42 protein-coding genes, 7 tRNA genes, 2 rRNA genes, 2 pseudogenes and 1 riboswitch (2 of these 54 cut by a window edge) are annotated in these 57,671 nt (G+C 70.2%); of the genes and pseudogenes, 30 read left to right on the forward strand and 23 right to left on the reverse strand.

Annotation, left to right across the window (positions count from 1 at the left end; translation table 11 throughout):
• Together purF and purM are read left to right on the forward strand one after the other, a co-directional pair.
• Positions 1-252: the final stretch of an amidophosphoribosyltransferase gene (purF, locus tag OG293_RS18580; RefSeq protein ID WP_405999900.1), read on the forward strand. 1,266 nt of this gene lie to the left of the window's left edge; 252 of the gene's 1,518 nt are visible here — the last part of the coding sequence; the start codon falls outside the window, past its left edge; it ends in the stop codon at positions 250-252.
• 31 nt (positions 253-283) lie between these two features.
• Positions 284-1,360, forward strand: a complete 1,077-nt coding sequence (gene purM / locus OG293_RS18585) for a phosphoribosylformylglycinamidine cyclo-ligase (RefSeq protein ID WP_405999901.1) — start codon at positions 284-286, stop codon at positions 1,358-1,360.
• A gap of 87 nt (positions 1,361-1,447) precedes the next feature.
• Here the strand turns inward: purM and OG293_RS18590 are convergent, their stop codons facing one another.
• Together OG293_RS18590 and OG293_RS18595 are read right to left on the reverse strand one after the other, a co-directional pair.
• Positions 1,448-1,702, reverse strand: coding sequence for a DUF3073 domain-containing protein (locus tag OG293_RS18590; protein ID WP_005315345.1), 255 nt, complete (start codon positions 1,700-1,702; stop codon positions 1,448-1,450).
• A 277-nt stretch (positions 1,703-1,979) separates the two neighbouring features.
• Positions 1,980-3,101, reverse strand: coding sequence for a Leu/Phe/Val dehydrogenase (locus OG293_RS18595; RefSeq protein ID WP_405999902.1), 1,122 nt, complete (start codon positions 3,099-3,101; stop codon positions 1,980-1,982).
• Between the two features lie 116 nt (positions 3,102-3,217).
• Between OG293_RS18595 and OG293_RS18600 the strand changes: the two genes are divergently transcribed.
• Together OG293_RS18600 and bldC are read left to right on the forward strand one after the other, a co-directional pair.
• The gene (locus OG293_RS18600; protein ID WP_405999903.1) at positions 3,218-4,057 is read left to right on the forward strand and encodes a hypothetical protein; all 840 of its coding nucleotides are present in this window, start codon (positions 3,218-3,220) and stop codon (positions 4,055-4,057) included.
• 532 nt (positions 4,058-4,589) lie between these two features.
• Positions 4,590-4,796: a developmental transcriptional regulator BldC gene (bldC, locus tag OG293_RS18605; protein WP_003949541.1), complete on the forward strand. Its 207-nt coding sequence runs from the start codon at positions 4,590-4,592 to the stop codon at positions 4,794-4,796.
• 393 nt (positions 4,797-5,189) lie between these two features.
• Here the strand turns inward: bldC and OG293_RS18610 are convergent, their stop codons facing one another.
• From OG293_RS18610 to hrpA, 3 genes are all read right to left on the reverse strand, one after another.
• Positions 5,190-5,372 carry a DUF6274 family protein gene (locus OG293_RS18610; protein WP_405999904.1) on the reverse strand — a complete coding sequence of 61 codons (183 nt, stop codon included), beginning with the start codon at positions 5,370-5,372 and terminating at the stop codon, positions 5,190-5,192.
• A 327-nt stretch (positions 5,373-5,699) separates the two neighbouring features.
• Positions 5,700-5,774, reverse strand: a tRNA-Asp gene (locus OG293_RS18615).
• Between the two features lie 93 nt (positions 5,775-5,867).
• On the reverse strand, positions 5,868-9,806 hold the full coding sequence (gene hrpA, locus OG293_RS18620) for an ATP-dependent RNA helicase HrpA (RefSeq protein ID WP_405999905.1): 3,939 nt from the start codon (positions 9,804-9,806) through the stop codon (positions 5,868-5,870).
• A 367-nt stretch (positions 9,807-10,173) separates the two neighbouring features.
• Here hrpA and OG293_RS18625 point away from each other — a divergent pair.
• Positions 10,174-10,335: pseudogene (locus tag OG293_RS18625) on the forward strand (cytochrome c biogenesis protein CcdA); the annotation flags it as partial.
• Between the two features lie 146 nt (positions 10,336-10,481).
• Here the strand turns inward: OG293_RS18625 and OG293_RS18630 are convergent.
• The 5 genes from OG293_RS18630 to OG293_RS18650 form a co-directional block, all read right to left on the reverse strand.
• Positions 10,482-10,555, reverse strand: a tRNA-Phe gene (locus OG293_RS18630).
• 22 nt (positions 10,556-10,577) lie between these two features.
• A tRNA-Asp gene (locus tag OG293_RS18635) sits at positions 10,578-10,652 on the reverse strand.
• Positions 10,653-10,691: 39 nt separating this feature from the next.
• Positions 10,692-10,764, reverse strand: a tRNA-Glu gene (locus OG293_RS18640).
• 64 nt (positions 10,765-10,828) lie between these two features.
• Positions 10,829-12,445 carry a metallophosphoesterase gene (locus OG293_RS18645; protein ID WP_405999906.1) on the reverse strand — a complete coding sequence of 539 codons (1,617 nt, stop codon included), beginning with the start codon at positions 12,443-12,445 and terminating at the stop codon, positions 10,829-10,831.
• A 64-nt stretch (positions 12,446-12,509) separates the two neighbouring features.
• A complete protein-coding gene (locus OG293_RS18650; RefSeq protein ID WP_405999907.1) occupies positions 12,510-12,860 on the reverse strand; it encodes a metallopeptidase family protein in 351 nt (116 codons plus the stop codon).
• Between the two features lie 261 nt (positions 12,861-13,121).
• Here OG293_RS18650 and OG293_RS18655 point away from each other — a divergent pair, with 261 nt between their 5' ends.
• The 5 genes from OG293_RS18655 to OG293_RS18675 all read left to right on the forward strand — a co-directional run bounded on the left by OG293_RS18655 (position 13,122) and on the right by OG293_RS18675 (position 18,287).
• A complete protein-coding gene (locus OG293_RS18655; RefSeq protein WP_405999908.1) occupies positions 13,122-13,661 on the forward strand; it encodes a fluoride efflux transporter FluC in 540 nt (179 codons plus the stop codon).
• A complete protein-coding gene (locus OG293_RS18660) occupies positions 13,658-14,020 on the forward strand; it encodes a fluoride efflux transporter FluC (protein WP_405999909.1) in 363 nt (120 codons plus the stop codon). Before OG293_RS18655 ends, OG293_RS18660 begins: the two co-directional genes overlap by 4 nt.
• A gap of 874 nt (positions 14,021-14,894) precedes the next feature.
• A complete protein-coding gene (locus tag OG293_RS18665; protein ID WP_405999910.1) occupies positions 14,895-17,195 on the forward strand; it encodes a DEAD/DEAH box helicase in 2,301 nt (766 codons plus the stop codon).
• Between the two features lie 487 nt (positions 17,196-17,682).
• Positions 17,683-17,755, forward strand: a tRNA-Lys gene (locus OG293_RS18670).
• 235 nt (positions 17,756-17,990) lie between these two features.
• Positions 17,991-18,287, forward strand: coding sequence for a hypothetical protein (locus OG293_RS18675; protein WP_405999911.1), 297 nt, complete (start codon positions 17,991-17,993; stop codon positions 18,285-18,287).
• A gap of 451 nt (positions 18,288-18,738) precedes the next feature.
• On the opposite strand, the gene OG293_RS18680 is transcribed toward OG293_RS18675, so the two are convergent.
• Positions 18,739-19,293 (reverse strand): GNAT family N-acetyltransferase, encoded by a 555-nt coding sequence (locus OG293_RS18680; RefSeq protein ID WP_405999912.1) that lies wholly within the window; start codon positions 19,291-19,293, stop codon positions 18,739-18,741.
• A gap of 12 nt (positions 19,294-19,305) precedes the next feature.
• Complete coding sequence (locus OG293_RS18685; protein WP_405999913.1) at positions 19,306-20,568, reverse strand: hypothetical protein; 1,263 nt, start codon at positions 20,566-20,568, stop codon at positions 19,306-19,308.
• A gap of 171 nt (positions 20,569-20,739) precedes the next feature.
• Between OG293_RS18685 and OG293_RS18690 the strand changes: the two genes are divergently transcribed.
• The 4 genes from OG293_RS18690 to OG293_RS18705 all read left to right on the forward strand — a co-directional run bounded on the left by OG293_RS18690 (position 20,740) and on the right by OG293_RS18705 (position 22,316).
• On the forward strand, positions 20,740-20,907 hold the full coding sequence (locus OG293_RS18690) for a hypothetical protein (RefSeq protein WP_405999914.1): 168 nt from the start codon (positions 20,740-20,742) through the stop codon (positions 20,905-20,907).
• Positions 20,907-21,617 carry a phytanoyl-CoA dioxygenase family protein gene (locus tag OG293_RS18695; RefSeq protein ID WP_405999915.1) on the forward strand — a complete coding sequence of 237 codons (711 nt, stop codon included), beginning with the start codon at positions 20,907-20,909 and terminating at the stop codon, positions 21,615-21,617. Before OG293_RS18690 ends, OG293_RS18695 begins: the two co-directional genes overlap by 1 nt.
• 47 nt (positions 21,618-21,664) lie before the next feature.
• Positions 21,665-22,117: a hypothetical protein gene (locus OG293_RS18700; protein WP_405999916.1), complete on the forward strand. Its 453-nt coding sequence runs from the start codon at positions 21,665-21,667 to the stop codon at positions 22,115-22,117.
• Positions 22,118-22,241: 124 nt separating this feature from the next.
• Positions 22,242-22,316: transfer RNA gene (locus OG293_RS18705), tRNA-Ala, on the forward strand.
• Positions 22,317-22,338: 22 nt separating this feature from the next.
• Here OG293_RS18705 and OG293_RS18710 read toward each other — a convergent pair.
• Positions 22,339-23,580 (reverse strand): MFS transporter, encoded by a 1,242-nt coding sequence (locus OG293_RS18710; protein WP_405999917.1) that lies wholly within the window; start codon positions 23,578-23,580, stop codon positions 22,339-22,341.
• Positions 23,581-24,037: 457 nt separating this feature from the next.
• On the opposite strand from OG293_RS18710, the gene OG293_RS18715 reads away from it, so the two are divergent.
• Complete coding sequence (locus OG293_RS18715) at positions 24,038-24,232, forward strand: hypothetical protein (protein ID WP_405999918.1); 195 nt, start codon at positions 24,038-24,040, stop codon at positions 24,230-24,232.
• A 36-nt stretch (positions 24,233-24,268) separates the two neighbouring features.
• Here the strand turns inward: OG293_RS18715 and OG293_RS18720 are convergent, their stop codons facing one another.
• Positions 24,269-25,144 (reverse strand): N-acetylmuramoyl-L-alanine amidase, encoded by an 876-nt coding sequence (locus OG293_RS18720; RefSeq protein WP_405999919.1) that lies wholly within the window; start codon positions 25,142-25,144, stop codon positions 24,269-24,271.
• Between the two features lie 176 nt (positions 25,145-25,320).
• Here OG293_RS18720 and OG293_RS18725 point away from each other — a divergent pair, with 176 nt between their 5' ends.
• Positions 25,321-25,764 (forward strand): NUDIX domain-containing protein, encoded by a 444-nt coding sequence (locus tag OG293_RS18725; protein WP_405999920.1) that lies wholly within the window; start codon positions 25,321-25,323, stop codon positions 25,762-25,764.
• A gap of 27 nt (positions 25,765-25,791) precedes the next feature.
• A complete protein-coding gene (locus OG293_RS18730) occupies positions 25,792-26,004 on the forward strand; it encodes a hypothetical protein (RefSeq protein WP_405999921.1) in 213 nt (70 codons plus the stop codon).
• 291 nt (positions 26,005-26,295) lie between these two features.
• On the opposite strand, the gene OG293_RS18735 is transcribed toward OG293_RS18730, so the two are convergent.
• Together OG293_RS18735 and OG293_RS18740 are read right to left on the reverse strand one after the other, a co-directional pair.
• Positions 26,296-26,703 (reverse strand): hypothetical protein, encoded by a 408-nt coding sequence (locus OG293_RS18735; RefSeq protein ID WP_405999922.1) that lies wholly within the window; start codon positions 26,701-26,703, stop codon positions 26,296-26,298.
• 125 nt (positions 26,704-26,828) lie between these two features.
• Positions 26,829-27,101, reverse strand: a pseudogene (locus OG293_RS18740) (anti-sigma factor); the annotation flags it as partial.
• A 572-nt stretch (positions 27,102-27,673) separates the two neighbouring features.
• On the opposite strand from OG293_RS18740, the gene OG293_RS18745 reads away from it, so the two are divergent.
• The 6 genes from OG293_RS18745 (at position 27,674) to OG293_RS18770 (ending at position 34,020) form a co-directional block, all read left to right on the forward strand.
• Positions 27,674-28,087, forward strand: a complete 414-nt coding sequence (locus tag OG293_RS18745) for a YciI family protein (RefSeq protein WP_405999923.1) — start codon at positions 27,674-27,676, stop codon at positions 28,085-28,087.
• Positions 28,084-29,322, forward strand: a complete 1,239-nt coding sequence (locus tag OG293_RS18750) for an RNA polymerase sigma factor (protein ID WP_405999924.1) — start codon at positions 28,084-28,086, stop codon at positions 29,320-29,322. The genes OG293_RS18745 and OG293_RS18750 overlap by 4 nt, the downstream gene beginning before the upstream one ends.
• A 400-nt stretch (positions 29,323-29,722) precedes the next feature.
• A complete protein-coding gene (locus tag OG293_RS18755; RefSeq protein ID WP_405999925.1) occupies positions 29,723-30,967 on the forward strand; it encodes an LPXTG cell wall anchor domain-containing protein in 1,245 nt (414 codons plus the stop codon).
• A 104-nt stretch (positions 30,968-31,071) separates the two neighbouring features.
• Positions 31,072-31,145, forward strand: a tRNA-Met gene (locus tag OG293_RS18760).
• Between the two features lie 169 nt (positions 31,146-31,314).
• Entirely contained in the window at positions 31,315-32,466 is a 1,152-nt protein-coding gene (locus tag OG293_RS18765) for a PP2C family protein-serine/threonine phosphatase (protein ID WP_405999926.1), read from the forward strand.
• A 358-nt stretch (positions 32,467-32,824) separates the two neighbouring features.
• Positions 32,825-32,980, forward strand: a riboswitch (cyclic di-AMP (ydaO/yuaA leader).
• 11 nt (positions 32,981-32,991) lie between these two features.
• The gene (locus OG293_RS18770) at positions 32,992-34,020 is read left to right on the forward strand and encodes a M23 family metallopeptidase (protein WP_405999927.1); all 1,029 of its coding nucleotides are present in this window, start codon (positions 32,992-32,994) and stop codon (positions 34,018-34,020) included.
• A gap of 124 nt (positions 34,021-34,144) precedes the next feature.
• Here the strand turns inward: OG293_RS18770 and OG293_RS18775 are convergent, their stop codons facing one another.
• From OG293_RS18775 to OG293_RS18790, 4 genes are all read right to left on the reverse strand, one after another.
• Complete coding sequence (locus OG293_RS18775; RefSeq protein ID WP_405999928.1) at positions 34,145-35,482, reverse strand: PrsW family intramembrane metalloprotease; 1,338 nt, start codon at positions 35,480-35,482, stop codon at positions 34,145-34,147.
• Between the two features lie 58 nt (positions 35,483-35,540).
• Positions 35,541-36,332, reverse strand: coding sequence for a tRNA (guanosine(46)-N7)-methyltransferase TrmB (trmB, locus tag OG293_RS18780; RefSeq protein WP_405999929.1), 792 nt, complete (start codon positions 36,330-36,332; stop codon positions 35,541-35,543).
• Positions 36,333-36,628: 296 nt separating this feature from the next.
• Positions 36,629-37,897, reverse strand: a complete 1,269-nt coding sequence (gene lhgO / locus OG293_RS18785; RefSeq protein WP_405999930.1) for an L-2-hydroxyglutarate oxidase — start codon at positions 37,895-37,897, stop codon at positions 36,629-36,631.
• A 119-nt stretch (positions 37,898-38,016) separates the two neighbouring features.
• Complete coding sequence (locus tag OG293_RS18790; protein ID WP_405999931.1) at positions 38,017-39,435, reverse strand: MFS transporter; 1,419 nt, start codon at positions 39,433-39,435, stop codon at positions 38,017-38,019.
• A 789-nt stretch (positions 39,436-40,224) separates the two neighbouring features.
• On the opposite strand from OG293_RS18790, the gene OG293_RS18795 reads away from it, so the two are divergent.
• Both OG293_RS18795 and OG293_RS18800 read left to right on the forward strand, forming a co-directional pair.
• Complete coding sequence (locus tag OG293_RS18795) at positions 40,225-42,321, forward strand: asparagine synthase-related protein (protein WP_405999932.1); 2,097 nt, start codon at positions 40,225-40,227, stop codon at positions 42,319-42,321.
• 418 nt (positions 42,322-42,739) lie between these two features.
• Positions 42,740-45,976, forward strand: coding sequence for a BTAD domain-containing putative transcriptional regulator (locus OG293_RS18800; RefSeq protein WP_405999933.1), 3,237 nt, complete (start codon positions 42,740-42,742; stop codon positions 45,974-45,976).
• Here OG293_RS18800 and OG293_RS18805 read toward each other — a convergent pair.
• On the reverse strand, positions 45,963-47,936 hold the full coding sequence (locus tag OG293_RS18805) for a sigma-70 family RNA polymerase sigma factor (RefSeq protein WP_405999934.1): 1,974 nt from the start codon (positions 47,934-47,936) through the stop codon (positions 45,963-45,965). The two genes, OG293_RS18800 and OG293_RS18805, sit on opposite strands and share 14 nt — an antisense overlap.
• Positions 47,937-48,135: 199 nt before the next feature.
• Positions 48,136-48,894, reverse strand: coding sequence for a TetR/AcrR family transcriptional regulator (locus tag OG293_RS18810; protein ID WP_405999935.1), 759 nt, complete (start codon positions 48,892-48,894; stop codon positions 48,136-48,138).
• A gap of 327 nt (positions 48,895-49,221) precedes the next feature.
• Between OG293_RS18810 and OG293_RS18815 the strand changes: the two genes are divergently transcribed.
• Both OG293_RS18815 and OG293_RS18820 read left to right on the forward strand, forming a co-directional pair.
• On the forward strand, positions 49,222-50,667 hold the full coding sequence (locus tag OG293_RS18815; RefSeq protein WP_405999936.1) for an NAD(P)/FAD-dependent oxidoreductase: 1,446 nt from the start codon (positions 49,222-49,224) through the stop codon (positions 50,665-50,667).
• Between the two features lie 107 nt (positions 50,668-50,774).
• On the forward strand, positions 50,775-52,427 hold the full coding sequence (locus tag OG293_RS18820; RefSeq protein WP_405999937.1) for a SpoIIE family protein phosphatase: 1,653 nt from the start codon (positions 50,775-50,777) through the stop codon (positions 52,425-52,427).
• Between the two features lie 169 nt (positions 52,428-52,596).
• Here OG293_RS18820 and OG293_RS18825 read toward each other — a convergent pair whose 3' ends face one another.
• A complete protein-coding gene (locus tag OG293_RS18825) occupies positions 52,597-53,871 on the reverse strand; it encodes an MFS transporter (RefSeq protein WP_406003639.1) in 1,275 nt (424 codons plus the stop codon).
• A gap of 144 nt (positions 53,872-54,015) precedes the next feature.
• Here OG293_RS18825 and OG293_RS18830 point away from each other — a divergent pair, with 144 nt between their 5' ends.
• From OG293_RS18830 to OG293_RS18840, 3 genes are all read left to right on the forward strand, one after another.
• Entirely contained in the window at positions 54,016-54,603 is a 588-nt protein-coding gene (locus OG293_RS18830; protein ID WP_405999938.1) for a MarR family winged helix-turn-helix transcriptional regulator, read from the forward strand.
• A 656-nt stretch (positions 54,604-55,259) separates the two neighbouring features.
• Positions 55,260-56,785 (forward strand): 16S ribosomal RNA (locus OG293_RS18835).
• A gap of 303 nt (positions 56,786-57,088) precedes the next feature.
• Positions 57,089-57,671 (forward strand): 23S ribosomal RNA (locus OG293_RS18840) (it continues 2,542 nt past the right edge of the window).
• The 16S and 23S rRNA genes sit together here, the layout of an rRNA operon.

Here is a 57,671-nt window from a genome sequence, read left to right on the forward strand (position 1 = left end):
CGCGCGGAGCTCATCGCCAACGGCATGTCGATCGAAGAGATCGGCACCTCGCTGGGCGCGGACTCCCTCTCCTACATCTCCATCGACGGCATGATCGAGGCGACCACCATCGCCAAGCCGAACCTCTGCCGCGCCTGCTTCGACGGCGAGTACCCGATGGACCTTCCCGATCCCGAGCTGCTCGGCAAGCAGCTGCTGGAGACCGAGCTGGCGGGTGGCGCCGATGCCGCCGACGCGCTCCGTCGCCCGTAACCCCCGCAGTACGACACGAAAGCTCTTCAGCATGTCTGAGAAGACCACCGGTGCCAGCTACGCAGCCGCGGGCGTCGACATCGAAGCGGGCGACCGCGCCGTCGAGCTGATGAAGGAGTGGGTGAAGAAGACACAGCGCGCCGAAGTCGCGGGCCTAGGCGGCCTCGGCGGTTTCGCCGGTCTCTTCGACGCCTCCGCCCTCAAGCGGTACGAGCGCCCGCTGCTCGCCTCCGCCACCGACGGCGTCGGCACGAAGGTCGACCTCGCCCGCAAGATGGGCGTGTACGACACGATCGGCCACGACCTCGTCGGCATGGTCGTCGACGACCTGGTCGTCTGTGGTGCCGAGCCCCTCTTCATGACCGACTACATCTGTGTCGGCAAGGTCCACCCCGAGCGGGTCGCCGCCATCGTCAAGGGCATCGCCGAGGGCTGTGTGCTGGCCGGCTGCGCGCTGGTCGGCGGCGAGACCGCCGAGCACCCGGGCCTGCTCGGCGAGGACGACTTCGATGTCGCCGGCGCCGGTACGGGCGTGGTCGAGGCCGACCGGCTGCTGGGCGCGGATCGTATCCGTAAGGGTGACGCGGTCATCGCGATGGCGTCTTCCGGCCTTCACTCCAACGGGTACTCACTCGTCCGTCATGTCGTGTTCGACCGCGCACACATGTCCCTGGACCAGCAGGTCGAGGAGTTCGGCCGGACGCTCGGCGAGGAACTGCTGGAGCCCACCAAGATCTACTCGCTGGACTGCCTGGCACTCACCCGGACCACCGAGGTGCACGCCTTCAGCCACATCACCGGCGGCGGGCTTGCCAACAACCTCGCCCGGGTCGTCCCGGCCGCTCTGCACGCGGTCGTCGACCGTTCGACCTGGACTCCCGGCGCGGTGTTCGAGCTGGTCGGCAAGGCCGGCCAGGTGGAGCGCCTGGAGCTGGAGAAGACCCTGAACATGGGCGTGGGGATGATGGCCGTCGTCCCCGAGGAGTCGGTGGACGCGGCGCTGACCACACTCGCGGACCGCGGCGTCGACGCCTGGGTCGCGGGAGAGATCACGGACCGCGGCGACCGTTCGACCGGTGCGGAGCTCGTCGGCGACTACGCGGGCTGAGAGGCCCCGCGCGGGCGACGGGCAAGCTGAACAGCACAGAACCCGGTCCGGGGAAGCCCGGACCGGGTCGGTGTGACTCGTGCAACGTCAAGCGCCGCGGCGCTGTTGCGACGACGGGCCGGACTCGTCGTCCTCGTCCTCGTCGTCGTTGTACAGATCCGCGTACTGTGCGTACGGGTCGTCTTCCTCGTCGTCGTCCTCGAACGGCTCGCCGTTCGGAGGCTGACTCGAAGTCGAAGCGCCCAGCTCGTTGGCCAGACGCGACAGGTCAGTCCCGCCGCTGTTGTACTTCAGCTGGCGGGCGACCTTTGTCTGCTTGGCCTTGGCCCGGCCGCGCCCCATGGCTCGACCCCCTCGGTGACGGGGCTCGACGGCCCCAGAGTCTTGACACGCGTTCATGATTCGGAACGGGCTCTCCGTGGAGAGACCGGTCCGTAGGGCTTCAACGGTACCTGCTTCCGCGGCCATACGGTACGCCGCCCGCATGACGTGCCACTTCACAGAACCCGCGAGGAGCCCCGTCCTCGCTGGTCAACTGCGATTTTAACCTCTTCTTGGCAGTCGACCCGCCCACCGGGGTGAGTCTTCTCTCCCAGTCGGCGGGCCGGCGTGCCCGCGATCAGCCGCGACGGGCCTCGGCCATGCGCTGCTCGGCGATCCGGTCGGCCGCCGCGGCCGGCGGAATGCCGTCTTCCTTCGCACGTGCGAATATCGCCAGCGTGGTGTCGAAGATCTTCGACGCCTTCGCCTTGCAGCGGTCGAAGTCGAAGCCGTGCAGTTCGTCGGCCACCTGGATCACGCCACCGGCGTTCACCACGTAGTCGGGGGCGTAGAGGATGCCGCGGTCCGCGACGTCCTTCTCCACGCCCGGGTGCGCGAGCTGGTTGTTGGCCGCGCCGCAGACCACCTTCGCGGTGAGCGCGGGCACGGAGATGTCGTTCAGCGCGCCGCCGAGCGCACAGGGGGCATAGACGTCCAGGCCATCGGTACGGATCAGGGCGTCGGTGTCCGCGACCGCGGTGACCTGCGGGTGCTTGTCGAGGATCCGGCGCACCGACTCCTCGCGCACATCCGTGATCACGACCTCGGCGCCGTCCTGGAGCAGATGCTCGACCAGGTGGTGCCCGACCTTGCCGACGCCCGCGATGGCTACCCTGCGGCCGCGCAGCGTCGGGTCGCCCCACAGGTGCTGGGCCGAGGCGCGCATGCCCTGGAAGACGCCGTAGGCGGTCAGCACGGAGGAGTCGCCCGCGCCGCCGTTCTCGGGGGAGCGGCCGGTGGCCCAGCGCGTCTCACGGGCCACGACGTCCATGTCGGCGACATAGGTGCCGACGTCGCAGGCGGTGACGTAGCGGCCACCGAGGGACTCCACGAACCGTCCGTAGGCGAGGAGCAGCTCCTCGCTCTTGATCGTCTCGGGGTCACCGATGATCACGGCCTTGCCGCCGCCGTGGTCGAGCCCGGCCATGGCGTTCTTGTACGACATCCCGCGGGAGAGGTTCAGCGCGTCCGCGACGGCCTCTTCCTCGCTGGCGTACGGGTAGAAGCGGGTGCCGCCGAGGGCCGGGCCCAGGGCGGTCGAGTGGATGGCGATGACGGCCTTGAGGCCGGAGGCGCGGTCCTGGCAGAGCACGACTTGCTCGTGGCCGCCCTGGTCCGATCGGAACAGGGTGTGCAGGACGCCGTCGGTCAGATCGGTCACGGTGGTGACTCCCAAGTACGAGGCGGCGGATGAAGGCATTCCTGTGGGTGGGGAAGGCCCAGTTGGGCAAGAGGGTAAGTCCTACGCGAGCGTAGATCCGACGCAGTGCTGAGGATCACCCCCCGGCGGAGTACCGGCGTGGAAGGATTTGCGGCATGCCAGCGTTGTCCTCGGTCCTCGTTCCCTACGCGGCCTACCTGCGGGTGTACGAGCCGCTGGCGGCCTTTCCCGAGCCCGAACGGAGCCACTGGGCCCGTTATGCCCGCCGGGAGCGCAACCCCACCGCCCAGGACGAACTGCGCCGCTCCCTCGCCGATCTGCTGCCGACCCCGCCGGTCGCCGTCCCCGTCCACGAGAGCGGCGACGCGTTCGTGACGGAGGTGGACGGGGTGGTGTGCGTCTGCCCCTGGCGCACCCGGCTGCGCGGCTGGCTGGCCCTGGAGGAGCTGGCCGAGCAGCTGCCGGCGCCCCTGCTCGACGCGGTGCTGCCACCGGTGGTGCGCGGGCAGGCGGCCGCGGACTACGAGCAGTGGCGCGAGCGGAACCCGGATGCGAGGCCGTGGATCAGGACGGCGGTCTGGCAGGTGCCGGTGCGCTGGTTCGTGCTGTTCTCGGACGAGGAGCGCGAGTACGAGCCGGCCGGACCCGCGGCGGCCCGCCTGCGCTACCGGACGCCGATGGTGCAGGCCCGCAGACGGGTGGCCCGGTCGCTGAAGACACTGCGCGAGACGATCGACGAGGGCCCGCTGACCGAGGGCCTGGTCGATGTGGGGCGGTGGCTGGAGGAATTCCATCCGCGCTCGCTGGTCGAGCTGGACTACGGCGGGCTGGTTCACGCGCTGACGGGACCGCAGCTCGCCGAGGACCGCTCGGCGGCGGACGTGGCCGAGGGGATCGCCGCACTGCAGGCCGGGGACAGCGAAGGGGCGGGCGAGGCGTACGCCCGCCTCGTCGAGCGCTGGCGTGCTGTGAGAGACCTTCAGTTCGCCAACTGAGGGCCTCCGTGGATCATTGAGCCCTCGGCTCGGGACCCAGGGCCGCTCGTTTGGATCTTGCAGGGCTCGCGGTCTGATCCGACCGAAAGTCCCTGGGTCCCGATCCGGGCCTTTGTCTCAAGCGTGACGGACGGCACTTACTGGGCCCTTGCGCCTATCGCCTACCCTCGTGTCAAAATAGGACAAGGAGTCCGGGGAGGGCTCCTTCCGTCCAACTAAGGGCGGAATTCTCGGCATTGCACTCTTTGGGGGGTCTGGTGACTCCTGATCACTCTGTGACTGATCGTCACTGTGTCGTGACTGTCCGTTATGGCATGGTCCATCGGCCTTCCACCACTGATGGACACCTCAGAGGGCAATTCCATCGGTTTGGCCGACGCGGCTGGACGGATGGTGTAGTTGTAGTGCCGAGGACAAGCCGTTCGTCCTATAACCGACTCGTCCCGCGTCCGCCATTTCGGGCAACGCGGGTCAAGGTGCAGAATTTAGAGGAAAGAACCGAGAAGGTTCGGTTCTCCCGAGGAGGCCGCTCATGACCGCTCGCACCCCTGATGCCGAGCCGCTGCTGACCCCGGCTGAGGTTGCCACGATGTTCCGCGTGGACCCGAAGACGGTCACCCGTTGGGCCAAGGCAGGCAAGCTCACGTCCATCCGCACGCTCGGTGGACATCGTCGGTATCGCGAGGCAGAGGTCCGCGCACTGCTTGCGGGTATTCCGCAGCAGCGCAGCGAGGCCTGAACACCCCATTTGATCGGGCATTTCCGGGACCCCCATCCCGGTAAGCCCCCCTATAGCTCCACATGACGGGCGTCTGCCCCAACGGACACCTTCGTCATCGGTCGCGCTGGACTCCGCCGGGTCCAGCGCGATTTTTTTGTGCCCGGGGAGGGGCGGGGCTGACCGGCCGGCACCGCGTCCGGTGCTCCGGGGAGGGCGTGGCGTGGCGGGCGTGGCGGGGCGGGCGTCGAGATGCTCGGAGGAGGGTGCAATTGCACATATTAAATTGGTCGGTTGTAAGAAGGGGGTAAGTTGCCTCATTCGGGAAACCTGTTCGGTGACTCCCGTCACACTGCACGACTCTTGCCAAAGCCGAGCCTGACACGGCTGAACTCACGTGTCTGCGGCCGTAGGTCACTCGGGCGCGGGACCTTGGTCCTCGGCATGGGGTGCGGACGTGGAGGGTTCCATGGCGAGCCGTAGAAGGCGGTGGCAGATCGGGCAGTGCCGAGTGAGGTGCCGGTAGCCGGATGCGGCCTTCAGGTGGGCGCGCAGAAGCGCCTTGGTCTCGTGCTGCCTCGCTGCGGACGCCGCCATGCACGTCACCTCCGGGTGTGTGCCGTCCTCTAAGGACTGGGTACCGGTGGCAGATGACGCCGTCAAGATGCCCGCACGGCACGGGTGTCCCTGTGCGGCGGGTGTGATGGATGAGCCGCCTGGGTCGCTTCTCGGGGCGTTCTGACGTCATGGGGGTTCAATGGCTGGGCTGTCCGTCCCGAGAGGCCGCCAGGGCCGCCGGAAGGCTGCCCGGGGCGTACGGAGAGTGCGGGGGCCGGGGCGGGCGGAACACGGGCCCCGGCGCGAGTCGTCCGAGGGGGTACGACGAAGGCCCGCACCGAGTGGTGCGGGCCTTCGTATTCACTGCGGTCCTGACGGGATTTGAACCCGCGGCCTCCACCTTGACAGGGTGGCGAGCACTCCAAACTGCTCCACAGGACCAGGTTTCGCAGCCCGTATGTGCGTTGGCTGCGAGAGAGACTCTACAGCAGCTCAGGGGGTGCGGTCGAACTCGATGCAAGGCACCCGGCCGGGTCAGGGCGCCACCGTGTCGATCGCCTTCACGATCCGCTTGTCCGAGACCGGATACGCCGTGCCCAGCGCGTGCGCGAAGTAGCTCACCCGCAGCTCCTCGATCATCCAGCGGATGTCCAGGACCTCCCGCGGGACGGGCCGTCCCCGCGGCATCTGCTCCAGCAGCCAGGCGTACTCGTCCTGCATCTCGTGGACCTTCTCCATACGCGTCGTGTCGCGCTGGACGGCCGTCGGCATCTGCTGGAGACGGCGGTCCACGGCGACCAGATAGCGCATCAGGTCCGGCAGCCGGCGCAGGCCGGTCCGGGTGACGAAGCCGGCCGGCACGAGGGCGGCCAGCTGCGCGCGGACGTCCTGGACGTTGGCCACCAGCACCAGGCTGTTCGTCGCCTTGAGACGGCGCTCACAGGCCTGCCAGGCGGCCAGGATCTGCTGGACCTGGTCCACGGTCCGTACGGTCGCGTCGACGAGATCGGCGCGCACCTTGTCGAACAGCTTGCGGAACGACTCCTCGTCCCAGGCCGGGCCGCCGTGGTCGGCGATCAGCTTGTCCGCCGCGGCCGTGGCGCAGTCGTCGAAGAGTGCCTGGACCGAGCCGTGCGGATTGCGGGACAGTGCCAGCTTCTGCTGGTTGCTCAGCCTGTCGGAGGCGAACTTCGCCGGGTTCACCGGGATGTTCAGCATGATCAGCTTCCGTGTGCCCTGCCACATCGCCTGCTGCTGCTCCGCCTCGGTGTCGAAGAGGCGTACGGAGACGCTGTCACCGGCGTCCACGAGCGCGGGATAGGCCTTGACCGGCTGGCCCGCCCTCCGGGTCTCGAAGACCCGCGTGAGCGTGCCGATCGTCCAGTCGGTGAGGCCCGCACGTTCCAGGGACTGACCGGAGCCGGAGGGCCCGGAGGCGGCAGCCGCCGCTGCCTGGGAGAGGGCCTGACGCGCCTTCGGTTTCAGCTGGAGCTTCAGCGCCTCGAGATCCTTGTTCTCGGCGAGCTTCTTGCGGCGCTCGTCGATGATCCGGAACGTGATCTTCAGGTGGTCGGGCACCCGGGACAGATCAAAGTCGTCCGCGGTGACCGGGACGCCCACCATGCGCTGGAGCTCGCGCGCGAGCGTGACCGGGAGCGGCTCCTGCAGGGGCACGGCGCGCTCCAGGAACGCCTTCGCGTAGTTCGGTGCCGGGACGTAGTGCCGGCGGACCGGCTTGGGGAGCGAGCGGATCAGCTCCATCACCACGTCCTCACGCAGCCCGGGGATCTGCCAGTCGAAGCCCTCGCCGGTGACCTGGTTCAGCACCTGGAGGGGGATGTGGACGGTCACACCGTCCGCGTCCGCGCCCGGCTCGAACTGGTACGTCACCCGGAACTTCAGCCGCCCCTGCCGCCAGGAGTCCGGATAGTCGTCCTTGGTGACCTGCCCGGCCTTCTCGTTGATGAGCATCTCGCGCTCGAAATCGAGGAGTTCGGGCTCCTCCTTGCGCTGCTGCTTCCACCAGGAGTCGAAGTGCGCGCCGGAGACGACGTGCTCGGGCACCCGCCGGTCGTAGAAGTCGAAAAGCGTCTCGTCGTCCACGAGGATGTCGCGGCGGCGCGCCCGGTGCTCCAACTCCTCGACCTCGGTGAGGAGTCTGCGGTTGTCGGCGAAGAACTTGTGGTGCGTACGCCAGTCGCCCTCGACCAGGGCGTTGCGGATGAAGAGGTCGCGGGAGGTCTCCGGGTCGATGCGCCCGTAGTTCACCTTGCGCTGGGCGACGATCGGCACGCCGTACAGCGTGACGCGCTCGAACGCCATCACCGCCGCCTGGTCCTTCTCCCAGTGCGGCTCGCTGTAGGCGCGCTTGATCAGATGCTGCGCGACCGGCTCGATCCACTCGGGCTCGACCCTGGCATTGACCCGGGCCCACAGCCGGGAGGTCTCCACGAGCTCCGCGGACATGATGAAGCGTGGGGGCTTCTTGAAGAGCGCCGACCCGGGGAAGACGGCGAACTTGGCGCCGCGGGCCCCCAGATACTCGTTCTTGTCGGTGTCCTTCAGACCGATGTGCGAGAGCAGACCCGCCAGCAGGGAGGTGTGGACGGACTGCTCCGGAACGGCCGCGTCCGCCGAGGGCTCCTCCATGTGGAGGCCCATCTGCTTGGCGACCGTGCGCAGCTGGGCATAGATGTCCTGCCATTCGCGGATGCGCAGGAAGTTCAGGTACTCCTGCTTGCACATCCGGCGGAAGCTGGAGGAGCCGCGCTCCTTCTGCTGCTCGCGCACATAGCGCCAGAGGTTGAGATAGGCGAGGAAGTCGCTGGTCTCGTCCTTGAAGCGGGCGTGCTGCTGGTCGGCCTGCGTCTGCTTGTCGGCGGGGCGCTCGCGCGGGTCCTGGATGGACAGCGCGGCCGCGATCACCATGACCTCGCGTACGCAGCCGTTCTTGTCGGCCTCGATGACCATCCGGGCCAGGCGCGGGTCGACGGGGAGCTGGGAGAGCTTCCGGCCGAGCGGCGTGAGCTTCTTCTTCGGATCCTTCTGGGCCGGGTCGAACGCGCCCAGCTCCTGGAGGAGCTGCACACCGTCGCGGATGTTGCGGTGGTCCGGCGGGTCGATGAAGGGGAACTTCTCGATGTCGCCGAGGCCGGCCGCGGTCATCTGGAGGATGACGGAGGCCAGGTTCGTCCGCAGGATCTCGGCGTCCGTGAACTCCGGGCGCGCCTCGAAGTCGTCCTCGGCGTACAGCCGGATACAGATGCCGTCGCTCGTCCGGCCGCAGCGGCCCTTGCGCTGATTGGCGCTGGCCTGGCTGATCCGCTCGATCGGCAGACGCTGGACCTTGGTGCGGTGGCTGTAGCGGGAGATACGGGCGGTGCCCGGATCGATCACGTACTTGATGCCGGGGACGGTCAGCGAGGTCTCGGCGACATTGGTCGCCAGGACGATGCGGCGGCCGGTGTGCGCCTGGAAGACACGGTGCTGCTCGGCGTGCGAGAGGCGCGCGTACAGCGGTAGCACCTCCGTGAATCGATGCTGCTTCTTGTTGAGCGCGTCCGCCGTGTCGCGGATCTCGCGCTCGCCGGAGAGGAAGACGAGGATGTCGCCCTTGCCCTCGGCCTGGAGTTCCTCGACGGCGTCGCAGATCGCGGTGATCTGGTCGCGGTCGGATTCTTCGCTGTCGTCCTCCAGCAGCGGGCGGTAGCGCACCTCGACCGGGTACGTACGGCCGCTGACCTCGACGATCGGGGCGTCGCGGAAGTGGCGCGAGAAGCGCTCCGGGTCGATGGTCGCGGAGGTGATGATCACCTTGAGGTCGGGGCGTCTGGGCAGCAGCTGGGCGAGGTAGCCGAGCAGGAAATCGATGTTGAGGGACCGCTCGTGGGCCTCGTCGATGATGATCGTGTCGTACGCGCGCAGCTCGCGGTCCGTCTGGATCTCGGCGAGCAGGATGCCGTCCGTCATCAGCTTGACGAAGGTGTCGCCGCCGACCTGGTCGGTGAAGCGGACCTTCCAGCCGACGGCCTCGCCGAGCGGGGTCCTCAGCTCCTCGGCGACGCGTTCGGCGACGGTGCGGGCGGCGATCCGGCGCGGCTGCGTATGGCCGATCATGCCGCGTACGCCCCGGCCCAGCTCCAGGCAGATCTTCGGGATCTGGGTCGTCTTTCCCGACCCGGTCTCGCCCGCCACGATCACGACCTGGTGGTCCCGTATCGCCGAGAGGATCTCGTCCTTCTTCTGGCTGACCGGGAGTTGTTCGGGGTACGAGACCTCGGGGACCTTGGCGGCGCGCCGGGCCGACCGGGCTGCTGACTGCTCGGCCTCGGCGGCGATCTCGTTCAGCACGGCCTGCCGCGCCTCGGGCTTACGGATGCGGCGGGCACCTTCGAGACGGCGGCCGAGCCGGTGGGCGTCGCGCAGGGACGCCCCGGCCAGCAGGGTCTCAAGGTCTGCGAAGGAAGTAGACATACGGACCCCAGGATCGCACCCCCGGGAAACCACTGGCGAACGCATTTCGTCCGTAAGCCCGGTGCGGCTTCATCCGCGAGTTGGTGCAGTGTGGAGCAGATCCGTTCACTCCCCCACGAAGGGCCCGCACGTCCATGCAGATCGGCGGCGAGTGCCGGCGCCGTCATCAGGCGACCGTGACCGCGCTGCTGGGGCTGCTTCTGGGTGTTCTGCTGTGCTCGACCGCACACGTGGGTGCCGCGTCGGCGGACAGCCGGGGCGCGGTCGCCGCTGCCGTGGCGGACCGGGGCGGGGATTCGGCCGCCCACGGTCGGGACGGGGCTCCGGCCGCGGCCGAGCAGGGCGGGGTACCCGGCTGCCAGGGGGCGCGCTACCGGGTCTGCTCCCGGTCGACGACTCGTTCGCCGCGGAGCAATGGGCGAGCGGCCTCGGCGAGGCGGTCCCGGACTGGGCGCTGCTGATCGTCGTGGTGGCGGTGACGTCGGTGGTGCTGGCGGTCTGGGGCCGGCGGCGCCGGGAGCGGGGGTGAGGCAAAGGGACCCGTCCTCGGGACGGGGCCCTGCTGCTCATGCCCATGGCACACGTTCGTCAGCAGGTGAGACAGGGCTCCGCCCCTGAACCGGCCCCGGAACACGGCAAAAGCCCCGGTCCAGAAGGGCCGGGGCTTTCGGGTTGTGGCTGGGGCCGGGGTCGAACCGGCGACCTATCGCTTTTCAGGCGATCGCTCGTACCAACTGAGCTACCCAGCCACGCAGCTCTCGCGAGCCGCAGCGGTCCTGACGGGATTTGAACCCGCGGCCTCCACCTTGACAGGGTGGCGAGCACTCCAAACTGCTCCACAGGACCAAGCAATGTGCGAGCACAAGTCTCGCACATGGTTTTGCGTGCCCCCAACGGGATTCGAACCCGTGCTACCGCCTTGAAAGGGCGGCGTCCTGGGCCACTAGACGATGAGGGCTAAGGGCCCGCCTGGGCGCTTCGCAGCGCGTCGGGGACGTGAGAAGCATATGGGATGCGGGGAGCTATCGCCAAAACGGTTTACGGGGGTCCTGGCGGCGGTCCCAGGACAGGGCGGTCGGGGACGACGAGGTGCCCAGGGAGGGCGCCCTCGTGGAGGGGGTCGGCGACGGGGTCGCGCCCGGCTGGTTGTCCTTGGGGAGATGGCGGCTGACCTCGGCCGTCGTCAGGCCCAGCCCGCCCAGCGTGATCTCGTCCCACGCCTGGAGCCGCCGCGTCGCACGGTCCAGGTAGAGCACGGACGCAAGCACCTTCTCCGGCCTCTGGTTCTGGACCGCCCGCAGTCCTCCGCCGCCCGTCGAGCCCTCGATCTTCAGGAGCGAGCCGTGCTTCATGACCTCCGTCTCGCGGTGGTGGACATGGCCCGCCAGGACCAGCGGGACCTCGCCGTCGGTCTCTCGGGCCGCGACCGGGTTGTGGGTGACCGCGATGTCGACCGGGGTTCCCGCGCGTGCCTGGTCGCGCAGGGCCGAGGCGAAGCGGATGCCTGTCATGCGTTCGGCCGGGTCGCCCTGGGCGACGATCGAGCGGTCGGGGGTGAACTGCGGATCGCCGAAGCCGGCGATCCGCAGGCCGGCGACGGTGACCGCGCGGCCCTCGTCGAGGACGTGCACGTTCTTCAGGCGGGAGAGATACGCCTGGGTCGTGCGGGAGTCGTGGTTGCCGCGGACCCAGACATAGGGCGCGCCGAGGTCGGGGATCGGGTCGAGGAAGCCGTTCTCGGCGGTCGTGCCGTGGTCCATGGTGTCGCCCGAGTCGATGATCACGTCTATGCCGTACTGCTCGACGAGCGAGGCGATGATGTGCCACGACGCCGGGTTGAGATGGATGTCGGAGACGTGCAGCACCCGCATCGTGCCCGGGTCCGGCCGGTAGGTGGGCAGCGTGGACGTCGCGTCGTACAGCTTGGTGACATTGGTGACCAGGCGCGCCAACTCCTTCTGGTACACGTCGAATTCGGTGACGATCGAGCGGGCGTTGCCGACGACGGAGGGGGCGCTGGACAGCAGCCCGGAGAACTTCGGCTCCAGGACGGACTTCGGGTTCCAGGTGGCGTACGCGGAGATCCCGGACGCGGTGAGGAGGGCGAGCGCGAGGCCGCCGGCCGCGAGGGCCCGGCGCGGACGGCGGTAGACCGCGAGGCCGAGCGCGGTCGCGCCGGAGACGACGGCGACGCAGGAGCGCACGGCCAGCTCGGTGGTTCCGTCGGCGACGTCATGGGCGACCTCGTCCTGGAGGCCGGAGAGGCGTTCGGGGTGTTCGACGAGCGCCTGGGAGCGTTCCGGGTCGAGCTGGTCGACGTCGACGTCGAGGCGGACGGGTGCGACATGGGAGTCGAGCTCCAGCGCGCCCAGCGGGGAGACGTTGATCTTCGTGCCGCCCGACAGGGACGGCCGCAGGGTCATGGTGGTGTCCATCGGGCCGACCGGCGCCCGGACGCTGCCGACGATCAGCAGGCCGAGCCAGGCTCCGAGCAGGACGACGGCGGTGAGGCCCAGGGCCCGGATCCAGGGGTGAGGTGTGTGGACCAAGGTGCTGGTGGGGCTGGTGCTGCGCGAGCGGTAGTGGCGCTGGAGCCGGCTGAGCACGGTACGGATCGGTTCCGGAGCTTCACGGGCCATTGGTCCCGTATGCCCAGCACGGGCGGGGGCCATGCGGAGGCCCTTCCGGGTGGAGTGCCCTGCCCTATCCCCATCCCAGCTCGTGCAGCCGTTCGTCGTCAATGCCGAAGTGGTGGGCAATCTCGTGGACCACGGTCACGGAAACCTCGTGCACGACGTCTTCCGGTGTCTCGCAGTAGCGCAGGGTCGGCCCCATGTAGATCGAGATTCGATCGGGGAGGACCCCTGCGTACCACTCGCCGCGATCGGTCAGCGGTGTTCCCTCGTACAAGCCCAGCAGCTCAGGGTCGGATCGGTCGGGCTCGTCCTCGACGAACACCGCCACGTTGTCCATCACCCGTGTCAGCTCGGGCGGAATCTTGTCCAGAGCCTGGCTCACCAGCTCTTCGAACGCCTCGCGCGTCATCTCCAGCACGCTGACCATTGTCCGCCAAGGATCGGGAACGGGCGGCAGGGTGTTGTGGTTGCCCGGCGGAACCTGAGGTCGCACCGACGTATCTCCTTCAACGGAAGCTGTCACAATCGCCCCCATGGATGCCGTGTCGATTCTGGATCCGCCTCGCGGACCTGTGTCGGTTGGTGGTTCCGGGGTGCGTGAGATCGCCCGTCACTTCGGGATCGACGACGACGGGCTGCACGCGTTGGGGTACGGATGAGCGGGGCGACTGGCCCAGGGATGAACGGACCGGGGCAGACGGGGCCGGGGGAGACAGTCCCGGGTTCGACGGGCCCGGCGGGCGGTGCGGAGGCTGAACCGGAGGCCATCGATCCGGATGTCGATCTGCATGTGCCCGCGCAGCGCGCCGAGATCGCGGGAAGCCACAAATGGGCTGTGCTCGGTGTGATCTCGGCGGGCGGTGTGGCGGGAGCGCTCGCCCGCTACGAGGTGTCGCTGGCCTGGCCGTCCGTGTGGTCGACCCTCTGCGTCAACCTTCTGGGCTGCGCACTGATCGGCGTGCTGATGGCCCTGGTCAGCGAGGGCGCCCGGGGCGCCCGGGCCGCGCATCCGCTGGTGCGGCCGTTTCTCGGCGTGGGTGTCCTCGGAGGATTCACGACCTTCTCGACGTATGCCCTGGACTTCTCGAAGCTCCTGGACCGCGACGAGGCCGACACCGCTCTGGCGTACGCGGCCGGCACGGTCGTCGGCGCGCTGGGCGCGGTGTGGCTGGCGGCCACCGTCACCCGCCGCCTCGTGAGGCGGCAGGCGGCGACGTGAACTGGCTGCTGGTGGTGGCGGGCGCGGCGGTCGGCGCGCCCCTGAGGTATCTGACGGACCGTGCGGTGCAGGCCCGGCACGACTCGGTGTTCCCATGGGGGACCCTCGTCGTCAACGCGGCGGGGAGCCTGGTGCTCGGCACGCTCTCGGGGGCGGCCGTCTCCTCCGGCACGTACGCGCTGCTCGGTACCGGTCTGTGCGGGGCGCTCACGACGTACTCCACATTTTCCTACGAGACCCTGCGGCTGGCCGAGCGCGGCTGGATCTTCCTGGCCGCGGCGAATGTGGGCGCTTCGCTGCTGGTAGGGCTCGGATCGGTGTTCCTGGGCGCGGACTTGGCGCGCGGGCTCGTGGCGTAGCGGGCGCCCGGAGGCGCGTCCGGGCGGGCTTCCGGGCGTGCTTGTGGGCGTGTCCCTTGTGGGGCACAGGGAGTTGGGCAGTAAAACCGCATCCTTGTGCTCCGGAGGTGCCGCTCGTGCGCCAGTTGTCCGCCCCAGGCCGTTTGGCTGTCTGGATCGCCACATCGCTGGCGGTCACAGCCTCGGCAGGCTGTATGAGCGTGAGCGACGACGAGGTCGGGAAGCCGGCTCCCCGCTCGTCCGCGGACCGACCGGGGGCGGTGGCCGAACCGGACGGTGGGCACGGGGTGTCCGGCTCCCGGCACAGCAGTGACGGGCACGGATCCGGCAAGCCGGCAAAGGAGAGCGCGGACGAGACGACGTCGCCGAGCCCGAGCAGTACCGCGGCTCCGACGGCGAAGCCGACCCGGGGCGTAGTGCGCCCCCAGGTGCCCGGGGTTCCCGAGCCCACGCGAGGCGACGGCTCGTCCCCGTCCCCCCAGCCGTCACCGCCGCCGACGCAGCCCTCCGAGCCGCCTGTGGCGAGCCCCACACCACCGCCGAGCGAGCCGTCGGATCCGCCCTCCGCGTCATCGGCGCCCGAGGTGCACGCCGGGGCGATTCAGTTGGCGGACGGACAGCTGACGCATGCCGAACCAACGGCATCACCGCAGGTCGGGCCCATGTAACCGGGGTCACCCGGATGCGGTTTGCCTTTTGTGGGGGAGGGTGCGTATGGTTATAGATCGTTTGATCCCATTGCCTGGCGCCGACACAGAAGAGCGCCGCGTGGCGCGTACTCTCCCTTGCCGTGGCTGACCGCATTGAGGCGGTCGCATTTGCGATTCACGGAGTTTGGGCGCGTGCCGAGACTCCGGAAGGTTTCGCATTTCGCATGTCCACTTTCAGTACTGATCACGCCGTCATGCCCGAGAACGACGAGAACGTCGTCGCCGCCGTTGACGCTGTCGACGAGACGCCCGACGCCGTCGAGACCCTCGTAGAGAGCACCGCCGCCGCCGACGACATCACCGCCGACGACACCACCGCCGCCGACGACACCACCGACGCCGCCGACGAGGTCACCTTCGGCAACCTGGGCCTGCCCGAGGGCGTCGTCCGCAAGCTCGCGCAGAACGGCGTGACCGTCCCCTTCCCGATCCAGGCCGCGACCATCCCGGACGCCCTGGCCGGCAAGGACATCCTGGGCCGTGGCCGCACCGGCTCCGGCAAGACCCTCTCCTTCGGCCTCCCGCTGCTCGCCACGCTGTCCGGCGGCCACACCGAGAAGAAGAAGCCCCGCGGCGTCATCCTCACCCCGACCCGTGAGCTCGCGATGCAGGTCGCGGACGCGCTCCAGCCGTACGGCGATGTGCTCGGCCTCAAGATGAAGGTCGTCTGCGGCGGTACGTCCATGGGCAACCAGATCTACGCGCTCGAGCGCGGCGTCGACATCCTCGTCGCCACCCCGGGCCGACTGCGCGACATCATCAACCGTGGCGCCTGCTCGCTGGAGCAGATCCAGGTCGCCATCCTCGACGAGGCCGACCAGATGTCCGACCTGGGCTTCCTGCCCGAGGTCACCGAACTGCTCGACCAGGTCCCGGCCGGCGGCCAGCGCATGCTCTTCTCCGCGACGATGGAGAACGAGATCGGCACGCTGGTCAAGCGCTACCTGTCCAACCCGGTCAGCCACGAGGTCGACAGCGCCCAGGGCAACGTCACGACCATGACGCACCACGTGCTCGTCGTGAAGCCGAAGGACAAGGCGCCGGTCACCGCGGCGATCGCCGCCCGCAAGGGCCGCACCATCATCTTCGTCCGCACCCAGCTCGGCGCGGACCGTATCGCCGAGCAGCTCTGCGACGCCGGTGTGAAGGCCGACGCGCTGCACGGCGGAATGACGCAGGGCGCCCGTACCCGCGTTCTCGAGGACTTCAAGAAGGGCTACGTCAACTCGCTCGTCGCGACCGACGTGGCCGCCCGGGGCATTCACGTCGACGGCATCGACCTGGTCCTGAACGTGGACCCGGCCGGCGACCACAAGGACTACCTGCACCGCTCGGGCCGTACCGCCCGCGCCGGCAAGTCCGGCACGGTCGTGTCGCTGTCCCTGCCGCACCAGCGCCGCCAGATCTTCCGGCTGATGGAGGACGCGGGCGTCGACGCCTCGCGCCACATCGTGGGCGGAGCGGGCGCGTTCGACCCGGAGGTCGCCGAGATCACCGGCGCGCGTTCGCTGACCGAGGTCCAGGCCGACTCGGCGAACAACGCCGCCAAGCAGGCGGAGCGTGAGGTCGTGGACCTCACCCAGCAGCTGGAGCGGGTGCAGCGCCGTGCGGCCGAACTCCGCGAGGAGGCCGACCGTCTGGTGGCCCGTGCCGCGCGCGAGCGGGGCGACGACCCGGAGACGGCCGTTGCCGAGGTCCAGGCCGTCGCCGAGGCCGAGGTCGCCGCCGAGGTCGCGGCTTCGGTACCGGAGCAGCCGGCGGAGCGCCGCGAGGAGCGTCGCGACGACCGGGGCAGCTTCGAGCGCCGTGGTGGCGACCGGGGTGACCGTGGCGGCTTCCGCCGTGACAACGACCGTCCCTCCGGTGGCTTCCGCCGTGACAATGACCGTCGTGACGACCGTGGTGGCCGTTCCTTCGAGCGTCGTGACGACCGTCCCTCCGGTGGCTTCCGCCGTGACAACGACCGTCCCTCTGGTGGCTTCCGCCGTGACAACGACCGTCGTGACGACCGCGGTGGCTTCAACCGTGACGACCGCCCGACGGGTGGCTTCCGCCGCGACAATGACCGTCCGTCCGGTGGTTTCCGCCGTGACAATGACCGTCCGTCCGGTGGCTTCAACCGTGACAATGACCGTCCGTCCGGTGGCTTCAACCGTGACGACCGCCCCTCGGGTGGCTTCCGCCGTGACAATGACCGTCGTGACGACCGTGGTGGCCGTTCCTTCGAGCGTCGTGACGACCGTGGCGGCTTCCGCCGTGACGACCGCCCGTCCGGCCACCGTGGCAGCGACCGTCCGTTCAACCGCGACCGCCGTGACGACCGCCCCGCGGGCGGCTTCCGCTCCGGCTCGTCGGACCGCCCGCACGGCCGTCGTGACGACCACCGCGGCGGCACCGGCACCGGCACGAACACCGGCTCCTTCGGTCGCCGTGACGACAAGCCGCGCTGGAAGCGCAACGGCTGATCGCAGCTGACCCTTTGACAGGGCCCGTACGACACTTCGGTGTTGTACGGGCCCTCTCTGTCTCCTGTGGGGCGGCTGTCACGTTCCGTGCACGCGTAAGGGGGTGGCACCGGGGGCCGGCACTCACCAGGTCGACCGCGGAGATCGTGCCGCGTCCTCTTCCTGCGCTCGCTCGCAGGTACGGAGAGACCCCTGACTCGACTGCGCGGCCCTGGCGGGCCATCGTCCGCCGGACGTTCGGCACCATCCTGGTGCCGGTCCTGGGCGCTTACATCGGCACGGGCACGGGCACGGGCTCAGGCACGGGCTCAGGCACGCTGGCCGCCCGCGTGAAGATCGGCCCGGGCCGGCGGGCCGGCGGGCCCGGGCTGTACCGGCCTTCCCGCGAACCTCCGCAGGAGCGGCGACGGGCCGACGACGGGCCGGTGATCCGATACCCGATCGGCTCACCGGCAGCGTCCGGCTATGCTCAGGGGTGTTGTGCCGAGGGCCGTTAGCTCAATTGGCAGAGCAGCGGACTTTTAATCCGTTGGTTGTGGGTTCGAGTCCCACACGGCCTACAGCTCGCGAGGCGGAGGAACCTTCCTCTGACCTGCTACTTAGCGCCCCATCCGACTTCTTCGGGTGGGGCGCTTTGCTGTGCCCGGGGCGTCCGTTGGCCTGATGTGAGCCCGACGTGAGCCCGGCGGTACGAGCGGCCTGCCTCGGCACCAGCCTCACCGCGGCTTCGGCAGCCTTCCGTGCGACCTCGGGCAGGACGCTGGTGTACGTGTCCGAGGTGATGGTTATGGAGGAGTGGCCGAGCATCTCCTGTACGTCCTTCATCTCGGCGCCGGCGCGCTGCGCGACTGGACAGCCTCGCCTGCCTTCCCGCCCGGCGGATGGCGGGGAACCATGGGCGAGCTGCACCGGCAGCTCAGCAGCGCCGGCCGAGGCTTTGCCGAGGGGTGGCCCAAGACCCCGGCCGTGCTGAGCGCCCGGATTCGGCAGGTAGCTCCAGCGCTCCGCGCTCGCGGTATCCATGTGGCGCGCACATCGGGCAGCAACAAGCACGGCAAGGTGTACGCCGCTACTCACGATCCCGTCTCATGACCCGGCCCCCGACACGCGCCCCGGAACGGCAACAGCCGCCCGGGGCGCTTCCACGTGCGGGGGACGCACGGGGGACGACGGGTACGCCTCATCGGTCGCGAGTCGTCCCCCTCCCACCCGAGCGGGAACGGCACCCCGGACCAAGCGGGGGACGCGGGGGACGATTTCAACCCCTCTCCCCTCTGTCTCACCCAGAGAAGGAAGAAGGAGGGGGAGGGGAGAGCGCGAAGATCGTCCCCTGCGTCCCCCCGCGTCCCCTGGGATCGCGGGACCTGTCCGCACCGCGACCGGTCGTGCCTTGTGCGGGCGCGCGCGACTAGCGCAGGGCACTGACAACCGACCCCGGAAGGTCCGGCGCGCACCCGGTTCCCTCCTCCTTCGCGCGCATAGGCGGCGCGCTTGGTAGAAGACTCCCGCGACCGGTCGCTGCGCCTTACGCGCGCGGAGCAGCTCAGTGAAGGTCGAGCAGCATCACGTCGTGCAGGTCCGCGCCCGCCCATGGGCGCGCGTCGCCGATCTTGCGGTACCCCCATGCCCGGTACGCGGCCACGGCCGCCTTGCTGTCCGGGTGGACGTTGAGCAGGACCCGCTCGGCCTCGGTGCCGTCGAGGACGGCATCGTGCAGGCGACGGGCGATACCCTGCCTGCGCCATGCGGCACGCACGGCGAGTTCCATCAGGCCGAACGTCCGGCGGCCGTCCTCGCGCCGCATCTCGTCGGGCACGGGCACGATCAGTTGGTCCCACCAGCCCGTCTGCGGCCCGAGGGGGTAGCCGTACGCCATGCCGATGGCCTCGCCGTCCGAGTCGCTCGCCAGGGCGCCGCGGAAGGTGGCCTTGCGGGTCTGGGACCGGAAGCGGCGGAACGCGGCTGCGACGTCGGTCTCGGTCTCGTCGTAGGGCGGCTCGGCGAACGCCTCGGCGTAGACCAGGCGGAACGCTTGCTCGGCCCTGGCGGCGGCCGGCCCGTCGAACTGCTCGACGCTGGCCTGTGCTGGCTGACTCATCCGGCGGCCCTCTCACGCGGTTTCGCGGATACGTGCCACGCATTCGCGGGCGGTTGGGCTGTCGACTACCCCGGCCGCCCGCTGGAAATCGTGCACTTTGCCCAGCAGGCGGGGCGAGGCGATGCCGCCCCAGGTATCCAGCACGCGGCCCACCTCGGCACACGCCTCGTCGACCTCCCCCGCGGCGAGGAGAACACCGGCGAGCTTGACGCGGTACGAGGCGCTGTTACGGGCGAGTTCGCCGCCGATGCCGCGCACGGCAGCCCGGAGAAACGGCACGGCGCGCTTGGGCTGATCTGCCCGTACGTACATGTCCGCTGTGGCGTAGTCGACCTCGAACGGACCGACGAACTTTGCCCAGTTGGGCACGTCCGCGTCGGAGTCCGCGCGCCCTTGGTAGCTGACTGCGCGGGTAAGGGCGCGGCGGGCGCCCGACAGATCTCCGGCGTGCGTGGCGACGTTGGCATCGCGGAGCGCGATCACGAGGTGCACCGTCGCACCCGCCCCTGCTTGGGTTGCGAGGCGGTAGGCGTTCTCCACGGCGCTCGCGGCCTCCCAGGATCGGCCGGCCTTGACCGCGAGGAGTACGAGGGTCTCCAGCACGGAGACCTGTAGCAGCGGGTTGTCGACGAGCTGCGCCGCGGCGAGGGCTTCCATGCAGGCGGCGCGTCCCTCCGCGATGCGTCCGCCGTCGTAGCCGTACCAGGCCCGGTGCCCGTGCAACTCGGCGAGCATCCTCTGTAGCTCACGGCCCACGCCGGAGGTGTACGAGGCGCTGCCCAGGGCTCGCGTGATCTCCGCCTCGATGCGCTCGGCCTGCGTGCTCGCCGGCACGCTGCCCGCGGTGTGGTCTGTCTGGTAGAGCCCGTCGAGGCGCTCTCTCAGCCGCCCGAGATCGGCCGTGCCGATGCGTGGGCCCGGCGCGGCGGGCAGCAGGGCAGCGGCAGCGAGGGCGCCCGCGTCTGCGACGAACGTTCTCCTCTTCACCTCTCCAGCGTCGCTGATCGGCGCCGCAACCGTCACGCGATGACCGGGGACGTCGAACCCCATCTCGGCGAGGGGCATGCCGAACATGGCTTCAAGTACGGCTTGCTGGCCCGGGTGCGGCAGGGGCGGGGGCGTCTCGCTCTCCCACCGTCGCAGTTGCCGGACGCTCACCGCGGCGGCGATGCCGAGCCGGGCGGCTTCCTGCCGGAACGCCTTGACGAACGCCTCCTGCGTGTGGCCGGCAGCCCGCCGTAACCGTGCCAGCCCGCCCGACTCCTGCCCCGTCATGCGTTTCCCCTTCGCAGCTGCGGGTCGTGCGCCCACCGTAGTGATCTGGCCCCGGACTCGGGCGCGGAAACGTCCGCCCAAACGTCCGGTGCTTGCTCGCCCATGACGCCCCCTCAAGCGGTGCACTGGTGACACACCGAACCACAACGCCCCTGAGCAGCGGGAGTGCGCATGCCCATGACCCTTCGTGTGTACGACGTCAACGGCCAGACGGGACAGGTCGCCCACGAGCGTGCCGAGGTGGTCGTCGGGCCCGGGGTCCGGGACAGCCCGCCGATGAACTCCCTCGCCTTCCCGCCCTGCCAGTGCACCCGGTGCCGGCCGAAGGGCGAAGCCTGATGAGCGAGCCCCTCACCATCAGCTACACGGGACCGAGCCCGCTCGGCGAGGACGGATACCGGACTGGGCTGGAGTGGAACACCGACAGGCGAGCCCGCGCCCGAGCTGCCGAGATCATCGCCGAGCACCGAGCCGAGCGGACCGAGGTCGTGCTCGACGCGCACCTGCGCTTCGAGTGGGCCGCGCACGCGGTACGCGCCCCCGGAGTGGTCGCCGCCGTGCAGGAGACGATCGGCGAGGCGGTCGCCGTCGAGAACACCTTTCTGATGATCAAGTGGCCCGGCCGTGAGTTCCGAGTGCCCTGGCACCAGGACGGCACCAACCGACGGATGCAGCTCGACCACGCCCGCTCCGTCGCGGCCTGGCTCGCCATCACCGACGCGACCACCGCCAACGGCTGCTTGCAGGTCATCCCCGGCTCACACGCCGGCGGCTACCTCGGCAACGACCGCGAGACGACCAGCGCCCGCCGAGGCAGAGCCCTCGGAGTGCAGGGCATGCCCAACGGACCTCACGACCACGGCCTATGGCTGCCGCTCGACGCCGGGGAGGCATGCCTGATGGACGTCCGGCTCCTGCACCGCTCGGACAGCAAAACGACCGCCGGCGCCCGAATCGGCCTGAACATCCGCTACGTCGCTCCCGGTGCCATCCGGTCGAGCGGCGCCCACAGCCCCAGCCTGTACTCGTTGACAGGGTCGAGCTGGTGATCACGCACCACCTGCAACGCACCATCGGCAACGAGAGGAGAACCACCGTGACCATCCTCGAAACCAGCACTCCGCCGATCACCCGCGTCCGGGTGCTCACCGGCGAGGACGTCGACTCCGCCCGGCGCGGCAGCAAGCGCGTCGTGGCGTTCAGCGACTGCCGGTACTACTGCCCCGACACCGCGACCGTCGAGCGGTGCATCGAGCACCTGCGCGCCAGCGACGAGCGGCTGCGCTCCCGCCCCGACGAGCAGATGCTCTGGGACTGGGAGTGCACGTACTTCGAGGCCGACCCGGACAACGAGAACGGCGGCGGGACGGTCCTGCTGGGCGTCGCCTGGTACGACCGCGCGTTCTTCGACGACCGTCGGGGCGCCTGGTTCGGCGCCATGCACACCCGCATCTACCAGGAGATCGGCGTCCCGTTCGAGAACGTGACCGTTGAGCACTGGCTCGCGCTCGACGCGGCCGAGTGGAAGCCGGAAGCGCCCGCGGCGTAACCGTCGGGCCCCCTCCGCCTGCCTCGCCCCTCGCCGGACCTGCACCACCGGCGGGGGGCGAGGCGCATAGCCCTGGGAAAATCGCTGGCCCCGTGGTGGGGCAGGCTGCCTATGATCACCGCAAGCGGGGTCGTAGCACAGAGGTAGTGCGCCTACACAGCATGGAGGAGGACGCCGGTTCGAATCCGGCCGCCCCGCCCTTCAACCTTGAGAACCGCGGTTTATCGGCTAGCCGTCGAGAGGGCTGGCAGAGCCGCATCCCGCCGCCGCAGTCGTGAGGCTGCCAGCAACGCGCCGAGCGCCGTTCCCGTGACCATGACTCCGCCCGCGACGAAGGCCCCTCGCGGTGAAGCGTCCACCAGCAACGGCAGCACGAGCATTCCGGCCGTGCCGCCGGCCCGGATGATCGTCTGATCGACGGACATCAAGCGCAGCCGTTCCGCCGGGGCGAACGCGCCGAGGTGCGCGCGCAGAGTGACGCTCGTAGCCGGGGTGACGATGCCAGTCAGCAGGGCGAGCAGGAGCAGCGCAGGCAGGTCGAGCACCAGGCCCATGCAGGCGGTAGCCGCTCCCTGTAGAGCCCACGCACCGCAGTAGACGGTCAGCCAGCCGCCCGAGCGCCGGTTACTCGCGAGAGGGTTACCGAGCAGCGCCCCGACGCCCACGGCCGCCGTGACGAGTCCGTACACCGCGGCACCCGCCCCGTACCGGGTGGCGAGCAGGGCAGGCATTCCGATGGCAGTCACGGCCGAGCAGAACAGGGCTACCCCGTGCAGGCCGATCGCCAATCCGACCCGCGGGTGCTCACGCAGCACCGGCCCCGCCGGGACGGACGACCGCACCCTGCCCCCAGGGCGACCGGCAGCTCCGCCTGCCGAGGTCGCGTAGCGGCGAGCCAGCCAGCGCAGCGCCACGGCGGACACGGCGAACGTCGCGCCGTTCAGGGCGAAGAGCTGTACCTCGGAGACGAAGAGCAGCAGCACGCCGATGCTGGCCGGGCCCGCGATACGGGCGATGCGGCCCGTGAGGTCGAGGAGACCAGTGATCTGCTGCACCCGCTCGGGCTCGACGAGATCGGGCACCAGGGCGCCGAGGTTGGGATCGAAGAGCGCCCCGAGCGTGCCGAGGAGCAGCACACCGGCGAGCAGCAGAGCGATGCCCCGCGCGTCGGGCGACCACAGGAACGGCAGTGCGACCGCGACCGCTGCCCGCGCCCCGTCGACCCATGCGAGTGCCCGGTACGAGGAGAAGCGGGAGACGAGCCGCCGGCCCACGGTGCCGAGGGCGATGTACGGCAGCGACTCGGCCACCGCGACGAGGCCCATGAGCGAGGCCGAGCCGGTCGCGGCATAGACGACCCACATGACCGCGAGGGCATAGAGGCGGTCCCCGAGGACCGAGAGGCTCTGTGCGAGCCACAGCACCAGTACGGGCCGCCGTCGCAGCAGCCGCAGGTGTTCCATGCGTCCTCCGGGCCGAGCCGTGCCAGACCGGGCACAACAGCCCCGGCCGAATCGCGGCCCACCCTAGGCCCGATCGGAGCAACCGGCGCAGCGTTCTCCAACACCTCACACGAATGCGGCACAGCCGGTGCTCATCACTGCGTAGTGGTCGTCATGGGCAGCAGAGGAAGCAGCCAGACGAGCAGGTCAGAGGGGTGGAGAGGTGAGCCCGGACGCCTACGGACGGGGTGGCACGGGCCGGTGGTCGGGTGGCTGGGGCACCCGCTCTGACCAGCCAGAACGGCATGAACCCCCGTTGACGCAGGTCAACGGGGGGTTCCGGGGGTTTCTCGGTGCTGCTGGCGGCTGCGCGCCACGGCAGTGGAATGCTCCTCGCTGTGCCTGAAGATCCGCAGGACAGGACAACGCCGGGGTGGTGGGGGGCCTGCGCCCGCACCTGGTGTGTACCCCGGCAGGGATGCCCGTGCTGTGGGCGTTGGTGAACCCGAAACGCGACGAGCGCGAGGTGCTGCAGACCATGCAGGACCTCGACACCGACCTGATCAAGGAATGGCAGAGCCCCGGCCGCCCGCCTCGGGGGAGGGCGGCCGGGACCGACCGGGAGCATCAGGCCGTGGGCGGGATGATGAACGCCTCGACCTCGGTGCCGTGAAGCTCGACGCGTCCTGCCGCCGGCGGCAGCACCGGGCTATTCCGCCGGCCCAGCGGCCAGTCTTTCCGCCACCTGTTCCGCGATCTTCGCCGCCAGCGTGGGGTGCTCCGCCAGCCTGTCCGCGATCGCGGTGATCTGCGCGTCCGTGAGCTCAGCCGGGTGCATGGCGTCCAGCTTCGACCAGGCGGAGTTGAGTATCGCCCACGCGTCCCGGTTCAGTTCGCCCTTGTACGTCCACGGCGCGACCCGCCGCTGCTCGTGCAGCTCCTTCAGCTGCCTCGCCTGCTCGGGGGTCATGTCGTCCTCCTCAGGGGGTGGGGTGGTGCCGAGGCGGTCGCCGATCCTGGCTCGCATCGACGTCATGGTGAAGCCGCGTGGGTCGACCTTGCCGGGCTGCCATTCGCGGTGGCCGATCACCGAGCGCCGGGACCAGCCGTGGACGCGGCAGATCGCCGCCGCTGCCTTTTCGATGGCCTCCAACTGTGCGGCGGGCCAAGGGTCGTTGCCGTTGCCGAGGTTGATGCACTCGAAGCCGTAGAAGGCGCGGTTGCCGTCGGTGTTGGCCTCGTTGTCGGGTGGCAGGTCCCGTTCGTCGATGACGGCCCGCAGTACGTCGTCGTCGCCGAGGCCCGCGTGGTTGGCGCGCCCGTTGCCGACGAGGTGGACCGTGCCCGCCTTGTCGATGACGCCGTGGCAGAGCGGGCCGGGCAGGGAGGAGTGGCCGTGGTAGCAGAGGGACACGGTGTCTGCCGTGCCGGACGTGACGGTGTGGTGGATCATCACTCCGTGGACCGGGCCCCAAGGGCCGTGGGCATTGCGGTTGTTCGTGCGCCACTCGTCGACCTCGACGACGGCGAGGCCCTCGGCGCGGAGCGCTTTGAGTAATCGGTCGGCGGACATGGGTGACGCCATAGGTCCTCCAGACATGAGACAGCCCAGGCGGGAAACAAACGGCGGCGACGCGGGCGAGCGGGTCAGGGGGGCGACCGGGGCTGCCCGCCGCCGAGGTTCCATTCGGGGTATACCCACGGTGAGGCGGTCCAACGTGCGGTTTGTGCCCTTGACGGGGCTGAACGGGAAAGAGGGCGATGGACACAGGAACCGAGCGGCGATCCCAGGGGCCCGCGCCCCGTACCGGCACCGCCGTCATCATCACCAACAGCCGGGGTGAGTATCTGCTGCACCTGCGCGACGACATTGAGGGCATCTGCTGGCCCGGCTACTGGGCCTTCGTCGGCGGACGGCCCGAACCCGGTGAGTCCCTCGCCGACGCGATCGCCCGGGAACTGAAGGAGGAGACCGGACTCACCCTCCCCCTGGAGGAGTTCGTCACCGTCCGCCAGGAAGGCGCAGAGCACCTCGGCAAGGGTCCCATCGCCGTCTACCGGGGCCACTGGGACGGTGACGCGCACGCCCTGCCCGTCACCGAGGGCATCATGTTCCACTGGTTCCCCGCCTCGACGCTGCCGCGGCTGCGCGTACCTCCGTGGTGCCGGGAAGCCATCCGCCTGCATCGGGCCGGAGTAGGGTGAAAGCACCTGCTTGAAGGGGGTGTGGAGATGGAGACCCTGATCACCGTCGCCGCCATCCTCGCCATGATCGCGGTCGGAGTGGTGCTGATCCACACGATGAACAGCCGGCACAGCGCGCGGATCGCCACCTTCCACTACAGCGACGTCATGCCCGGAACCCGCCGCCGGAGCCGAAAGCGCCGCCGGACGGCCCGCCGCGCGGCTTCTGTGGCCGTCCCCCGGCGTGAGACGGACGACTGACCGCGACGGACCGGGAGAGCGTGACCGTCGGTCCCGCGCGCACAGAAGCCGGACCCATTCGCCGATCCGATGGCCGCTGACCCGCTGACCCGCTGACCGGCTGACCCGCTGACCGACGCCGATTCCGGGGACTCCCTGTCCTGTCGCGATCACCGTGCCTCGATGTGCCCTGCGCACGACGAGGTTCCAGGACCTGAAGTCCTGGAACCTCGTCGTACCGGGCCTGCCCGCGAGGGCACTCACCCGCGGCGGCGTTCACCAGCGATGGTGTTCACCCGCGGCGGCGCACGCTCACCTGTGGTGGCAGTCCCAGTGGCCCTTCACCCAGACCTTCTCCCAGTGGCTGGGGACCCAGACGTTCTTCCAGTGGCCCTTGTGGTTCTTCTTGTGGTCCTTGCTGTCGTCGGTCCAGAACCCGTGGTGCCACTTGCCGTGGCTGTCCTTGAACGGCGGGTGCCAGGTCCTGTGGTCGTGCTTGATCCACTTCTTCTCCCAGTGGCCCTTGACCCACTTCTTCTCCCAGTGCCCCTTCTTCCAGGTGCACTGGGAGTGATGGTCGCCGGCCACGTACGCGGTCGCCGATGCGGGAGCCGGAGCGGCAGCAGCCGAACCGGCGGCGCCCAGAGCGGCGCCACCGGCCAGCAGGCCCGTCGCGGCAGCTCCGGCCACCAGGCGTCGGACTCGGATGGAAACTGTCATCGGACTCACCTCCTCTGTTCGGATCACTTGTCGGTACGGCGTGACACAGGGGATTCGAGGCAGGCACCCACGTCGGATTGGGGCAAATGAGAAAAAACGCAGAGACTGCGCATAAGTCCCACTGGTTACGCGAGGCCGACCCGGCCGAGCGACGGAGTCGTGGGCTGCGGTGAGCCGCCCGAAGGCTCGACCGTGATCCCCACCGCCGTTGCCCCGTGGACCGGTCCGTTCAGCAGGACCAGTTGCTGGGGGTCCTTGCCGCTGAGCGTTCCGGCCGGACGCACGGAGTCCCCTTCGGCGAGCCAGAGTTCGTACACCTTGGCTGCCGGGAGCGGGGGCAGGCCCGAGGCGATGTAGACCGCCGCGTCCTCGCTGTGCGAGAAGACGACGGTGGCCTGCCCTCCTCCCCGCCAGCCGCTGCGTGCACAGTGTCGGGCGCGGACAGTACGCCGGCTGCCGCAGCCTGCCGTTCGTGCCGTTACTCACTCAATGTCACCATTGATCGGGGGTGTTCGCACCTGCGTCGGCCTGCTGGCAGTGTGCGCACCTGCCTCGGTCTGCGGACAGTGTGCGCATCGGCGCGGGCCTGCCCGCCCGAGCCATCCGCGGGGGCGACGGCTACGAATTACCTGTGTGGGCCGAGGGGGACCGGCTGGATCGGCAAACGCTCATTCGGGCATCACGGCCCGACGGTAACCAGCCCGCGAGTAGACCCGACCCTCCACGGTCCCACCCCGGCCCGGACGACCGGCCTGATCCTGCGTCCGCGGACCCGTTCCGCGCTCGAATGCCCGTGCTCCTGCGCTCTCAGACGTGCGCTCTCAGACGTGCGCGCTCAGTCCGGTGCCCGTGCTCCTCACGAGTGGTTCCGAAAGAATCTTCCGCGAGGTGTCGAGAATCCGCCGTCGGCTGCGACGTCCCCTGTGAGAGTTGCCCACCAGGGGCGGCGCCGTATCCGAAGGAGCACGTCATGAAGTATCTGGTGATGGTCCAGGGCACCCAGGCCGACTACGAAGCGATGCGCGGTCAGGCGTCCGACCACAGCCCGGCCTGGAGCGAGAAGGACATGCAGGCGATGTTCGCCTTCATGGGCGAGGTCAACAACGACCTCTCCGAATCCGGTGAATTCGTCGACGGCAACGGACTCGCCGAGCCCGCCAGAACCCGGTTCGTCAGCGCCGGGGAGGACGGCCGGCCGGTGATCACCGACGGCCCGTACAGCGAGACCAAGGAACTGCTCGCCGGCTACTGGGTCCTCGACTGCGAGAGCCTGGAGCGGGTCACCGAGATCGCCGCGCGCATCGCGACCTGCCCGGCGCCCGAGGGCGTACCGGCCTACCCGGTGGTCATCCGTCCCATCCTCGACGGCGGGGGCGATGTGTGAGACCGGTGCCCGGCATCGAGGACCTGCTGCGCCTCCACGCGCCGCAGGTCCTCGGTGCGCTGGTGCGCCGGTACGGGCACTTCGACCTGGCCGAGGACGCCACGCAGGAGGCACTGCTGGCCGCCGCTCAGCAGTGGCCCGCGGCGGGAGTGCCCGACAATCCGCGCGGGTGGCTCATCAAGGTCGCGTCCCGCCGGCTCACCGAGGCGCTGCGCAGTGAGGAGGCCAGGCGCCGTCGTGAGCAGACCGTCGCGGCGCTCACCCCACGGGACGCGTTCACCGCGCCCGCGCCGTCCGAGAGCCGCGCGCCCAGTGACGACGACACGCTCACCCTGCTCTTTCTCTGCTGCCACCCCGAGCTGACGCCGGCCGCGCAGATCGCGCTCACCCTGCGGGCCGTGGGCGGTCTGACCACGGCCGAGATCGCCCGCGCCCATCTGGTGCCCGAGGCGACGATGGCTCAGCGCGTCAGCAGGGCCAAGCAGAGGGTCAGGGGCGTGCCCTTCCGGCAGCCGGGGCCCGAAGACCGCGACCAGCGTCTTGCCGCCGTGCTCCAGGTCCTCTACCTGATCTTCAACGAGGGCTATACGGCGACCTCAGGCAGCGATCTGCACCGCGCCGATCTCGCCCGCGAGGCGATCCGGCTGACCCGGGCCGTACGCCGGCTGCTGCCCAGGGACGGCGCGGTCACCGGGCTGCTCGCGCTGATGCTGCTCACCGACGCCCGCAGTGCCGCCCGCACCGGGCCGCACGGTGAACTGATCCCGCTCGACGAGCAGGACCGCACCCGCTGGGACGGGGACGCGATCACCGAGGGGACCGCGCTGGTGGAGGAGGCGCTGTCCGAAGGGCCCGCCGGGGCCTACCAGTTGCAGGCGGCGATCGCCGCGCTGCACGACGAGGCCGCCCGTGCCGAGGACACCGACTGGCCGCAGATTCTCGCGCTGTACGACCTCCTCGTACGCCGTGCTCCCGAGCCGATGGCCGAACTGGGCCGCGCGGTGGCCGTCGCCATGGTGCACGGTCCCGAGGCCGGACTCGCCGAAGTCGCCGGTCTGGAGGGCAGGTTGGCGGGCCATCACCGGCTGGATGCCGTACGGGCACACCTGCTGGAGAAGGCGGGAGACATCGAGGGGGCCCGTGCGGCCTATCGCTCGGCTGCCGCGCGCACGCTCAGCGTCCCCGAGACGCGCTACCTCCAGATGCGCGCGGCCCGGCTGGGGCCCCCGGTGTAGGGCCTGTCCTCGGAGCAGGTCCTCAGATCCCGGCCAGGGCGGCGGCATGCCGCTCCCACGGCCGTGCCGGAGGGACAACCTCCAGGTCAGTGACGAGTTCCGGCGGACGGGCGCTGTTGCAGAGTGGTGACAGTACGGGGATTGTCCGGCCGATCTTGATGGGTGAGGATGAGCACATCGCCGCACAGCCGGAACCGAACAGGGCCGGACGGAAGGCGAGTTCACGTACGACGCACCATCAGGCAAGCCTCTCAGCGCTGCCCGCTCAGCTCCGCCTCGCACCACCTCTCATCCAGTTTCACCCTGCCGTGGCACTTCGCCGCGCTGCTTCTGCGTTCGGCCGACGCCCGCCCATCCAGCGGACGTCCGGCCCCTAGTCGATTCCTTGGGGGGAGTCCACATGTCCGCTCGCTTCGCCTCCGCCGCCGCTCTCACGGTCGCCGCCGCCGTCGGCACCACCCTTGTCCCGCTCGCCGCGTATGCCGCGCCGACGCCCTCCGGCAAGCCCCTCACGATCGAGCTGGGCACCCCGGCGCCGGCCGGACCGCTGACCCGTGGCGGGGCGAGCGAGACGTTCACGTTCACCGTGAAGAACTCCTCGGACAAGGCGGTCGACTTCCAGCCGTGGATGATCGCCGGCTCGGACGGTGCGAGCCCCGTGGCGTCCTCCCACATCGTCTTCGACGTGGAGCCGGTGAACGCCCCGGCGACGGACGACCACGTCATGCAGGAGGGCGGCACTGCGCAGGGGCTCTTCTACCCGGCCGGAAAGAAGCAGGGCGACCCGTTCTCGGTGCCTGCCAAGGGCGAGCTGAGCTGGAAGGTGTCCGTCGGCCTCGGCAAGAAGTACCCCTCCAACAACGGCAACCTGAAGCTGGACGCGGCCGATCTGCTCAACCACGTCCAGCGCGAGAAGGACGACATCCTTCTCTTCGAGACCAGCCCGAAGGTCGAGTCCGGTCCGGCCAGTCTGCGCCTTCTGTCCGACCCGAAGACGCCCATCAAGCCCGGCACGTACGGCCAGGTCTCCCTGATCCACCAGCTCAAGGGCACGGCGACGTTCGACTCCGACCTGGAGACGACGCTGGAGGTCGAGCAGGGCCCCGACGACACGCAGGCCGTCCCCCAGCTCGTGGTCGAGGAGCTCGCGGCCGACGGCAGCTACATCAGGGCCACCCGGATCGACGGCCAGAACAAGTGGCAGCTGTCGGACATCGGCAAGAACTTCATCATGCACCGCACCACCCTCCGGGTGAGCGTGGTCGACTTCAAGGGCGTCCAGAAGCCGCTCAAGGTGAAGCTGCACGCGTCGAGCTCGCTCGCCGAGGGCAACAAGACGCCGTTCCTGGGCGCGGACGGCGCGATCACCATCGCCCCCGAGCGCGGCACCACCACGCCGGGCGGAAAGCCGTCGGCGACCCCGTCCGCCACGCCGTCGCCCACCGCCTCGGCGTCCGCGTCCCCCACTCCGTCCGCCACGGCCACGGCCACGGCCACGGCGACGACCGGCGCGAACACCCCCGTCACCACCACCGGTGCGCTCGCCTCCACGGGCTCCTCCGACACCACCTGGTACGCGGCCCTCGCCGCCGCCCTGATCGGTGCCGGCGGCGTGCTCACCGCACTGCGTCTGCGCCGCCGCTGAGGCCGTGGGCGCCCGTCAGGGCGCCCGTATCGGTGCGAATTTCCGAAGTCCCGCGGTAAATGGATTTGATCTTGCTCCGGATGGCGTAAGGTTGTGTTCACCGACGCGGGGTGGAGCAGCTCGGTAGCTCGCTGGGCTCATAACCCAGAGGTCGCAGGTTCAAATCCTGTCCCCGCTACTGAAGGCAGTGGCCCGGCACTCGACACGAGTGCCGGGCCACTGTCGTATCCGCCCCCGGCTGCTCGCCCGGTTGGCGGACAGCGAGTCGCAGCCCGGTGCCGCTGCGTCCAGCCTGAGAGGGGCGCGGTACCGTCCGCAGCCGTGGCGGACCGGGCAGGAGAGCACCCGTGGCGAACCGAGAGCAGGGCGGCGCCGACACCGCTCAGCGGTTCGTGCGTGCGCTGCCCGCGCTGATGATCGTCGGTGGCTGGATCTTCGACCTCGTGAGCCCGCCCCGGTTCACCGCGGTCCCGCTCTTCGCCGCAGCGCCGCTGATCGCGGCCCCGATCTTCACCTGGGTCGGCACCCTGCTGACCGGGATCGCTGCGGTCCTGGGCGTGACCGGGCTGCATTTCTACAACCGCAACGCCTCGGACATCACCACCTTCACCGAGGTGACGACCGTGATCACGGTCTCGGGGCTCGCGCTGCTGATCAACCGGGTGGTACGGCGCAGCAGCGCCCGTCTGGCGTCCGCCCGGGTGATCGCGGAGACCGCCCAGCGGGCCGTACTGCCCACGCCCGCCGACCGGATCGCCGGGCTGCGGATCGCCGCGCGGTACGAGGCCGCCCAGGCCGACGCCTTCATCGGCGGTGACCTCTTCGCCGTACAGGACACGCCGCACGGCGTGCGGCTGGTGGTCGGGGACGTACGGGGCAAGGGGATGGAGGCGGTCGAGACGGTGGCCGTGGTGATCGGGGCGTTCCGGGAGGCCGCCGAGCAGGAGAGCTCGCTCGAAGGGGTGGCCGTTCGCCTGGAGCGGGCGCTGAGACGCGAGGGCTCGCGCCGGAGCGGTCTGGACGCCGTCGAGGGGTTCACCACGGCCGTGCTCGCCGAGATCCCGCGTGACGCGGGCGTGGTGCGTGTGGTCAACCGGGGGCATCCGGAGCCGTTGCTGATGTACGCCGACGGGGACCTGGACAGCCTGGAGCCGACCGAGCCCGCGCTGCCGCTGGGGATGGGCGACGTGGGGGGATGGCCGGACCGGGCGGAGACGCACCCGATGCCCTTCGGGGCCACGCTGCTCCTCTACACGGACGGGCTGTCCGAGGCGCGCGACGCGGAGGGCGTCTTCTACGTCCCCGCCGAGCGGCTGGCCGGGCGGCTCTTTCCCGGGCCGGAGGAGCTTCTGGATGCGCTGGTCGGCGATGTACGGCGGTATACGGGCGGCAGGACCACGGACGACATGGCACTCCTCGCGGTCAGCCGGCCGGCGGACGGGCAGCCGGACCGGCGCAGGACCGTTCCGGTGGTCAAGCGCGGTCCGGGCAGCCGCTGATGGCGGCGGACGCCGGCGGTACCCGGGCACTCGGGATCGCGGGCATCGGGGACCGTGGGCATTTTTGGGCGCGGGCATCGGGGACCGTGGGCATCCGGGGTCACAGGCGACAGGCGCTGCGGGCACTCGGCACCGTGGGTGATCGAGGGATGCCCCTCCGCATAACATGTGATGCACCGTCAGCCGAGGGGGCGGGCCCGAGTGCCGATCAAGTCGCCCGAGTCCGGCTGCTTGTGTCCTGGTAAGTCCCGGGCAAGGTAGTTAAACGATCACCCGGAACAGCTTGGAATCGGACCCCGGTGTCTATTAACGTTCGATAACGCAGCGCGGTCGTCCCAGTCGTCGCAAGAGGCGGCACCGTGCGCACGCGCCGAATTCCGCAAGGGAACCGGGGAACCATCAATTGGGGTGAATCGGGTATCTTTTGCCGCTCTTTTCGCGGCTGAAGCGCCCGTAGGAGACCTTCCTGCTCCGAACCCGTCAGCTAACCCGGTAGGCGAGAAGGAAGGAAAGGAGCACGCCTCCGTGGCGTCCAACACACCTGCCCCCGCATCACCCTTCGAAACTGATGTCTTCGGCGACGAGACGCCGGAGCGGGCGTGGGAGGAATGGAACCCCACCGAGGACTCCGTCCGACCGGTGCGCGGTCGGCACCGCGTCATGAAGCAGCGCGGCGGACTCGCCCGCAGTTCCACGGTGCTCGGTGTCGGCGTGATCGCCGCGGTCGGCGCGGGCGGCATGGCCACCGCGCAGAACAAGCCGCCGGTCTCCATATCGCTCCCCGACTCCATCGCGGACAACCTTCCCGACGCCAAGTCCCTGCCCGGTGTCGGTTCTTTCATGTCCGACGACAAGGAAGCGGACACCGGTGACACGGGCCCGCTGACCACGATGAGCATCGCCACCGACTCCCGGGCCGGTACGCAGGACGCGAGCGGCGCCGGTGAGGCGCTGCGCGCCCGCATCCTCCAGCAGGCCGAGCAGCAGCAGAGCGAGGCGGAGGCCGAGGCCAAGGCCGCCGCGGAGAAGCTTGCCGCCGAGAAGGCCGCTGCGGAGGCGGCCAAGCAGCAGACGGCGGCCGAGGCCGCGAAGAAGAAGGCCGAGGCGGAGGCGGCGGCCAAGGCGGAGGCCGCGCGACTGGCCGAGCTCGCGAAGAGCTACGCCCTGCCCACCTCCTCGTACACCATCACCTCCACCTTCGGCGAGGCCGGCTCCATGTGGTCCTCGGGCTACCACACGGGTCTGGACTTCGCGGCCCCCAGCGGTACCCCGGTCAAGGCCGTCCACAGCGGCACGGTCAAGTCGGCGGGCTGGTCCGGCTCCTACGGCTACCGCACGGTGCTGGAGCTCGACGACGGTACGGAGGTCTGGTACTGCCACCAGTCCTCGATGTCGGTGAGCGTCGGCCAGAAGGTGTCGACGGGCGAGACGATCGGCCGCGTCGGCGCGACCGGCAACGTGACGGGCCCGCATCTGCACCTGGAGGTCCACACTCCGGGCGGAAGCGGTGTCGACCCGATGACCTGGCTGCGGGACAAGGGCCTGACTGTCTGAGGCCTCCGTCCGGGGCGTCACCGATGCCTTGGACACGGCCCGGCGGCCCGATCCGCAGGAGCGGGCCCGGGGCGAGTGACACGACCCCGGGGCGAGTGACACCCCGGGGGCGAGCGGTACCGGTCTAGGACGAGCGGTACGGGTTGTAGCCGCCGTAGTCGCGGTAGGGCGGCGGGGTCCACGCACGTCCCGTGGCCCGGGCCGCGTAGGTCAGCGCAGGACCGGCGACGTCCTTGCGCTGCCACAGATGGTGGAGCAGCTCCTGCTCGCGCGCCACGAAGTCGGGGCCGACCGTGCCCCGGTGGGCCCTGTGGCGCAGAAACGCCAGGGTCGTCGCGAACCGCTCGTACTCCGAGACGGCATGAGCGGCGGCCGGGCCCTGGGCGCGGCGCGCGAAGTCACGGGCCATGGTGCGCGCCTGCATCGAGGACAGCGCGTGCGGTTCGTCGGACGTCAGCCAGCCGGCCGCGGCATACGCCCGCAACTGGGTTGATATCGTGCGCAGTTCGCGCTGCCGGCTCCAGATCGCGAGCCAGATCAGCAGCCCGAAGACGGGGACCATGAACGCGCCGTACACGGCATAGAAGCCGAACGGACCGAAGAGCGACGACGAGCCGTTCCACAGGGCGTGCATGCCCATCGCCAGCGCCAGGCCGAGCAGCGGCAGCGCCACCCGGCGGATCCGCTGGCGGCGCGCGGCGAGCGCGGCGATCCCGAAGCCGATGCCGGTGAGCACGGTGAAGAGCGGATGGGCGAACGGCGACATGACGATCCGTACGAAGAAGGTCGCCGCCGTCACCGAGCCCAGGCCCGACGTGCCTATCTCCTGGTCCTCACCGAATGCGGTGCCCAGGTAGAGGATGTTCTCCGTGAAGGCGAAGCCGGTCGCGGTGAAGCCGGCGACGACGACGCCGTCGACGATCCCGGTGAAGTCCCGTCTGCGGAACAGGAAGATGAGCAGGATCGCGGCGGCCTTCGCGCTCTCCTCGACGACGGGCGCTATCACGGTCGCGCCGAGCGTGTCCGCGCCGGCCGGGTCGGCGGTGGCGATGGCTATCCAGCGGATCGCGAAGGAGTTGGCGATGATCGCGACGAGGGCGGCGGCGAACGCGCCCCAGGCGAAGGCGAACAGCAGATTCCGCCAGGGGCCCGGCTCGACCTGGTCGAGCCAGTGGAAGGCCGCGGCCATGAGTGGTACGGGCAGGATCGCGAGGCACAGGCCGATCAGAAAGCCGTGGGTGCCGGTCTGTTCACGTACGAGGGTGAGGATGGCGAGGGCGGAGAGCGTGAGCAGGGTGATCAGCAGGCCGGCGCGGACCGCCCTGCTGCGCCAGAACCGTGGGACACGGCGCGGCTTGTAGCGCCAGCGGGCACGCGCAGGCACGGCGTCGAAGAGCGGCTGCTCGTCGATGGCCGGGACCGCCGGATGCGGGGGGAGGTGCTGCGGGGACGACTCGGACACCCATTGACCCTAACGAGGGATGCTGACACCTGGCGATGGTGTCCGTCACCCCAGTCGGCTACGCGGACCCCAACGGGCGGCGGAACAGCAGGTCGTGGACCTTGTGGCCCTTGTCCAGGCCCTGCCCCTCGAACCGTGTGAGCGGCCGGAAGGCGGGGCGCGGGGCGAAACCGCCGTCCGCCTGTGTGTTCTCGAAGTCCGGATGCGCGGAGAGCACGTCGAGCATCTGCTCGGCGTACGGCTCCCAGTCGGTCGCGCAGTGCAGGACCGCGCCGGGCTTCAGATACGGCGCGGCGAGGGTCAGGAACTCCGGCTGGATCAGCCGGCGCTTGTGGTGCCGCTTCTTGGGCCAGGGGTCGGGGAAGTACACCCGCAGTCCGTCCAGCGAGGCGAGCGGGAGCATCTCCCGCAGCAGGATGATCGCGTCGCCGTTGGCCACCCGGATGTTGGACAGTGCGTTCCGCTCCGCGAGCGCGAGGAGATTGCCCTGGCCGGGGGTGTGGACGTCGACGGCGAGAATCCCGGTGCCGGGGTCGGCGGCGGCCATCCGCGCTGTGGCCTCGCCCATCCCGAACCCGATCTCCAGGACGACGGGCAGCCCGCCGAACATCTCGTGGAGGTCGAGCACCCGCAGCCCGTCGATGTCGAGCCCCCACAGGGGCCACAGCCGCTCCAGCGCGTCGCCCTGCCCGGTGGTCACCCGGCTCCGCCGCGGCTGGAAGCTGCGAATGCGGCGCTCATGATGCGACCCGGCGGGATCGGCGACGGGCCCCCCGGGGAAACGAGGCTCGCTCTTGGCGCGGATGGGGGGCGCGGCGAGGTCGGTGGTGTGGTTTCGGAGCTCAGACACAGTGGGGTCGATTCTACGGGGTGTGCCGGGGTCCCACGGCGGTCGGTTTGTCCTCAATTGCCGGACGGGCCGGGGAGCCCGCCGGGGGCCGCGGGGGCGTTTCGTCCCCGAGGTCTCTTGTGCCTGCCAGGGGGACCGGCGCAGGACCGGGGTCCGGGGAGGGGCGAGGGTGGTCAGGGGCGGGTCCGGGGCGAGGCGGGGAGAGCAGGGTGGGGGACATGACCCCCGGGCGAATCCATCCCCGGGCGAATCCACCCCCGGGCGAATCCGCCCCTGGGCAAAACCACCCCTGGCCCCTACCGGCCCGCCCTCGCCAGCCGGCCGCCTGACAGCGCGTCCAGAGCCCTCCGCGCCACCTCCCGGCCGATCGGGAGTGACGCCGTCGCCGCCGGCGACGGTGCGTTCAGCACATGGACCGTCCGCGGGGCCTCGCGGATCAGGAAGTCGTCCACCAGGGTCCCGTCGCGCAGCACCGCCTGCGCCCGCACTCCGGCCGCAGCCGGCCGCAGATCGGACTCGCGAACCGCCGGCAGCAGCCTGCCCACAGCCGTCGCGAAGGCACGTTTCGACAGAGAGCGGTGCAGTTCCCCCGCTCCGTACCGCCAGTGTCTGCGCGCGATCCGCCACGAGCCCGGCCAGCTCAGCGTCCCGGCCAGCTCGCCCGGACGCACCGCCGACCAGGTGTATCCCTCGCGGGCCAGCGCCGGGACCGCGTTCGGCCCGACGTGGACGCCGCCGTCGATGCCACGTGTCAGATGCACGCCGAGGAAGGGGAAGGCAGGGTCGGGGACGGGATAGACCAGGCCGTGGACCAGCGAGGGATCCGCCAGCTCGTAGTACTCGCCCCGGAAGGGGACGATCCGCATCCCTGGGTCGTCGCCCGCCAGCCGCGCCACCCGGTCGCAGTGCAGCCCCGCGCAGTTCACCAGGACCCGCGCCCGGACCACCGTCCCGGCCGTGGTCCGCACCGCGACACCCCAGGCGCGGCGGTCGATCGCGGCCACTTCCTCGCCGTACCGGACGTCCGCCCCGGAGGCCGCCGCCAACTGCGCCGCGACCTTCCCGAAGTCGCACACTCCGGTCGTCCCGACGTGGATCGCAGCAAGCCCCCGCACCTGCGGCTCGTACTCCATGATCTGTGCGGGACCCAGCTCCCGCACCGGAATGCCGTTCTCCCGGCCGCGCTGGACCAGGGCGTGGAGCCGGGGGAGCTCGTCCCGGCCGGTGGCGACGATCAGCTTGCCGGTGACCTGGTGCGCGATGCCGTACTCCGCGCAGAACTTCACCATCTCCGCCGCGCCACGCACCGCGAACCGCGCCTTGAGCGATCCGGGCCGGTAGTAGATCCCGCTGTGGATCACTCCGCTGTTCCGCCCGGTCTGGTGCCTGGCCGGGCCGGACTCCTTCTCCAGGACCGTCACCCGGGTGCCGGGAGCCGCACGCGTGAGGGCATACGCCGTCGACAGGCCGACGATCCCGCCGCCGATCACCAGCACGTCACAGTCGAACTCATGCCCGGAGGCATGGCCGAAGCCACGCACCGAGCCCTGCCCGGACGCCGTCACCGCGTCACCTCCCACCCCGATAGTGCACTGGCCCACTGACTATGCGCTTAAACCAGATGAATCAGGGGTCCGATCCGGGGTCGGATCCGGTTCGATCCGGGGGCCGGCCCCGGTGCCGCCTACGCCGGGGCCACCAGCAGCGGCCGGGCCCGCTCCCGCAGCTCCGCCACCCGTGGCTCGTCGCCGTACGGCTCCAGGCGGTGCAGCAGATCCCGTACGTACTCCGTGGTCCGCGCCGACGAGATCCGTCCCGCGACCTCCACCGCGCGCGTGCCCGCGGCGCACGCCGCGTCCAGGTTCCCCGACTCCAGCTCGGCGACCGCCGACACCACGAGCCGCAGGCCGTGGGAGCGTACGAACTCCTCCGTCGGCCGTGACAGCGCCTGCTCGGTGAAGCGCCGCACCTGGCGTGGTGCCTTCAGATCGCGGTAGCACTCGGCCGCGTCGGCGGCGAAGCGGTCGTAGGAGTAGAAGCCGAGCCAGGACGGGTCGGCATCGCCCTCCCGCGAGCGCTCCAGCCAGCCCTCGGCCGCCTTGAGCGCGGCTCCGGCCGCCGGCGCGTCGCTCGCCTTCGCATGCGCCCTCGCCTCCACCAGCCGGAAGAAACTCATTGTGCGGGCCGTGGCGAGTCCACGGTTGCGCTCCAGCGCCGCCTGCGCGAGGTCCACACCCTCGTCCGCGAAGCCGCGGTATGTCGCCTGGAGCGACATCGAGGCCAGGACGTACCCGCCTAACGGGACGTCGGCCGCCGCGCGGGCCAGGCGCAGCGCCTGGATGTAGTACCGCTGGGCCGCCTCCTGCTGACCGGTGTCGAAGGCCATCCACCCGGCCAGCCGGGTCAGTTCGGCGGTTGCGCCGAACAGCGCCCGGCCCACTTCGTCCGAATAGGAGCCCAGCAGCAGCGGGGCCGCGTCCACCCTCAGACACTCCGGCACCATCGAGGAACGCCAGTCCCCGCCGCCGTACTTGGAGTCCCAGCGGCGGGCGTCCTCCGCGGCCTCCCGCAGCTTCGCCACGTCGCTGTGCCCCACGCGGGCCGGAGTGTCATCCGTTGTGTCCACCGAACGCTCGACGGAGGAGTCGGCGGGGGTTATCAGCCAGCGGGACGCGGGCGTCGCGTAAGCGCTCACTGCGAAGGAACCGGCCAGCGACTGCCAGATGCCCCCGCTGCCCGCGCGGCGGCCCGCCAGATCCAGGCGGTAGAGCTCGGTGGCCGATTTCACCGCCTCGCCCACATCGCGCGGGAATGCCAGCCCGACCTCGGGGGCCGGATCGGCGTCCGCGAGGCCTATCTCGTGCAACGGCACCGGACGGCCCAGCTTGGCGCCGATCGCGGCGGCGATGAGATGGGGCGCGGCGCCCTGCGGCACCATGCCCTTCGAGACCCATCTCGCCACCGAGGTCTTGTCGTAGCGAAGGGTCAGACCGCGCTGCGCTCCGAGGTCGTTGACCCGCCGGGCGAGGCCGGCGTTGCTGATTCCCGCGAGGGCGAGAACGGTGCCGAGTTTTTCGTTCGGCCCGCGTTGCTCCCTGGACATGCGCCACCCCTCGACACACAGACGGCCGCCGCGTCGCTGTCGGGGCGCACGGCATTCGTGCTGTGTTCTCCCCGGTGAACAGCTTCTGGGTCCCGGCTGCAAAAGCGTCTGGCCGAGCCCCACGGAATATGCGCCCCTGGGGAGAACATCAGTGAACACAGGGTAGTTCGCCGCATCCCTACCGTTAAGGGGCGGTGTTCCGGATGGCGAGATTGTTGTGCGTTGGAGCAGCCCGACCGCCGGCGGCGGGGTCCCGGCGTGCCCCCTGGCGTGCTCCGGGTGTGTGGCCGTGCGCCCGCCCGTGCGCTCTGGCCCGGCTGGTGGGGGAGCGCTTCGATGAGTGCTGCGTGGGTCGGCCCACTGCGTACTGGAACCAGTGGGCTGGGGGAATCCGCTGCCTCAATCCCCGCGGGTGGCGGACCGGTCCGGGAGGCGACAAGCGCCTCCCGGACTGTGTGTGTACAGGGGTGACGGACGTCTGTACGCCTAGCAGATTGGCTGAATGACGACTGTCCTTCACATCCCTTTTGCTCCCGTCTGGGTGTCGGCCGCTCGCCTCGCCGCGCCCGGGACCGTCGGCAAATCGCCAATGCCAGGGGCGTGTTCCCTTTTTGCTCGCGCTACCCGGAGCCCCTCCCGCACGCCGCCTTCGTGGCAGCATGTTCCCGAACGGCTGCATGTTCCGGCCGGTGACTCGTTCCCGGACGGCTGCGTGTTTCCCGGCCGGCTCCCTGTTTCCGAGTGGCTACGGCCCGGGATCCGGGTTCGTCCACAGCCTGTGGAGGCGCGATGCGGTGGTTGGTCGGATGGAGCAGTATCGCCGCACACTTCGGTACTGCCGGGGTCGTCGGCGCGCCCGACGAGGGCCGCACCGTGCACCCCGTCGGCGCGCAGCTCCTGTGGGGCGACCCCGATCCGCTCTGGGCGGTCGGCGACTGGCGTCCCGACGAGGTGCGCGTCGTCACCGTCGACTCCTTCACCAAGCTGGCCGTCCTCGGCTGTTGCGCCGCCAGTGACGAGGAACTGAAGGTGGGGCTCTTCGCCGCGCGCGGCGGTGCGCTGCGGCATCTGACCGCGTGGTCCGGCAGCTATACGGCCGTCGTCCAGGTCGGCCGCCGGATCACGGTCGCCGGGGACCTCGCCGGGGCGAGACCCGTCTTCTACACGCCCTGGGCGAACGGCACCGCGTTCGCGACCGCCGCCCTGCCGCTCGCCGATCTCATCGAAGCGCAGCTGGACATCGGACACTTGGCGGCACTGCTCGCCTGCCCCGAGACGCCGGAGGCGCTGCGCGACTCCACTCCGTACGCCGGGGTCAGGCGCATCCCGCCCGGACACGCGCTGATCCTGCGCGAGGGCTCGCGCGAGATCACCGGCTACGAACTCGTGGCCTCGCTGGCCGTCGCCGGGCCGCAGATCGAGGCGGAACGCGCGGTCGAGGGGGTACGGGACGCCCTGATCGACGCGGTACGGGCCCGGCTCACCGCGCCCCGGCACGCGCCGGAGACCCAGCCGCCCGACCCCGGGCCCGTCCCCGGGATGGGGCCCGCCGCACGCCGGGCCGCCCGCGGAGCCCCGGCGCCCGGCATCGGCGCCGATCTCTCCGGAGGCAGCGCGTCCGGAACGCTCGCCCTGCTGGCGGCGGGGCTGCCGGGAGTGCCCGGCACGGTGCTCGGCCATGGCACGGGCGCGGGGGAGAGGCTCCTCGCGGTCACCTTCAACGACCTGACGACGCGGGGGCACGAGGCCGAACTGGAACGGGCGCGCACGATCGCGGCGAATCCGCGGCTGCACCACGTGGTGGTCGCGGCGGGCGAGGAGAGTCTGCCGTACGCGGGACTCGACGGGCCGCTGACCGATGAGCCAGCGCCCTCGCTCGTCACCGCGGAACGCCATCGCAACCGGCTGGCAGCGGGGAGCGCGGACCACTTCACCGGGGCGGGCGCGCGGCAGGTGCTCGACGCGCATCCGGCGCGCCTCGCGGACCTGCTCCTGGACCGGCGGCGGCGCCATCTGATGCGGCCGGTGGCCGCGCTCGCCCGAGCCGAAGGGCCCTCGCCGCAGTCGCTGTTCATCCCGCTGACGGTGTACCGGGCGGCACGGCGGCTGGCCCGCACGCCCTACCGCACCGGCCTGGAGACGGCGGCGGACCGCCTGCTGGAGGCCAACCGCCCTGGCGGCCTGCTGAACGGTGCGGGCCCGCTCGACGCCTCGCTCGCCGCCCTGACGTGGTCCCGGCCGGGGCCCGCGGCGTGCTGGCTGACGGGCGAGGCACTCGCTGAAGTATCGGTTCGCCTGATGGAGGCGGCGACGCGGCCGGTGTCGGTGCAGCGGCCCGGGGAGGCGCGTGCGCGAGCGGCCCTGACCCGCCAGGCATCGGACCAGCGGATCCTGGAGCAGGCCGCGGAGGTCCGCAGCCAGCGCCTGCACGCGCCCTTTCTGGACAACCAGGTCGTACGCGCCTGCCGCGACCTGCCGGAATCCCTGCGGGTCAGACCGGGCGCCCGCGCGGACATCCTCCGCGCGGTCCTGGCGGGCGCGGGCATCCACGACCTGCCCCCCGGCTGGGGCGCGACGACCCAGGCCCCCTCGACGGCCGCGACCCGCACGGGCCTGCGGGCGGCGCTCCCCCACTTGATCGCCCTGTTCGACGCGCCCCTGCTGGCGGACGCGGGCCTGGTGGAAGCACGGGTGGTACGCAAGGCACTGCGTGCGGCGTCGGAGGGGGAACAGGTACCGCTGGACGGTCTGGCGGACCTGATCTCCACGGAACTGTGGCTGCGGAGGCTGCTCTCGCGGCGGGGGACGTGCTGGACGGGGACGGCGGCACCGAGACAGCGGGCGGTGGCGGGCGGGGTGCCGCAGCGGAGAACGTTGCGAGCGTAGGGCCCCGGCGCGTTTGCGGGCGGCGGTGCGCGGGTGTCGGGTGTGTCCGGTGCGGTGCCGGTGACCGTCCGGGGGCGTTCCGGGTGAGCCCGTCGCCTCGGCGTCGACGCCGAGGCGACGTCCAGGGCGCGGGCGGTGCGCCATGACCGCGCCCGCGGCAGCCGGATCCCACATGTCGAAGCGGGCGCCGGGGCGCGGGGGCGCAGGCTGTGATGCGTACCGGCGGTGCGGGTCGGGCGCCGCGAACGTGGCGCGTTTCGGCTGCTCGCCAACTGCGACGCGTGCCCCCGCCTCGGCGGTGCGCGTCAGCCGCAGTTCCGTCCTCGGCGTGGTCCGGGCGTCGCCGGTCGTGCCGCGCAGGGCAGGGCGCGGAAAAAACCCCGTCCGCACACCCCCACCCCCCGGTAACAATGACCCAGTGCGCTATCTCATCCTCGGCCTGACCGAGGCCCGCGACCAGCACGGAGCCGAGCTGCCCCTGGGCGGCCCCCGGCTCCGCCGGCTGCTGGCCGTGCTCGCGCTGCGGACCGGGCGGGTCGTGTCCGTCGGGGAACTCGTCGCCGGCGTGTGGGACGGCGACGAGCCGCACGACGCGCCCGCCGCCCTGCAGGCCCTCGTCGGACGGCTGAGGCGCGCCCTCGGCAAGGACGCCGTCCAGAGCGCCCCGGGCGGTTACCGTCTCGCCGCCGCCGAGGACGACGTCGATCTGTTCGTCTTCGAGACCCTCACCCGCCGGGCCCAGACCCAGGCTCCCCAGGACGCCGCCCGCACCCTCCGTACCGCCCTCGCCCTGTGGCGCGGCCCCGCGCTCGCCGATCTGCCCGACGGGGAGTACGGCGCGCGGCCCGAGGCGCAGCGGCTCGCCGCGGTCCAGCAGCGGGTGGAGGCCGATCTCGCGCGCGGGGCCGCCGAAGGACTCGTACCGGAGCTTCAGGAGCTCACCGCGGCGCACCCGTACCACGAACCGTTCCGCGCGCTGCTCATCCGGGCGCTGCGGGCCGACGGCCGCCAGGCGGACGCCCTCGTCGCGTACGAAGAGGCCCGCCGCGCCCTCGCCGACGGGCTGGGAGCCGACCCGGGGCCCGAACTGACCGCGCTGCACCGGGAGCTGCTGGAGACCCCCGCTCCGCCGGATCCGCAGCCTCGCGGCAATCTCCGGCCCCGCCTGACCTCCTTCGTCGGCCGCGACAGCGAACTGAGCGTCATCCGCGCCGACCTGACCCGTTCCCGCCTTGTCACCCTCACCGGACCCGGCGGCTCCGGCAAGACGCGCCTCGCCGAGGAGGCCGCACCCGCCGCCGACGACGGCGCCTGGCTCGTCGAGCTCGCCCCGCTGGACGATCCCGCCGCGCTCCCCGGTGCCGTACTGTCCGCACTCGGCCTGCGCGAGACCACGCTCATCGCCCGCGAGGGCCAGCAGACCCCGGCCGATCCCACCGACCGGCTGATCGAGCACCTCACCGGCCGTGCCGTCCTGCTCGTACTCGACAATTGCGAACACCTCGTCGCCGTGGCCGCCGGGCTCGCCGAGACCCTGCTCACCCACTGCCCCCGGCTGCGCATCCTCGCCACCAGCCGGGAACCGCTGGGCGTGCCGGGTGAGTTGGTGCGGCCGGTGGACCCGCTGCCGGACCCGATGGCGCTGCGGCTGCTCGCGGAGCGCGGGGCCGCGGCGCGGCCGGGCTTCCGGACCGAGGACGACCCGGAGGCGTCCGCGGAGATCTGTCACCGGCTCGACGGGCTGCCGCTGGCCATCGAACTGGCCGCCGCCCGGCTGCGGATGCTCACGCCCCGGCAGATCGCCGACCGCCTCGACGACCGGTTCCGCCTGCTGACCAGCGGAAGCCGCACCGTACTGCCGCGCCAGCAGACCCTGCGCGCCGTCGTCGACTGGTCCTGGGACCTGCTGGAGGAGCCGGAGCGCACCCTCCTGCGGGGGCTCGCCGTGTTCGCGGGCGGCTGGGACCTCCCCGCGGCCGAGGCCGTCTGCGGCGACGCGGCCGAACATCTCGGCGCGCTCGTCGACAAGTCCCTCGTCACCGCCACCCCCACACCCGACGGCGAGATGCGCTACCGCCTGCTGGAGACCATCCACGAGTACGCGAACAAGCGCGCCGCCGAGGCCCCGGGCGTGCGGGCCGCTGCCGCCCGCGCACACACCGAGTACTTCGCCGCCCTCGTCGAGGAGGCCGATCCACGGCTGCGTTCGGCGGACCAGCTCCCCTGGATCCGCCGTCTCGAAGCGGACCTCGACAACATCCGCGCGGCCCTGCACCGCGCCGTCGTCGAGAGCCGCGACGAAGCGTCGGCGCTGCGGCTGGTCTTCGGTATGGGCTGGTTCTGGGGGCTGCGCAACTACCGCCCCGAGGGACTGTCCTGGGTGGATCGCACCGTGGATCTCGCCCCGGAACCGGACGGCGAGGACGACCCGCGCCACTGGCCCCGGATGCATCTGCGCATGCTGCAGTTCTTCCTCGCCATGGAGAGCCGCGGCTCCGAACGGCTGTGGGACAACCCCGAGACGATGGCGCTGTTACGCCGGGTGCGGGATGCCTTCAGCCGGGCCGGACCCGAGGCCGCCCGTTTCCCGGGGCTCCTGTGGCCGATGGCGTCGTTCCTGACGGACGACACGGCCGACGTCCGCCTGAAGCTGGAGGCGGCCGTCGCCAACTGTCGTGAGCACGGCGGCGAGTGGGAGTACGGCGCCATGCTGATGTTCCGCACCCATCTCGTCGTCGACATGCCCGGGGGCATGCCCGGTGTCGACGACGACCTGGTCCTGCTGCGGGAACTGAGCCGCCGCGTCGGCGACCGGTGGATGCGGGCGCAGACGGCGAGCGCCGCGGCCGAGGCGGGGATGATGCGTGGCCGCTACGCCGAGGCCAAGGTCGCGTACGAGGAGGCTCTGGCTCTCGCCCGCGAGGTCGGCGCGCACGCCGACTCGCCCTTTCTCATCGGCCGTCTCGCCGAACTCTCCTTCCGGGCGGGGGACACGGACGCCGCCGAGAAGGGTTTCGACGAGGCGTCCCAGGAGGCGGAGCGCTACAACGTCGCGGACGCCCGCTCGTACGTGGCGGTCATGCGGGCGGTGATCGCCCTGTACCGGGGCGAGCACGCCGAAGCCCGCCGGATGATCGACAAGGCGCGCGCCCACAGCGAGCACGGCAGCCCGCCCGTGCACTTCGAAGTGGTCATGGACGGCCTCGACGCCCGGCTCGCCGCGTACGAACCGGACGGGCCCCGGGTCGCCGTACGAGGGCTGGCCGCGGCGCTCCGCAGGGCGTGGGACGCCCGGTGCGCGGAGTTCATCACGGCGCACCTCGCCGACAGCGCCGCGGTGGTTCTGCCGTTGCTGGGCCAACTCTCCTCGTCCGTACGGCTCATGGCCGCCGCGGACTCCTGGCGTGTGGGCAGCCCCCGCTCGGTGCCGGAGCGGCTGGCCGCCGAAGGCGTCCTCGCGCGCGCCTACGAGGAGCTCGGCGCCGAGCGGTACGAGGAGGAGCGCGCCACGGGCCGCGCTCTCACCGTCCCCGCGGCCGTCGGCCTGCTGGAGGCGGCGGCCGGGGCCGGGGACGGACAGGCGACCGGGGCGGGGGACGTACCCGGGGTCGTGGCCGGGGACAGGCCGGGGGCCGGGCCCGTCAGTTGCAGCTGATCTGCGACTGGGCCCAGTCGCCGAGCGCCGCCGAGTCCCGTGCCGTGTGCGGGGAGACGACCAGTCGGATCGTCTTCAGCCCGGCGAGCGGCACATGCACCGGCACGGCCGCGTCCCTGCCGTGCACCACCGGGGAACGCCACAGCCAGGCTCCGTCGCCGTACACGGAGAAGCGCATCGCGCCCAGGCGCCGGCCCCGGCTCAGGTCGTCGACTCCGACGAGCGCGTCGAAGGACGTGCACCGGCGGTTCAGGTCGATGGTGACCGACGATGTGGCGTGCACGGTCACCCCGTGGCCGTACCGCTTGCCGGAGATGGACACGTCCCAGCGCTGCCAGATCCAGCTGCCCCGGCCGAGCCGTACCTCGGGCCCGGTGTGGTCGCCGAAGACCTCGTACTTCAGCCGGTTGAGCTGGTAGACCTTCGGGGTGGGTGCCGGCTTCGTCGGCGTGGGGGCGGGTGAGGCGGACGAGGCGGAGCGGGTGGGCGGCTCGGGCGCCTCGGGCGCGGGCCGGGCGGATGGCACCGGCGTGGGTATCGGCTTCGGCTGCAGGACGGCGGGGGTCACCTGCGGTGAGGGTTTCTCCGGCGGCGCACCCGGCTCCGCCAAGGGTGGTCCCGCAGGCTCGGGCCTGGGCGACGGCGCGGGCTTACGCGGTGCGACGGGCACCAGGGCGGCGTGCTTCGCCTCGGGCTTCGGCGCGGGCGCGGGGCCGCCCGAGAACGCCCACAGGAGTCCGGCTGCAGCGGAGACTGCCGCCGCCGCGGCGATCCCGGCCTTCGCCGGGGCGCCCAGTCCCTCCGCGACGGCACCACAGGCCGCGCCCCCGGTGGAGCTCGACGTGCCCCCCGCGGCGGCGGCTGCCGCGCCGGCTCCCGCGGCCCCGGCGGCCCCGCCGACGACCATGCCGGCCGCCTTGAGGGAGTATCCGGCGGCGAACCAGCCGATGACCGCGACCGGAAGCAGCGCCGGGATCCCGGCGTTGACGTGTGCCAGCTCGCCCGCGGCGAGCCGGCACTTGACGCACTCCTCCAGGTGCTTGCGCAGTCCCCGCTCGGCACGCATCCGCAGACCGCCGCGGGCATGGGCCCCCAGCCGGTCGGCATACCGCGCGCAGTCGCCACCGGAGGTGAGCGCCGAGCTCACATGCGCCTGCAGATAGGCCTGCTTGAGCCCTTCGCGGGCCCGGCTTGCCAGCACCGCCGTGGCATTGGCGGTCAGTCCGAACAGCGGAGCGACCTTGCTCGGCGACTCCTCCTCGACGGTGGTGTGCCAGAGCACGGCCTGCCAGCGCTCGGGCAGTGAACGGAATGCCTGGAGCGCGAGTGACTGCTCCGCCTCGTGCATGGCCTGTACGTCGGCGCCGAGATCGAGCGCGTCGTCGCTGACGGGGGCCGAGCTGCGGGCGGACTCCGCGGCGAACACCGCGAAGTCCTCGACCAGTTGCTCCCGCCTGGCCGTCTTCGTCCAGGCCGCGGCGACCCGCCGCACGGTCGTGAGCAGATACGCCCGCAGCGCCTGCTCGGGCCCCGAGCCTCCGCGCACCGCCTGGAGGGTCCTGGCGAACACCTCGGCCGTCAGATCCTCTGCTGTGTGCGCGTCCCGGCAGCAGGTGCGCGCGTACCTGCGCACGGACTCCGAGTGGCGGCGGAAGAGCTCCTCGTACGCACTGTCGTCGCCTTCGCGCATACGCCGGATCAGCGCGGCGTCGGACAACGGCAGTTCGTGCGGAGCCGGCAGCACGGACCCCAGCGAGCCACCCTCGCGCTGCGCCGGAACGGAGCGTTCGTCCTGCCCACCCGAGCCGGGACCGCCCGAGCCAGGACCACCCGCACCAGGACCGATGGCGCGGGAAGGGCCACTCGCCCCGCCCTGGCTGGGCACGTGTCGCCAGCGCAGCCCGGCCGCGTCCGCGCCGCCTGCGCCGCCGAGTGACTCGACCTGACCCTCACCGCTCATCGCGGAAGCCCCCGTAGCACCAGCAGTCCCAAACACCGGGCCCAGAGTGCCACAGAGTGGCAGCACACCAAACCCCTGTGCCCGGCAACCATCCGGGGTGACTCCCCGAACTGAGCCCCCCTTCTTCACTCGTTCGAGGAGACTGAACGATCCTTACCCAGAGGTCAGTTGACGTCGCAGATCACGGCACGACCGCAGATCAGGCAGCCCGCGGCCGCAGCCCTTCCAGCAGGATGTCGAGGAGACGCGCCGAAGCCGCCGCCTGCTGCGCCGCGTCCGGTAGCGAAGGCGCCGCCGTGGCTATCACCAGCAGCACATCCGCCACGGTCACATCGTCGCGCAGCTCACCCGCCGCCCTGGCCCGGTCGACCAACTGCCCGACGACCTCCAGCAGTTCCGCCGCACCCGTATCCAGCAGTTCCTCCGCAGGCGCCGAACGCGGCCCGACCACCCGAAGCTCGGGCTGGTCGCCGACCCGCTGTTGCGGCACCCGCACCTCATCCTGACCGACGGCCGACGGCTCGTCCGGCTCCACGCCCACCCGCAGCACCTGCGGAGGCAGCAGCCGTCCCGCACCCGAAGCCACCGATGTGCGCAGGAACCGGGAGAGCGCCGACCACGGCTCCTCCTCCTGCCCAAGTGCCGCACGCGCCTGCTCGGTCAGCCGGGAGGTCTCCTCCTCGGCTATCCGCCGCACCAGCACATCCTTGCTCGGGAAGCGGCGGTACACCGTCCCGACGCCGACCCTGGCCCGGCGCGCCACGTCCTCCATCGGCGCTCCGTAGCCCAGCTCGCCGAACACCTCGCGCGCCGCCCGAAGGACATGCTCGAGGTTGCGCTGCGCGTCCACGCGCAGCGGCGCCGAGCGGCCGGCTCCGCCGGATCCCGCCCGTCCGTTGCCGTCCGCCTCCGAAGCCGGTACGACAGCAGCCTGCCAATGAGAATCCTGAATGGTCATACACGTTCCCCCGGTCATGATGTCTCCCCCCGGAGACGTTCCAGCCCCCGTCCGTCGGGCGTGCCTAGTCCGGGCACCCCGACGAGGTACGAACATAGTTGAGCCGGGGTCAATTCAGAAGGGGGTAGTTCCGCACGGAGCGCCCCCCGATCGGAGCAAGGACCGGAACGTTCCCTATTACGCCCCATCGCGCCACCCCTCATATACCTTCTGACCTGCACATCTTTACTCTCAGTCGCCACCACGCCCGCGCACGGTGGCGCAAAGCCTGCGGTCACACAATTTGCCGGGGCTGTGGACAAACGACCGACGCCGTTGCGTCATGGGGTGGTGAAGGCCTCTAACTTCCGGGGGACGCCCCCCGGCCCCCCGTCGGGGACGCGCGTTCTCGTCGTCGGCGGTGGCTACGTCGGGATGTACACGGCTCTGCGTCTCCAGCGGAAGCTGAAGCAGGAGCTCACGAGCGGCGAGGCGGAGATCATCGTGGTCACGCCCGATCCGTACATGACCTATCAGCCGTTCCTCCCGGAAGCAGCGGCCGGTTCCATCTCTCCCCGCCATGTCGTGGTCCCGCTGCGGCGAGTTCTGGACAGGTGCACGATCCTCATCGGCGAGGCCAAGACCATCGACCACGCCAAGCGCACGGCGACCGTCACCACCCTCGCCACCGCCGAGGAGGGCACCGGCGCGGTGGAGATCACATACGACGAACTCGTCCTCGCGCCCGGATCGGTCTCGCGCACCCTTCCGATCCCCGGTCTCGCCGAGTACGCCATCGGCTTCAAGACCGTCGAGGAAGCCATCGGCCTGCGCAATCACGTCATCGAGCAGATGGACATCGCCTCCTCCACCCGCGATCCCGCGATCCGCGACGCGGCCCTCACCTTCGTCTTCGTCGGCGGGGGCTACGCCGGCGTCGAGGCCCTCGCCGAACTGGAGGACATGGCCCGCTACACCACGCGCTACTACCACAACATCAAGGCCGACGACCTGAAGTGGATCCTCGTCGAGGCCAGCAACCGCATCCTTCCCGAGGTCGGCGAGGAGATGGGCAAGTACGCCGTCCGTGAGCTGCGCGCCCGCAATATCGACGTACGCCTCGAAACACGCCTGGACTCCTGCGAGGACCGCGTCGCCGTCCTCAGCGACGGCACGCGTTTCCCGACCCGGACCGTCGTGTGGACCGCGGGCGTCAAGCCCGCGCCCATCCTCTCCGCCACGGATCTGCCCCTCACCGAACGCGGCCGCCTCAGGTGCACCGCCCAACTGACCGTCGCCGGCGTCGACCACGCGTGGGCGGCAGGCGACGCCGCGGGCGTCCCGGACGTCACCTCCGACGAGAAGGGCAAGGAGACCGCCCCCAACGCCCAGCACGCCGTGCGCCAGACCAAGGTGCTCGCCGAGAACATCGTGGCGTCCCTGCGGGGTGAGCCCCTCAAGGAGTACGCACACAAGTACGTCGGCTCCGTCGCCTCCCTCGGCCTCCACAAGGGTGTCGCCCATGGCTACGGCCGTAAGCTCAAGGGATACCCGGCCTGGCTGATGCACCGCGTCTACCACCTCAGCCGCGTCCCGACCTTCAACCGCAAGGCCCGTGTGCTCGCCGAGTGGACCCTCTCCGGGCTCTTCAAGCGCGAGATCGTCTCCCTCGGCTCGCTGGAGCACCCGCGCGCCGAGTTCGAACTGGCCGCGGGCAGACGCCCCGGACACGGGCCCGACGCACACAGGAACGGGTCGCACAACCGGCCAGGCGACGGCTCCGGGGGGAAGTAGACAGCGAGGACTGTCAGTCCGGTCCGTCACACTGGACGTGTGACCATAGGTGGGCTCACACCTGCACAGAGTGACCCTTGGCGACAAGCATTGAGGCTAGAAAGTCAGTGAACTTCACGCGTTGGAGCGCAAGGCTCCCCGGTACGCAGCGTCGCGCCGCGGCGCGGAGGACCGGCCTCGGGATCTCCCCGGCCCAGCGAGGCGAAGGCTCCGTGCCCGCGGCTCGCGGCGAGTTCGGCCGGTGTCCGGAGTCGCTGCCCGACGTCCCCGCCCTCGACGACTTCTCCGTCCGCGAGATCCTCGGCGACCTCCCCGCCCTGGTGGCCCTGGTCCACGGCCCGGAGCACCGCGTCGCGTATGTCAACGACGCCTACGCCGCGGCCTTCGGCCCACGCCCGGCCGGGAGCGCGGCGGCCGACGTCTGCCCCGAGCTGACCGAGCTGGGTCTGCTGCCGCTGATGGACCAGGTCCTGCGCAGCGGCAAGTCCCGTACGGTCAAGTCCCGCAAGGTGCGTGGCGGCGGCTCGTACACCGTCACCTGCCTGCCCGCCGAGAGCCCCAAGGAAGGCGGGGGCGTCCTCGTCTTCGCCGCCGACGTCACCGACCACGCCGAGGCCGCGGAGCGGCTGCGCGCCAGCGAGCGCCGGCACCGCGAGACCGCCGTCACCCTGCAGAGATCCCTGCTCCCGCAGGAGTTGGAGCAGCCCGACGATCTGCGCATCGCCGCGACATACCAACCGGGCGGCACGGACGCGGCGGTCGGCGGCGACTGGTACGACGTCATCACGCTCGGCGCGGGCCGCACCGCGCTCGTCATCGGTGATGTCATGGGCCGGGGTGTGCGCGCGGCGGCCGTGATGGGCCAGCTGCGCACCGCGGTGCGGGCCTACGCCCGGCTCGACCTGCCGCCGCACGAAGTGCTCCAGCTGCTCGACGGACTCGCCGCCGAGATCGACGCCAGCCAGATCGCCACCTGTGTCTACGCCGTCCACGACCCCAACGAGGGCCGGCTCGTCTACGCCTCGGCGGGCCACCTCCCCATCATGGTCCGCGACGCCGACGGCACGGTCCGCCGCGCCGAGGAGCCGACAGGTCCCCCTCTCGGCACCGGCGGCTGGCTCCACTCCTCGGGAGTCATCGCCCTCCCGCCCGGCTCCAGCGCCGTCCTCTACACGGACGGACTGATCGAGCGCCGTGGCGAGGACATCGACGAGGGCGTGGCCGCGCTGGAGCGCGCGCTCTCCGGTGCGACGGGCACCCCGCAGGTCGTCTGCGACCGGCTGATCCGCTCCCTGGGCGTCACCGCGGAGCACGACGACGACGTGGCCGTCCTGGTCGTCCAGCACCCCACGCGCACGGGCCCGTCGGCCGAGCTCTTCCACAACGCGGGGCTCGAACTGCTTGGCGGCATCGAGGCGGCCCCCCGCGCCCGCGCCTTTGCCTCCGGCGTGCTGGCCTCCTGGCGCTTCTCGCCCGAGCTGCACGACCTCGGCGTGCTGGCGGCCAGTGAACTGGTCGCCAACTCCCTCCAGCACGGCACACCGCCGATGCGCCTCGGACTCCGCCGCACCGACCGGCGCCTGATCATCGAGGTGACGGACGGCGACGACCATCTGCCGCGCCGCCGCCGCGCGGAAACGGAGGACGAGGCGGGCCGCGGGATTTCCATCGTCGCGACGATCGCCTCGTCCTGGGGGAGCCGCCGCACTCCGGGCGGCGGAAAGGCGGTGTGGTGCGAGTTCGCCCTGCCCGCCGCCTAGAGAGGGACTAGGGTCTTTCGTTTGGATCTTGCCGGGCTCGCGTGCCCTGGTGCCGCGCCTCGCTGTGTTGTCGTCGGTCGGCATGGCTCCGCCATGCCTCCCTCCTCCGCCTTGCGATCCACGGCACCAGACCCCGCTCACCAATCCGGCCTGATCCAAACGAAAGACCCTAGGCGGCCGTCTCCAGGTGCTCGGCCGGCTTGTGCTGCGCCACCACCCGGGACTTCGAGACGAGTGAGGGATTGTCCTGTACGGGGGTCAGCCGTCGGCCCAGCCGCAGCGCCAGCACGCTGATGCCCACCGAGAACACCACGAACGTCACGATGTACGGCGCGTGCAGTGAGGCCCCCATGGGCCCGCCCACGGCCGGACCGAGCGCCAGTGCGAGCTGCTTGACCAGGGCGAAGGCCGAGTTGTACTGCCCGACCATCGACTCCGGCGCAAGATCGGCGACCAGCGGCGCGACGGTCGGCGACAGCATCGCCTCGCCGAGCCCGAACATCGCGTACGTGGCGATGAAGGCGGCCGTGGCCATCGCCTGGCTGCCGTGCCCCAGGCCCGCGTAACCGGCCATGATCCACGCGGCGGCCCAGATCAGCCCGACAGCGGCGATCACCCGGCTGCGCCTGCGGCGCTCGACGAACTTCAGCACCACGAACTGCGCGAACACGATCACCGCGGTGTTGGCCGCCAGCGCCGTGCCCAAGGAGGCCGGCTCGATCCCGGCGGCCTCGGTGCCGTACGCCGCGAGACCCGACTCGAACTGTCCGTAGCAGGCGAAGAAGAGGACGAACCCGAGCACGCACAGCTGGACCATGGCCCGGTGGCCGAGCAGCGCGCGCATTCCGCCCCTGGCCTTGGCCTCGGCGTCGGTGGGCCGCGTCTCCTGGAGCGTGAACGAGCGCGGCAGCCGCACACTGAGCACGATCCCGGCGAGCACCAGGAACATCGCGGCCTCGATGCCGAACAGCAGGGTGAAGCTGTTCGGCCGGCTCTCGTCGACGATGTGTCCGCCGATCAGACCGCCGATGCCGAGCCCGAGGTTCTGCAGGAAGAACTGTGTGGCGAAGGCGCGCGTGCGGGTGGTGGCTTCCGAGCACCACACGATCATCGTGGCCAGGGCCGGCTGCATCACGGCCGTGCCGGCACCGAGCAGGGCCGCGGACAGCACGGCGGCCGGCACGCTCGCCGCCAGCCCCATCGACGCCGCCCCCAGGGAGGCGAGCACGGCGGCCCCGGTCAGCACGGGCAGCGGCCCGCGCCGGTCGATGATCCGCCCGGTGAACGGCAGGGCGACGAGCGCGGCCATCGCAAAGACCGCGAGGACGGCCCCCGCCGTCGACGCGCCCAGATCCCGTACCTGTGCCACATAGACATACAGATAGGGAACGGTGAAGCCGAGTCCGAACGCGCTCAGCGCGTTCCCCGCCTGAATCCGGCGCATCGCAGCGCCCATCGCCCTGGTCACACTCACCTGCCTCATGTTCTGAAGGACTGAAGTCTGAAGACTTCAACGCTAAAGTTAGAACCTCAACAATACACAGTGAAGGACTTCAACGCCAACGCACACCGTGCGATACTTCAGTGCATGCCGACCGAGACCCCCGAGGGCCCTGCCTCACCCGGCCCCGGAGCGCCCGCGGGCCTTCACGAGCCGAGCCTCGACGAACAGATCGCGGTCTATCAGCGCGAGTTCGGAGACCTCGACCCCCAGGTGGAAAAGGTCGTCTCGGCCCTCGGCCGGCTAAACCGCCGGATGAATGTGGCGTACGGCCGCCAGGTCGCCGACCTCGGCATCAGCAACGCCGAGTGGGAGGTCCTCAAGAGCCTGGTGCTCTCGGGCTCCCCGTATCGGATGGGCCCTGGTGAGCTTGCCAAGCGGCTGGGACTCACCCCGGCCGCGATGACCCACCGCATCGACCGCATGGCGGGCGAGGGCCTGGTCACGCGGGACCGCGACGAGACCAACCGGGTGCGGGTCATCGTGGAGCTGACCGACGAGGGCCGTACGAAGTGGCAGGAGGCCATGCGCATGGCCACGGACTTCGAGGAGGACCTGCTCCAGGACCTCTCGCCGGAGGAACGGAGCTCGCTCGGCGAGCTCCTGATCCGCGTTCTGCGCCGCGTGGAGCACGCTCAGCCGGACGCCGGCGGCAGGCTCACCGACCTGGACTAGAACGGTGGCCGGACCCGGGCGACTGGAGTTGACACACTCTTCACCAGTCCGTAAGGTTCTTCGAGTTGTCGCGGGGCCGATCGGTTCCTCGACAGCCACTCCCGCCGCGAATGCGGCAACCCAACTCAGCACGATCTCCCAGCCGGGAAGAATTTCGGCATGCCGAAATTCATTTCGAAGACTCGATTATGAGTCGCCCGGGAAATCCGCTAGAGTTTGGGACGTCGGAACGGCTCAACGGCCGGAAAGGCAACCCGAGTTCGACCGGGAATCAGGCCCGAAAGGATCTGGTAGAGTCGGAATCACCGGAAAGCCGAAAGGCCGGAGGGTGAAAGCCCGCCGACAGGGAATCGGACGCGAAAGAGTCTGATAGAGTCGGAAACGCAAGACCGAAGGGAAGCGCCCGGAGGAAAGCCCGAGAGGGTGAGTACGAAGGAAGCGTCCGTTCCTTGAGAACTCAACAGCGTGCCAAAAGTCAACGCCAGATATGTTGATACCCCGTCTCTGCTTCGGCAGGGCGTGGTTCCTTTGAAAGTCCTATCTTGGCCCTTTGTGGGCGGGTAGGCAATTGACACAGCGAGGACGCTGTGAACAGTCGGTCTTATTCCGACCGGCTGTTCCGCTCTTGTGGTGTTCATCCCGATTACGGGAAAACATTCATGGAGAGTTTGATCCTGGCTCAGGACGAACGCTGGCGGCGTGCTTAACACATGCAAGTCGAACGATGAAGCCCTTCGGGGTGGATTAGTGGCGAACGGGTGAGTAACACGTGGGCAATCTGCCCTTCACTCTGGGACAAGCCCTGGAAACGGGGTCTAATACCGGATACCACTCTTCCTCGCATGGGGAGGGGTTGAAAGCTCCGGCGGTGAAGGATGAGCCCGCGGCCTATCAGCTTGTTGGTGGGGTGATGGCCTACCAAGGCGACGACGGGTAGCCGGCCTGAGAGGGCGACCGGCCACACTGGGACTGAGACACGGCCCAGACTCCTACGGGAGGCAGCAGTGGGGAATATTGCACAATGGGCGAAAGCCTGATGCAGCGACGCCGCGTGAGGGATGACGGCCTTCGGGTTGTAAACCTCTTTCAGCAGGGAAGAAGCGAAAGTGACGGTACCTGCAGAAGAAGCGCCGGCTAACTACGTGCCAGCAGCCGCGGTAATACGTAGGGCGCAAGCGTTGTCCGGAATTATTGGGCGTAAAGAGCTCGTAGGCGGCTTGTCACGTCGGATGTGAAAGCCCGGGGCTTAACCCCGGGTCTGCATTCGATACGGGCTAGCTAGAGTGTGGTAGGGGAGATCGGAATTCCTGGTGTAGCGGTGAAATGCGCAGATATCAGGAGGAACACCGGTGGCGAAGGCGGATCTCTGGGCCATTACTGACGCTGAGGAGCGAAAGCGTGGGGAGCGAACAGGATTAGATACCCTGGTAGTCCACGCCGTAAACGTTGGGAACTAGGTGTTGGCGACATTCCACGTCGTCGGTGCCGCAGCTAACGCATTAAGTTCCCCGCCTGGGGAGTACGGCCGCAAGGCTAAAACTCAAAGGAATTGACGGGGGCCCGCACAAGCAGCGGAGCATGTGGCTTAATTCGACGCAACGCGAAGAACCTTACCAAGGCTTGACATATACCGGAAAGCATCAGAGATGGTGCCCCCCTTGTGGTCGGTATACAGGTGGTGCATGGCTGTCGTCAGCTCGTGTCGTGAGATGTTGGGTTAAGTCCCGCAACGAGCGCAACCCTTGTTCTGTGTTGCCAGCATGCCCTTCGGGGTGATGGGGACTCACAGGAGACTGCCGGGGTCAACTCGGAGGAAGGTGGGGACGACGTCAAGTCATCATGCCCCTTATGTCTTGGGCTGCACACGTGCTACAATGGCCGGTACAAAGAGCTGCGATGCCGTGAGGCGGAGCGAATCTCAAAAAGCCGGTCTCAGTTCGGATTGGGGTCTGCAACTCGACCCCATGAAGTCGGAGTTGCTAGTAATCGCAGATCAGCATTGCTGCGGTGAATACGTTCCCGGGCCTTGTACACACCGCCCGTCACGTCACGAAAGTCGGTAACACCCGAAGCCGGTGGCCCAACCCCTTGTGGGAGGGAGCTGTCGAAGGTGGGACTGGCGATTGGGACGAAGTCGTAACAAGGTAGCCGTACCGGAAGGTGCGGCTGGATCACCTCCTTTCTAAGGAGCATCTAGGCCCTGTCAAAGGGGTCCAGAGCCATAACGCAGGCGAATGTTCTGCGGTGGTTAGCTCATGGGTGGAACGTTGACTATTCGGCACGGTTGGTTGGGATCACTAGTACTGCTTCGGCGTGGAACGTGTGTCTTCGACTGGTCGTGCCGGGCGCGCTGTTGGGTGTCTGAGGGTACGGACTGGAAAGTCTGCGCCTTCGGGATGCCGGTCCCAGTGAACTCGCCTGATGGGGTGGGGTGATGGGTGACTGGTCGTTGTTTGAGAACTGCACAGTGGACGCGAGCATCTGTGGCCAAGTTTTTAAGGGCGCACGGTGGATGCCTTGGCACCAGGAACCGATGAAGGACGTGGGAGGCCACGATAGTCCCCGGGGAGCCGTCAACCAGGCTTTGATCCGGGGGTTTCCGAATGGGGAAACCCGGCAGTCGTCATGGGCTGTCACCCGCTGCTGAACACATAGGCAGTGTGGAGGGAACGAGGGGAAGTGAAACATCTCAGTACCCTCAGGAAGAGAAAACAACCGTGATTCCGGGAGTAGTGGCGAGCGAAACCGGATGAGGCCAAACCGTATGCGTGTGATACCCGGCAGGGGTTGCGCATGCGGGGTTGTGGGATCTCTTTTTCACGGTCTGCCGGCTGTGAGACGAGTCAGAAACCGTTGATGTAGGCGAAGGACATGCGAAAGGTCCGGCGTAGAGGGTAAGACCCCCGTAGCTGAAACATCAACGGCTCGTTTAAGAGACACCCAAGTAGCACGGGGCCCGAGAAATCCCGTGTGAATCTGGCGGGACCACCCGTTAAGCCTAAATATTCCCTGGTGACCGATAGCGGATAGTACCGTGAGGGAATGGTGAAAAGTACCGCGGGAGCGGA

The organism is Streptomyces sp. NBC_00829, from assembly GCF_045161795.1.
Classification (GTDB): domain Bacteria; phylum Actinomycetota; class Actinomycetes; order Streptomycetales; family Streptomycetaceae; genus Streptomyces.

Coding starts and splice junctions, on each gene's coding strand:
- purM (WP_405999901.1), top strand. CDS start 284: ATGTCTGAGAAGACCACCGGTGCCAGCTACGCAGCCGCGGGCGTCGAC.
- OG293_RS18590 (WP_005315345.1), bottom strand. CDS start 1,702: ATGGGGCGCGGCCGGGCCAAGGCCAAGCAGACAAAGGTCGCCCGCCAG.
- OG293_RS18595 (WP_405999902.1), bottom strand. CDS start 3,101: ATGCCTTCATCCGCCGCCTCGTACTTGGGAGTCACCACCGTGACCGAT.
- OG293_RS18600 (WP_405999903.1), top strand. CDS start 3,218: ATGCCAGCGTTGTCCTCGGTCCTCGTTCCCTACGCGGCCTACCTGCGG.
- bldC (WP_003949541.1), top strand. CDS start 4,590: ATGACCGCTCGCACCCCTGATGCCGAGCCGCTGCTGACCCCGGCTGAG.
- OG293_RS18610 (WP_405999904.1), bottom strand. CDS start 5,372: ATGGCGGCGTCCGCAGCGAGGCAGCACGAGACCAAGGCGCTTCTGCGC.
- hrpA (WP_405999905.1), bottom strand. CDS start 9,806: ATGTCTACTTCCTTCGCAGACCTTGAGACCCTGCTGGCCGGGGCGTCC.
- OG293_RS18645 (WP_405999906.1), bottom strand. CDS start 12,445: ATGGCCCGTGAAGCTCCGGAACCGATCCGTACCGTGCTCAGCCGGCTC.
- OG293_RS18655 (WP_405999908.1), top strand. CDS start 13,122: ATGAACGGACCGGGGCAGACGGGGCCGGGGGAGACAGTCCCGGGTTCG.
- OG293_RS18665 (WP_405999910.1), top strand. CDS start 14,895: ATGTCCACTTTCAGTACTGATCACGCCGTCATGCCCGAGAACGACGAG.
- OG293_RS18680 (WP_405999912.1), bottom strand. CDS start 19,293: ATGAGTCAGCCAGCACAGGCCAGCGTCGAGCAGTTCGACGGGCCGGCC.
- OG293_RS18685 (WP_405999913.1), bottom strand. CDS start 20,568: ATGACGGGGCAGGAGTCGGGCGGGCTGGCACGGTTACGGCGGGCTGCC.
- OG293_RS18690 (WP_405999914.1), top strand. CDS start 20,740: ATGCCCATGACCCTTCGTGTGTACGACGTCAACGGCCAGACGGGACAG.
- OG293_RS18695 (WP_405999915.1), top strand. CDS start 20,907: ATGAGCGAGCCCCTCACCATCAGCTACACGGGACCGAGCCCGCTCGGC.
- OG293_RS18710 (WP_405999917.1), bottom strand. CDS start 23,580: ATGGAACACCTGCGGCTGCTGCGACGGCGGCCCGTACTGGTGCTGTGG.
- OG293_RS18715 (WP_405999918.1), top strand. CDS start 24,038: ATGCCCGTGCTGTGGGCGTTGGTGAACCCGAAACGCGACGAGCGCGAG.
- OG293_RS18720 (WP_405999919.1), bottom strand. CDS start 25,144: ATGGCGTCACCCATGTCCGCCGACCGATTACTCAAAGCGCTCCGCGCC.
- OG293_RS18725 (WP_405999920.1), top strand. CDS start 25,321: ATGGACACAGGAACCGAGCGGCGATCCCAGGGGCCCGCGCCCCGTACC.
- OG293_RS18730 (WP_405999921.1), top strand. CDS start 25,792: ATGGAGACCCTGATCACCGTCGCCGCCATCCTCGCCATGATCGCGGTC.
- OG293_RS18735 (WP_405999922.1), bottom strand. CDS start 26,703: ATGACAGTTTCCATCCGAGTCCGACGCCTGGTGGCCGGAGCTGCCGCG.
- OG293_RS18745 (WP_405999923.1), top strand. CDS start 27,674: ATGAAGTATCTGGTGATGGTCCAGGGCACCCAGGCCGACTACGAAGCG.
- OG293_RS18755 (WP_405999925.1), top strand. CDS start 29,723: ATGTCCGCTCGCTTCGCCTCCGCCGCCGCTCTCACGGTCGCCGCCGCC.
- OG293_RS18790 (WP_405999931.1), bottom strand. CDS start 39,435: ATGTCCAGGGAGCAACGCGGGCCGAACGAAAAACTCGGCACCGTTCTC.
- OG293_RS18795 (WP_405999932.1), top strand. CDS start 40,225: ATGCGGTGGTTGGTCGGATGGAGCAGTATCGCCGCACACTTCGGTACT.
- OG293_RS18805 (WP_405999934.1), bottom strand. CDS start 47,936: ATGAGCGGTGAGGGTCAGGTCGAGTCACTCGGCGGCGCAGGCGGCGCG.
- OG293_RS18810 (WP_405999935.1), bottom strand. CDS start 48,894: ATGACCATTCAGGATTCTCATTGGCAGGCTGCTGTCGTACCGGCTTCG.
- OG293_RS18825 (WP_406003639.1), bottom strand. CDS start 53,871: ATGCGCCGGATTCAGGCGGGGAACGCGCTGAGCGCGTTCGGACTCGGC.
- OG293_RS18830 (WP_405999938.1), top strand. CDS start 54,016: ATGCCGACCGAGACCCCCGAGGGCCCTGCCTCACCCGGCCCCGGAGCG.